This is a genomic window from Roseovarius arcticus (assembly GCF_006125015.1).
GTDB lineage: Bacteria > Pseudomonadota > Alphaproteobacteria > Rhodobacterales > Rhodobacteraceae > Roseovarius > Roseovarius arcticus.
Map to the genome: position 1 here is coordinate 2,338,590 of NZ_SZZN01000001.1, position 55,429 is coordinate 2,394,018.

54 protein-coding genes (2 of these 54 only partly in view) are annotated in these 55,429 nt (G+C 60.6%); 28 read left to right on the plus strand and 26 right to left on the minus strand.

Features of this window, described 5'->3' with window-relative positions; all coding sequences use genetic code 11:
- Positions 1-153, minus strand: the start of a protein-coding gene (locus tag MK6180000_RS11135; RefSeq protein ID WP_212751897.1) for a glycosyltransferase family 25 protein. Its footprint begins 618 nt before the window's first position; the window shows 153 of its 771 coding nt (coding positions 1-153); it begins with the start codon at positions 151-153; its stop codon lies beyond the left edge, outside the window.
- A gap of 396 nt (positions 154-549) precedes the next feature.
- Here MK6180000_RS11135 and MK6180000_RS11140 point away from each other — a divergent pair, with 396 nt between their 5' ends.
- The 3 genes from MK6180000_RS11140 (at position 550) to MK6180000_RS11150 (ending at position 4,106) form a co-directional block, all read left to right on the plus strand.
- Positions 550-2,322 (plus strand): ABC transporter ATP-binding protein, encoded by a 1,773-nt coding sequence (locus tag MK6180000_RS11140; protein ID WP_246040493.1) that lies wholly within the window; start codon positions 550-552, stop codon positions 2,320-2,322.
- Positions 2,323-2,524: 202 nt separating this feature from the next.
- A complete protein-coding gene (locus tag MK6180000_RS11145; RefSeq protein ID WP_138934801.1) occupies positions 2,525-3,688 on the plus strand; it encodes a rhamnan synthesis F family protein in 1,164 nt (387 codons plus the stop codon).
- Between the two features lie 133 nt (positions 3,689-3,821).
- Positions 3,822-4,106 carry a cupin domain-containing protein gene (locus tag MK6180000_RS11150; RefSeq protein ID WP_138934802.1) on the plus strand — a complete coding sequence of 95 codons (285 nt, stop codon included), beginning with the start codon at positions 3,822-3,824 and terminating at the stop codon, positions 4,104-4,106.
- A gap of 67 nt (positions 4,107-4,173) precedes the next feature.
- Here MK6180000_RS11150 and MK6180000_RS11155 read toward each other — a convergent pair whose 3' ends face one another.
- Together MK6180000_RS11155 and MK6180000_RS11160 are read right to left on the minus strand one after the other, a co-directional pair.
- Positions 4,174-4,962 (minus strand): dimethylarginine dimethylaminohydrolase family protein, encoded by a 789-nt coding sequence (locus tag MK6180000_RS11155; RefSeq protein ID WP_138934803.1) that lies wholly within the window; start codon positions 4,960-4,962, stop codon positions 4,174-4,176.
- Entirely contained in the window at positions 4,959-6,155 is a 1,197-nt protein-coding gene (locus MK6180000_RS11160; RefSeq protein WP_138934804.1) for a pyridoxal phosphate-dependent aminotransferase, read from the minus strand. Before MK6180000_RS11160 ends, MK6180000_RS11155 begins: the two co-directional genes overlap by 4 nt.
- 234 nt (positions 6,156-6,389) lie before the next feature.
- Here MK6180000_RS11160 and MK6180000_RS11165 point away from each other — a divergent pair, with 234 nt between their 5' ends.
- The 4 genes from MK6180000_RS11165 to MK6180000_RS11180 are packed head-to-tail and all read left to right on the plus strand — an operon-like array spanning position 6,390 to position 9,532.
- Positions 6,390-7,208, plus strand: a complete 819-nt coding sequence (locus tag MK6180000_RS11165; RefSeq protein ID WP_138934805.1) for an ABC transporter ATP-binding protein — start codon at positions 6,390-6,392, stop codon at positions 7,206-7,208.
- A gap of 48 nt (positions 7,209-7,256) precedes the next feature.
- Positions 7,257-8,033: a transporter substrate-binding domain-containing protein gene (locus tag MK6180000_RS11170; RefSeq protein WP_138934806.1), complete on the plus strand. Its 777-nt coding sequence runs from the start codon at positions 7,257-7,259 to the stop codon at positions 8,031-8,033.
- A 9-nt stretch (positions 8,034-8,042) separates the two neighbouring features.
- Positions 8,043-8,762, plus strand: coding sequence for an ABC transporter permease (locus tag MK6180000_RS11175; RefSeq protein WP_138934807.1), 720 nt, complete (start codon positions 8,043-8,045; stop codon positions 8,760-8,762).
- Positions 8,762-9,532, plus strand: a complete 771-nt coding sequence (locus tag MK6180000_RS11180) for an ABC transporter permease (protein WP_425466840.1) — start codon at positions 8,762-8,764, stop codon at positions 9,530-9,532. The genes MK6180000_RS11175 and MK6180000_RS11180 overlap by 1 nt, the downstream gene beginning before the upstream one ends.
- Here the strand turns inward: MK6180000_RS11180 and MK6180000_RS11185 are convergent, their stop codons facing one another.
- Genes MK6180000_RS11185 through MK6180000_RS11195 form a run of 3 tightly spaced genes read right to left on the minus strand, consistent with a single transcriptional unit; the run spans position 9,533 to position 12,826 of the window.
- Positions 9,533-11,074 (minus strand): rhodanese-like domain-containing protein, encoded by a 1,542-nt coding sequence (locus MK6180000_RS11185; protein ID WP_138934809.1) that lies wholly within the window; start codon positions 11,072-11,074, stop codon positions 9,533-9,535.
- On the minus strand, positions 11,071-11,658 hold the full coding sequence (locus MK6180000_RS11190; protein ID WP_138934810.1) for a cysteine dioxygenase family protein: 588 nt from the start codon (positions 11,656-11,658) through the stop codon (positions 11,071-11,073). Before MK6180000_RS11190 ends, MK6180000_RS11185 begins: the two co-directional genes overlap by 4 nt.
- Before the next feature lie 43 nt (positions 11,659-11,701).
- Positions 11,702-12,826 carry a CaiB/BaiF CoA transferase family protein gene (locus tag MK6180000_RS11195; protein ID WP_138934811.1) on the minus strand — a complete coding sequence of 375 codons (1,125 nt, stop codon included), beginning with the start codon at positions 12,824-12,826 and terminating at the stop codon, positions 11,702-11,704.
- Between the two features lie 174 nt (positions 12,827-13,000).
- Between MK6180000_RS11195 and MK6180000_RS11200 the strand changes: the two genes are divergently transcribed.
- Positions 13,001-13,807 carry an HpcH/HpaI aldolase/citrate lyase family protein gene (locus tag MK6180000_RS11200; protein ID WP_138934812.1) on the plus strand — a complete coding sequence of 269 codons (807 nt, stop codon included), beginning with the start codon at positions 13,001-13,003 and terminating at the stop codon, positions 13,805-13,807.
- Positions 13,804-15,306: a fumarate hydratase gene (locus MK6180000_RS11205; RefSeq protein ID WP_138934813.1), complete on the plus strand. Its 1,503-nt coding sequence runs from the start codon at positions 13,804-13,806 to the stop codon at positions 15,304-15,306. Before MK6180000_RS11200 ends, MK6180000_RS11205 begins: the two co-directional genes overlap by 4 nt.
- A 22-nt stretch (positions 15,307-15,328) precedes the next feature.
- On the opposite strand, the gene MK6180000_RS11210 is transcribed toward MK6180000_RS11205, so the two are convergent.
- The 8 genes from MK6180000_RS11210 to MK6180000_RS11245 form a co-directional block, all read right to left on the minus strand.
- The gene (locus MK6180000_RS11210) at positions 15,329-16,078 is read right to left on the minus strand and encodes an SDR family oxidoreductase (protein WP_138934814.1); all 750 of its coding nucleotides are present in this window, start codon (positions 16,076-16,078) and stop codon (positions 15,329-15,331) included.
- Positions 16,079-16,087: 9 nt separating this feature from the next.
- The gene (locus MK6180000_RS11215) at positions 16,088-17,539 is read right to left on the minus strand and encodes an aldehyde dehydrogenase family protein (RefSeq protein WP_138936469.1); all 1,452 of its coding nucleotides are present in this window, start codon (positions 17,537-17,539) and stop codon (positions 16,088-16,090) included.
- The gene (locus tag MK6180000_RS11220) at positions 17,539-18,219 is read right to left on the minus strand and encodes an ABC transporter ATP-binding protein (protein ID WP_138934815.1); all 681 of its coding nucleotides are present in this window, start codon (positions 18,217-18,219) and stop codon (positions 17,539-17,541) included. Before MK6180000_RS11220 ends, MK6180000_RS11215 begins: the two co-directional genes overlap by 1 nt.
- Complete coding sequence (locus tag MK6180000_RS11225; RefSeq protein ID WP_138934816.1) at positions 18,219-18,965, minus strand: ABC transporter ATP-binding protein; 747 nt, start codon at positions 18,963-18,965, stop codon at positions 18,219-18,221. The genes MK6180000_RS11220 and MK6180000_RS11225 overlap by 1 nt, the downstream gene beginning before the upstream one ends.
- A complete protein-coding gene (locus MK6180000_RS11230; RefSeq protein ID WP_138934817.1) occupies positions 18,962-19,918 on the minus strand; it encodes a branched-chain amino acid ABC transporter permease in 957 nt (318 codons plus the stop codon). Before MK6180000_RS11230 ends, MK6180000_RS11225 begins: the two co-directional genes overlap by 4 nt.
- A 15-nt stretch (positions 19,919-19,933) precedes the next feature.
- The gene (locus MK6180000_RS11235; protein WP_138934818.1) at positions 19,934-20,839 is read right to left on the minus strand and encodes a branched-chain amino acid ABC transporter permease; all 906 of its coding nucleotides are present in this window, start codon (positions 20,837-20,839) and stop codon (positions 19,934-19,936) included.
- Between the two features lie 163 nt (positions 20,840-21,002).
- Complete coding sequence (locus tag MK6180000_RS11240) at positions 21,003-22,289, minus strand: ABC transporter substrate-binding protein (RefSeq protein WP_138934819.1); 1,287 nt, start codon at positions 22,287-22,289, stop codon at positions 21,003-21,005.
- A gap of 65 nt (positions 22,290-22,354) precedes the next feature.
- On the minus strand, positions 22,355-23,320 hold the full coding sequence (locus tag MK6180000_RS11245) for a cyclase family protein (RefSeq protein WP_246040494.1): 966 nt from the start codon (positions 23,318-23,320) through the stop codon (positions 22,355-22,357).
- 197 nt (positions 23,321-23,517) lie between these two features.
- Here MK6180000_RS11245 and MK6180000_RS11250 point away from each other — a divergent pair, with 197 nt between their 5' ends.
- The 9 genes from MK6180000_RS11250 (at position 23,518) to MK6180000_RS11290 (ending at position 32,772) form a co-directional block, all read left to right on the plus strand.
- Complete coding sequence (locus tag MK6180000_RS11250; RefSeq protein WP_138934820.1) at positions 23,518-24,642, plus strand: zinc-dependent alcohol dehydrogenase family protein; 1,125 nt, start codon at positions 23,518-23,520, stop codon at positions 24,640-24,642.
- Between the two features lie 75 nt (positions 24,643-24,717).
- The gene (locus tag MK6180000_RS11255) at positions 24,718-25,653 is read left to right on the plus strand and encodes a LysR family transcriptional regulator (RefSeq protein WP_138934821.1); all 936 of its coding nucleotides are present in this window, start codon (positions 24,718-24,720) and stop codon (positions 25,651-25,653) included.
- Positions 25,654-25,745: 92 nt separating this feature from the next.
- On the plus strand, positions 25,746-26,918 hold the full coding sequence (locus tag MK6180000_RS11260; protein WP_138934822.1) for an acyl-CoA dehydrogenase family protein: 1,173 nt from the start codon (positions 25,746-25,748) through the stop codon (positions 26,916-26,918).
- Complete coding sequence (locus MK6180000_RS11265) at positions 26,915-28,213, plus strand: MmgE/PrpD family protein (protein ID WP_138934823.1); 1,299 nt, start codon at positions 26,915-26,917, stop codon at positions 28,211-28,213. The genes MK6180000_RS11260 and MK6180000_RS11265 overlap by 4 nt, the downstream gene beginning before the upstream one ends.
- Positions 28,210-29,037 (plus strand): HTD2 family dehydratase, encoded by an 828-nt coding sequence (locus MK6180000_RS11270; RefSeq protein ID WP_138934824.1) that lies wholly within the window; start codon positions 28,210-28,212, stop codon positions 29,035-29,037. Before MK6180000_RS11265 ends, MK6180000_RS11270 begins: the two co-directional genes overlap by 4 nt.
- A 134-nt stretch (positions 29,038-29,171) precedes the next feature.
- Entirely contained in the window at positions 29,172-30,077 is a 906-nt protein-coding gene (locus tag MK6180000_RS11275) for a metal ABC transporter substrate-binding protein (RefSeq protein ID WP_138934825.1), read from the plus strand.
- A gap of 57 nt (positions 30,078-30,134) precedes the next feature.
- Entirely contained in the window at positions 30,135-31,049 is a 915-nt protein-coding gene (locus MK6180000_RS11280) for a manganese/iron ABC transporter ATP-binding protein (RefSeq protein ID WP_138934826.1), read from the plus strand.
- Complete coding sequence (locus tag MK6180000_RS11285; protein ID WP_138934827.1) at positions 31,046-31,930, plus strand: metal ABC transporter permease; 885 nt, start codon at positions 31,046-31,048, stop codon at positions 31,928-31,930. Before MK6180000_RS11280 ends, MK6180000_RS11285 begins: the two co-directional genes overlap by 4 nt.
- Complete coding sequence (locus MK6180000_RS11290) at positions 31,927-32,772, plus strand: metal ABC transporter permease (RefSeq protein WP_138934828.1); 846 nt, start codon at positions 31,927-31,929, stop codon at positions 32,770-32,772. Before MK6180000_RS11285 ends, MK6180000_RS11290 begins: the two co-directional genes overlap by 4 nt.
- Positions 32,773-32,793: 21 nt before the next feature.
- Here MK6180000_RS11290 and MK6180000_RS11295 read toward each other — a convergent pair whose 3' ends face one another.
- Positions 32,794-33,825, minus strand: a complete 1,032-nt coding sequence (locus MK6180000_RS11295) for a hypothetical protein (RefSeq protein ID WP_171054605.1) — start codon at positions 33,823-33,825, stop codon at positions 32,794-32,796.
- A gap of 14 nt (positions 33,826-33,839) precedes the next feature.
- Positions 33,840-34,310, minus strand: a complete 471-nt coding sequence (gene greA / locus MK6180000_RS11300; RefSeq protein WP_138934829.1) for a transcription elongation factor GreA — start codon at positions 34,308-34,310, stop codon at positions 33,840-33,842.
- Between the two features lie 258 nt (positions 34,311-34,568).
- On the opposite strand from greA, the gene MK6180000_RS11305 reads away from it, so the two are divergent.
- The 3 genes from MK6180000_RS11305 to MK6180000_RS11315 all read left to right on the plus strand — a co-directional run bounded on the left by MK6180000_RS11305 (position 34,569) and on the right by MK6180000_RS11315 (position 38,925).
- A complete protein-coding gene (locus tag MK6180000_RS11305; RefSeq protein WP_138934830.1) occupies positions 34,569-36,218 on the plus strand; it encodes an electron transfer flavoprotein-ubiquinone oxidoreductase in 1,650 nt (549 codons plus the stop codon).
- Between the two features lie 129 nt (positions 36,219-36,347).
- A complete protein-coding gene (locus MK6180000_RS11310; RefSeq protein WP_246040495.1) occupies positions 36,348-38,063 on the plus strand; it encodes a tetratricopeptide repeat protein in 1,716 nt (571 codons plus the stop codon).
- Entirely contained in the window at positions 38,053-38,925 is an 873-nt protein-coding gene (locus MK6180000_RS11315; protein ID WP_138934832.1) for a 4-(cytidine 5'-diphospho)-2-C-methyl-D-erythritol kinase, read from the plus strand. Before MK6180000_RS11310 ends, MK6180000_RS11315 begins: the two co-directional genes overlap by 11 nt.
- A gap of 9 nt (positions 38,926-38,934) precedes the next feature.
- Here the strand turns inward: MK6180000_RS11315 and MK6180000_RS11320 are convergent, their stop codons facing one another.
- Entirely contained in the window at positions 38,935-39,918 is a 984-nt protein-coding gene (locus MK6180000_RS11320; RefSeq protein WP_138934833.1) for a polyprenyl synthetase family protein, read from the minus strand.
- Positions 39,919-39,991: 73 nt separating this feature from the next.
- Here MK6180000_RS11320 and MK6180000_RS11325 point away from each other — a divergent pair, with 73 nt between their 5' ends.
- Together MK6180000_RS11325 and MK6180000_RS11330 are read left to right on the plus strand one after the other, a co-directional pair.
- Positions 39,992-40,213, plus strand: a complete 222-nt coding sequence (locus MK6180000_RS11325) for a putative signal transducing protein (protein ID WP_138934834.1) — start codon at positions 39,992-39,994, stop codon at positions 40,211-40,213.
- A 132-nt stretch (positions 40,214-40,345) separates the two neighbouring features.
- The gene (locus tag MK6180000_RS11330; protein WP_138934835.1) at positions 40,346-40,513 is read left to right on the plus strand and encodes a YdcH family protein; all 168 of its coding nucleotides are present in this window, start codon (positions 40,346-40,348) and stop codon (positions 40,511-40,513) included.
- A gap of 73 nt (positions 40,514-40,586) precedes the next feature.
- On the opposite strand, the gene phbB is transcribed toward MK6180000_RS11330, so the two are convergent.
- From phbB to MK6180000_RS11345, 3 genes are all read right to left on the minus strand, one after another.
- Positions 40,587-41,309, minus strand: coding sequence for an acetoacetyl-CoA reductase (phbB, locus tag MK6180000_RS11335; protein WP_138934836.1), 723 nt, complete (start codon positions 41,307-41,309; stop codon positions 40,587-40,589).
- A gap of 205 nt (positions 41,310-41,514) precedes the next feature.
- A complete protein-coding gene (locus MK6180000_RS11340) occupies positions 41,515-42,690 on the minus strand; it encodes an acetyl-CoA C-acetyltransferase (protein WP_138934837.1) in 1,176 nt (391 codons plus the stop codon).
- Between the two features lie 116 nt (positions 42,691-42,806).
- Complete coding sequence (locus MK6180000_RS11345) at positions 42,807-43,649, minus strand: EAL domain-containing protein (protein ID WP_138934838.1); 843 nt, start codon at positions 43,647-43,649, stop codon at positions 42,807-42,809.
- Positions 43,650-43,737: 88 nt separating this feature from the next.
- On the opposite strand from MK6180000_RS11345, the gene MK6180000_RS11350 reads away from it, so the two are divergent.
- Both MK6180000_RS11350 and MK6180000_RS11355 read left to right on the plus strand, forming a co-directional pair.
- Positions 43,738-44,325 carry a DNA-3-methyladenine glycosylase I gene (locus MK6180000_RS11350; protein WP_138934839.1) on the plus strand — a complete coding sequence of 196 codons (588 nt, stop codon included), beginning with the start codon at positions 43,738-43,740 and terminating at the stop codon, positions 44,323-44,325.
- A 238-nt stretch (positions 44,326-44,563) separates the two neighbouring features.
- A complete protein-coding gene (locus MK6180000_RS11355; RefSeq protein ID WP_138934840.1) occupies positions 44,564-46,045 on the plus strand; it encodes a D-alanyl-D-alanine carboxypeptidase family protein in 1,482 nt (493 codons plus the stop codon).
- 13 nt (positions 46,046-46,058) lie between these two features.
- Here MK6180000_RS11355 and MK6180000_RS11360 read toward each other — a convergent pair whose 3' ends face one another.
- On the minus strand, positions 46,059-46,943 hold the full coding sequence (locus tag MK6180000_RS11360) for a LysR family transcriptional regulator (protein WP_138934841.1): 885 nt from the start codon (positions 46,941-46,943) through the stop codon (positions 46,059-46,061).
- A 101-nt stretch (positions 46,944-47,044) separates the two neighbouring features.
- Here MK6180000_RS11360 and MK6180000_RS20330 point away from each other — a divergent pair, with 101 nt between their 5' ends.
- Entirely contained in the window at positions 47,045-47,185 is a 141-nt protein-coding gene (locus MK6180000_RS20330; protein WP_171054606.1) for a hypothetical protein, read from the plus strand.
- 66 nt (positions 47,186-47,251) lie between these two features.
- On the opposite strand, the gene MK6180000_RS11365 is transcribed toward MK6180000_RS20330, so the two are convergent.
- The 5 genes from MK6180000_RS11365 to MK6180000_RS11385 all read right to left on the minus strand — a co-directional run bounded on the left by MK6180000_RS11365 (position 47,252) and on the right by MK6180000_RS11385 (position 53,715).
- Positions 47,252-48,838 (minus strand): ABC transporter ATP-binding protein, encoded by a 1,587-nt coding sequence (locus MK6180000_RS11365; RefSeq protein ID WP_138934842.1) that lies wholly within the window; start codon positions 48,836-48,838, stop codon positions 47,252-47,254.
- Positions 48,835-49,941 carry an ABC transporter permease gene (locus MK6180000_RS11370; RefSeq protein ID WP_138936472.1) on the minus strand — a complete coding sequence of 369 codons (1,107 nt, stop codon included), beginning with the start codon at positions 49,939-49,941 and terminating at the stop codon, positions 48,835-48,837. The genes MK6180000_RS11365 and MK6180000_RS11370 overlap by 4 nt, the downstream gene beginning before the upstream one ends.
- A gap of 5 nt (positions 49,942-49,946) precedes the next feature.
- Positions 49,947-51,038 (minus strand): microcin C ABC transporter permease YejB, encoded by a 1,092-nt coding sequence (locus MK6180000_RS11375; RefSeq protein WP_138934843.1) that lies wholly within the window; start codon positions 51,036-51,038, stop codon positions 49,947-49,949.
- Positions 51,039-51,045: 7 nt separating this feature from the next.
- Positions 51,046-53,001 carry an extracellular solute-binding protein gene (locus MK6180000_RS11380; RefSeq protein WP_138934844.1) on the minus strand — a complete coding sequence of 652 codons (1,956 nt, stop codon included), beginning with the start codon at positions 52,999-53,001 and terminating at the stop codon, positions 51,046-51,048.
- 192 nt (positions 53,002-53,193) lie between these two features.
- Positions 53,194-53,715, minus strand: coding sequence for a c-type cytochrome (locus MK6180000_RS11385; RefSeq protein WP_138934845.1), 522 nt, complete (start codon positions 53,713-53,715; stop codon positions 53,194-53,196).
- A 143-nt stretch (positions 53,716-53,858) separates the two neighbouring features.
- On the opposite strand from MK6180000_RS11385, the gene MK6180000_RS11390 reads away from it, so the two are divergent.
- Positions 53,859-54,692 (plus strand): prephenate dehydratase, encoded by an 834-nt coding sequence (locus tag MK6180000_RS11390; protein ID WP_138934846.1) that lies wholly within the window; start codon positions 53,859-53,861, stop codon positions 54,690-54,692.
- 256 nt (positions 54,693-54,948) lie between these two features.
- A protein-coding gene (locus MK6180000_RS11395) for a hypothetical protein (protein ID WP_138934847.1) crosses the window boundary here: on the plus strand, positions 54,949-55,429 show its 5' portion. It continues 65 nt past the right edge of the window; the window shows 481 of its 546 coding nt (coding positions 1-481); it begins with the start codon at positions 54,949-54,951; the stop codon falls past the right edge of the window.

The window sequence follows — 55,429 nt, forward strand, 5'->3', positions numbered from 1 at the left end:
CTGCCCGTCGACAGCTGGCATGACGTACGTGCTGAGTGGCAGCATTTCTTTGGTTGCGTCCACCTGCGGCAGGCGGGCATGGGCGCGTTCAAGATGTATGATCAGGCAGTCTATCCTCAATGCGTCGATCCTCTCCATCGCGGCCCATCGCAACCAGCACTCCATAGAAGTGCACGAGCTAATCTAGTGAGGGTGCCACAGCAACGGTTGGTTTGGAAGTTTTCGGATCCTCCGTTCCCAATAACTGCATTATTACCATCGCGAGAGATCGGACGCAGACAGCCAAGTGTTCCAGACGTCGCAGCACAGGACTACGGGCGCAATTGCCGCGCTTTAGCCCGGCTGAGGGCTAAAACCGTTGCATAGCGCCTTGTCGCGCGGGCGCATTTATGCGAGCAACCTACGATGCCGCTGATGCTGTTCCTGAGGAGGATGTAGACACGAGCGCGCGCAACCCACGGCCCTTGGTGCAACCAAGACACTTCGACTAGCAGTCGCTTAGACAGTCTGGTCCCGGCAAACGCAATTATCCAAACGCGGAAGAAATTGATGCGGAAAGTCTCTAAAAAACAACCGATGTTCTCGCCGCAGGATAGAGACAATATCAAATGGTTTTGGCACCTTTACCTCAAGGACAAGTCCCCTTGGCTGATCGTCGTGCTGATAATGGTCAGCCTTCAGGCCTTGGTATACCAGCAATTCCTGTCGCTGACAGAGAACGGTCTTAGGGTCATTTTCGACGACGGCTCGATCCAGAAACTCATTCAGGTCTGCGCCATCGTGTTCCTTCTCTTCGTGACTAGGGGGATTTTGTCGTACATTGTGCCGCGTCTCTCGGTGTGGCTGGCGGGCAATGCCGTCCGCTCGATGCGACAAGATCTGATCCAGCACTACCTACGGCTGGATCTGGCCTATTTCGAGAATACGAAATCCGGCGATATCATCCTGAGGTTGGTCAACCAAGTCGATGGCCTCAGCACCTTTGTTGGCCAAGGCACCGTTGGCGCAGCACGTGATTTCGTCACCGTCCTCGTTGTTTCGGGTTATTTGATTTACAAATCCCCGATCCTGTTCACCGCAGCCATTATCGTTATTCCCGTTCTGATACTGGTGATGCGATCCGTATCGACCAAGATCAAGACTATCCAGCAGAGCGCAGAGAACGCATTCGGAAACTACATTTCCGGCATCGAAGAGATGTCGAACGGGATGCGCACGGTCAAGATATCAGGACAAGAGGATCGCGAAAAGGACCGCCTCTTTGACGCCACTGACGGCATCCGGGATCTGACGATCCGCCTGAACGCGGCGCAGGCCCTCTTTCCCCCGTCTATCGATCTGGTGTCGGCGTTTGTTTATGTCCTGGTCATCGGCGGCGGCGGCTACATGGTCATTCAGGGCGGCTATAATATGGATGCCGCCGGGATCATCGCCTTCCTGCTGGGTCTCGTCATCATGTTCGACCCGATGCGCCTGCTCGCGAGCTTCTTTTCCCAACTGCAAGGTAGTCTCGTTCTTCTTCAAGCCATCAGAAGTGTCTACTATGAGAAAGTAAGAATTACGGACCACGAAAATTCAGTGTCGGATTTCAACAGCGATGGCGACATCGTTTTCGATAATGTGGATTTTGCCTACAGCCCCCTGCACCCGCTGTTCGAGGGGCTTGATCTGCGTATTGAGGGCGGCAAAAAGACGGCGATCGTTGGCGCGACCGGGTCGGGTAAAACGTCGATCCTCAGCCTGATCAGCCGTCTCTACGATGTTGATTCCGGCCAGATCACTATCGATGGACGGGATATTCGCGATATCAAAATCAAGTCATTGCGCAGCACATTTTCGGTCGTGGCGCAGGATATCGTGATCTTCAACGCTTCGATCTGGGAAAATATTCGTTACGTCGCGCCAAATGCCACGGACGAACAGATTTGGGCCGCCGCCGAAGCAGCTGAGATAGCCGAGCTGATACGCGTCCGGAAGGATGCCCCACTTGGCCCGAAAGGCAGTCAGTTGTCTGGTGGTCAGAAACAGCGCATCGCGATTGCGCGGGCATTCCTGCGCTCGGCGCCGATACTGCTATTGGACGAAGCGACTTCTGCGCTGGACCAGAAAACCGAAGAGCGGATCCAAGGTGCTCTGGAGCGGCTCTCATTGAATAAAACGACGATCATTGTCGCGCATCGCCTGTCCTCGGTAGCGGCAGCAGACAAGATTTACCTGCTGGATATGGGCTCGGTAGTCGAACAGGGCACCCACGCTGAGCTGATGGCGGCCAAAGGACTGTACGCCGCTATGTACGCCGCGCAGAAGGAAGGCTATTCCTAACTAGGGTCAGAAGTTTCATGTGGAGGTCTCAAAACGTCAGGGAGGCGATGGGCCAGCGCACGAAGGTTAGGCAGCCTTTTCTACTGATCCTCTCTGAGGCACGGGCGGTCGCAGGCGTTCTTAGCTGAAAGTTATATTTGTTACGCACCCGCCTGCTCAACTTCCCTTATCGATTTCGACCAATCAAGAGCGTGGCCGGCGAATGAAGAAAATTCCTTTTTGGAAAGTGAAACGAGAATTGCGGCGGCTGGGCCGCGGTACACTCGGCGCTCCTGCAGCGGCTTGGGAGTATTTGACGCTAACCAAACGCTATGACGCAAACGCAGCGCGGCAACGCGAGGTATATGCCGGCGCAAAGCCTTTGGGGCCCGAGGTTGCGATCTATTTGATCTATCCGTCTCAAGGCCTTTTAGGGTCCCATCTGGACATGTTGAGGCACCTTAATGCCCATGACATCAGTCCAATCCTAGTCTCAAACCTGCCGCTGTCTCCAGACACGCTGGCCACTCTCAAGCCGCTTTGCACACGCATCATCGTACGGCCCAATATCGGATATGATTTTGGCGGCTATCGCGACGGCGTCTTGAGCCTGTCGGCAGACCTGCAAAAGCTTGATCGGCTATACCTTTTGAACGACTCGTGCTGGGTAATTGACGCGCCGCTCAGTTGGTTCAACGCGGTGCGCAATGCGGGCGTCGATTTCTGCAGCGCGGCCTCCCACGAAGCTCTCATCCGCCCCAAAGCTGATAATTTTCGCGAGGTTGACTGGCGCTATAGTAGTGATCGACCGCGCTTTCACTATGCGTCCTATGCCTTGGCAATGGGGAGCCAAATCCTACGCGATCCGAAATTCTTGAAATTTTGGCAAAAGATCCGGTTATCTCAGGATAAAAGCACCACCATACGCAGGGGCGAGTTCGGATTGACGCAGTGGGTGCTTCGGCAGAAGTGCTATAGCCACGCTGAAGCCTGTCCAACTGCTATCCTTGATCGCGAGATTGCCGCGCTTGACGATGCGACACTGGATAAGGTTGCGCGCACTCTGCTGTCGCCCTACGTGCCCGAATTGCTGGCAAAGCGTGACGAAATACTGGAAATTCCCGTATCGACCCCGCAAGGCAGAACTGACCGAATAAAGATCATCCTAGCGGCTGTGGCTGCACAGGGATTAAGCTACGCGCTGCCACTCTACACATTGAAATATCGCGACTTCCAATTTGCTAAAAAATCGCCTGTCTGGCTATCGCAAAGCGGGTCGGACACCATGATCGAAGTGCTAGACAGCCTGCCGGGTCCGATGGGACAGCAGGCCGCGCGGGAGGCAAGGTTGCTCAGGCCTAAAATGTGGCCGCAGCCTGCTATTTAATTCTGAAGGTACGGACCGATCCAAACGACAATCCCCGCATAACGCTTGAGCAAACACAGATAGTATTCTTGCCGGATGTGTGGAAAACTTAGTACTCAGCTTGCTTCACCATAGCGCACCGGAGGCGTCTACGATGACCATGACCTGCACCGCAACCCAACTGATCGACAATGACCGCACGCGCGTCACCCGCTTTGATTTTGAGCCTGGGCAGCAGACAGGCTGGCACACGCACGGGATGGATTACGTCATCACCGCGCTTACCGATTGCAATATGAAGCTGGAACTGCCGGGCGGCGAGATGAAGGAAAACAAGGTTGAGGCAGGTTCCGTCTATGCCCGCAGTGAAGGGATAGAGCATAACGTGATTAACGGCGGCGATGCGCCGATGTCATTCATCGAGGTCGAGTTAAAGTAATCCGCGTCGAAAGGCGGCTGCCGCATCTTTCATGCGCCAGCCTGCCTACACGAGCGGAGCTGAAATCTCAGATGTTAAACCGCAGCGACAGGCATGACATTCCACCATCCAGCAGCGCACAATCCGTGTTATCGATGGGCCGGATATCGTACCCTTCGCGCGTCAGCATTTCTGCCGTCTTGGGAAAGCCGTCCGGCAGCAGCACTACGTCGTTAAAGCGGATGGCATTCGCTGCCGCCTCCTCGCCCTCAGGCAGATGCAACACGCGGTAGCCGTCAAAGCAGCCCCCGGTGTCCAGCAACCGGGTCGATAGGATCGTCTCGGGATCCAGCAGCGAGCAGTCAGTCTTGAAATGCAGCACGCCTTCGGGCGTCTGCAACTCGCGCAATGAATACCCCCACTCGTCCAATATGATGCGCAGCTCGGCCACTCCGGCGGCGTCAGTGCGCGCAGACTTGCCCACCAGCACCTCGCGGCCGGTAAACAGGATGTCGCCGCCCTCGATATGGCCGGGGCCGCCGATATCGCGCAGATCGTTGAACAGCGCGGCCAGCGTCGGCCGCATTTGCGCCACTTCGCCCATACGGCTGGCGGCGCCGGGGCGCATCATTATCGCGCCATCCGGCAGGCATAGCGCGGTATCCTCGACAAACATCGCGTCGGGAAAATCTTCCTCTGCGTCCAGTACGGTGACCTTGGCGCCGGTGCTGCGGAGCGCCGCGATATAGGCGTCATGCGCGGACCGCATACGCGCCAGATCGGGCGCGCCGCGATCCGTAGCGCGCAGCCCTTTCGTAGCACTGGCACCGGGACGGCGGCTGATGGCGTGGCTGAAATGCGTGGCAGGATTGGTCATTGTGCGGCACTCGCGCTGGCCGTGATCGCGGCGGCGTGGGCAATAATGCGGTCGCAGGCGACTTCCAGTGCGTCATCGGACGTGGTCAGCGCGACGCGCACCCAAGTATCAAGCGTGGTGCCAAAGGACGTGCCGGGCATCACAGCAACGCCCGAGCTTTCTAGCAGATCAAACGCATATGCTTCGGCCGCCATTCCGGTGCTGGACACATCAATCAGTGCGAACATGCCCGCCTGCGGGCGCGATACGGTCAGCGCACTCTCGTTCTCTAGCCGGGTCGCTAGATATCCGGCGCGCGCGGCAAACCGTTGGCGCATACCCGGCGCGACAGTTGACGGGGCCGATACCGCGGCGGCCGTTGCATCGGCCAAAAAGGGCTGACTACCGAACAGCATCGTTTCGGACAACGGCAGCAGACTTGCGGTAAATTCGGTGCTGCCAATGGCCCAGCCGCTGCGAAATCCGGGCGCTGCGTGGCTTTTGGAAATAGACGACACGACGACAGTGCGATCGGCCAATTCCGGCTCGGCCAAAGGCGAGGCGAAGGGGACGCCGTCAAAGATCAGCTCCTCATATACCTCGTCCGATATGATCCACAGGTCATGTTTGCAGGCGACCTCGCCAATCTCGCGGATGTCCTGTTGAGTAAGGACCGCCCCCGTCGGATTGTGCGGCGTGTTCAGCAGGATCGCGCGGCTGCGCGACGTGATGCGCGCCTCCAGATCGGCGGCCGTCATGCGAAATGCGTTCTCGGGCGCGAGCGGCACTGGCACCATGGCAGCGCCTGACGCGCGGATGCACCCCTCGTAAGTGGCATACATCGGATCGCCAACCAGCACTTCGTCGCCCTCCTGAACCAGACCCAGCAGGGTGGTAAACAGCGAGGTTTGCGTGCCGGGCAGGCACATTACCTGATCGGGATGGATGTCGCGGCCGGTGGATGCGGTATAGCGCCGCGCCAATGCGGCACGCAGCCCCGGCTCGCCCATACCATTGGAATAGCCCATGCGCCCGGCGCGCATCGCGTTTGCCGCATCCTCAATCAGTGCATCCACGGGCGGCACGTCAGGCTCACCAATTGTCAGCTCTACGATATCGCGCCCCTCGGCGCGCAGCGCGCGGGCACGCATGTGGACGGCCCATTTGGCACTGCCAAGACCTGTCAAACGCTGGGTTATATCGGCGAATTTCATAACATTACCTTCTACCTTTCCGCTGGCCGCGATCTGTCCGTTATGCGGATCCTACCACATGCCGTCAGGCAATTCCCCGCCGCCATACTCTGCCCCGGCGAAAAATCATAGGCCGTGATTGCGCACCTGTGCCAAAGCCAGTCCTGACGCGTTGGTGACAACGTATCTGGCAATTATGCGTTTGCACAATTGGCGAGAATCGGGGTTACTGCAAGCTACAAGGGAGAATACCGCATGAGTTCCGCACAATCCGCATCAAAAGCGGAGGCGAACGTCTCAGATGCAGCCGCAAGCGAGAACGCTGATGAGGCGATCCGCATCGTTGATCTGCACAAGTCCTTCGGCAATCTGGAGGTTCTGAAGGGCGTGTCGCTGACGGCGGCGCGCGGCGACGTGGTGGCGATCATCGGCGGCTCAGGCTCGGGCAAGTCAACCATGCTACGCTGTATCAATTTTCTGGAAACGCCCACCTCCGGCCGCATCATTGTCGGCGGCGAGGAAGTGGCGATGAAGCCTGACGGCAGCCCAGCCAAGCCCCGCCAGATCGAGCGTATCCGCACGCGGCTGGCTATGGTGTTCCAGTCGTTCAACCTCTGGACGCACCGCACATTGCTGGAAAACGTGATTGAGGTGCCGATCCACGTCCTGAAGATTCCCAAGCGCGAGGCGATCACCCGCGCGATGGAATTGTTGGAGCGTGTCGGCCTTGCCGAAAAGCATGCCAGCTATCCTGCGTTCCTATCAGGCGGCCAGCAGCAGCGCGCGGCAATCGCCCGCGCATTGGCAGTGGACCCATCCGTTATGCTGTTCGACGAGCCGACCAGTGCGCTGGACCCCGAACTGGTGGGCGAAGTGCTGACAGTGATCCGTGATCTGGCCGCCGAGGGGCGCACCATGATACTCGTCACACATGAGATGAAATTCGCGCGCGAAGTGGCAAGCCACGTCATCTATCTGTCCGAGGGCCGCATCGAAGAGGAAGGCCCGCCCGAAGAGGTGTTCGGCAATCCCAAATCCGAGCGCCTGCAACAGTTTCTGCGGACCGTCACCTAGGCGGACCGCAGGCGATAAAGAATATAAAATCAATCAGGGAGAATTTACATGAAACTCAAGTCAACACTTTCCGCAGGCGCAGCCGCACTGGCGCTGATGACAGGCGCCGCAATGGCCGAGACGGTCAAAGTCGGCATCGCCGCCGAGCCCTACCCCCCCTTCGCCGCGCCCGACAGCGCCGGCAACTGGACCGGTTGGGAAGTCGAGATCGCCGATGCCATCTGCAAGGCCGAGGAACTGGACTGCGTTATCACGCCGGTCGGCTGGGATGGGATCATTCCGTCGCTCATGGGCGAGCAGATCGACGTCATCATGGCCTCCATGTCGATCACCGAAGAGCGCGCCAAGCAGATCGACTTTACCGATCACTACTACAAAACGCCCGCAGTGATCGTCACGGCCAAGGGTTCGGGCATCACGCCCGATGAAGCCGGCCTGACAGGCAAGATTATAGGCGTTCAGGCGTCGACCACGCACCAAGCCTATGCACAAAAGCATTTTGAGGGCGTCGCAAGTGAGATCCGCATCTACCAGACGCAGGATGAGGCAAATCAGGATCTCTATTCGGGTCGCATCGACGCCATTGAGGCCGACAGCATCGCCATGGCGGACTTCGTAAATAGCGATATCGGCGCCTGCTGCGAAATCGTCGGCGCAGTTGCCGATGACGTCGCAGTTCTGGGCCAAGGCGTCGGCGGCGGCGTGCGCAAGGGTGACGACGCCCTGCGCGAGACGCTGAACAAGGGTATCGCCAAAATCCTCGAAGACGGCACCTACGACGAGATCACCGAGAAGTACTTCTCGACCACGATTTACAGCAAGTAAGCTGAGGTCTTGGAGCAAACACTAGAACTGCTCTCGCTATCGCCCCCCGGTTGGGGGGCGAACCTTCTGCGCGGTCTGGCCGCTTCGATCCAGATCGCGCTGGGGGCCTTTGGGTTTGGCCTGATCATCGGGTTCTTTGGCGCGATGGGTAAACTTTATGGCAGCCCGTGGGTGCGCGACCTGCTGGAAGTCTACACCACAGTCGTCCGCGCAGTACCGGAACTGGTGCTGATCCTGATCCTCTACTACGTTGGCACAGACATCCTTAATAATATCGCTGGCGCCATGGGTCGCGGCCCGGTGGAAATTAACGGCATTGCCGCCGGCATCTGGGTGCTGGGCATCGTGCAAGGTGCCTATTCCACCGAAATTCTGCGCGGTGCGATCCGCGCCATACCGCCCGGCCAGACCGAAGCAGCGCGCGCCTATGGCATGTCCCGCGCCCTTATGGCGCGGCGCGTGACGATCCCCGCGATGACGGCCTTTGCCATTCCCGGCCTTGCTAACCTGTGGCTGATCGCAACCAAGGATACCGCGCTGCTGGCCGTCGTCGGGTTCTCCGAGCTGACGCTAGAGACGCGCCAGGCGGCCCAAACGACGCGGGCCTACTTCACCTTCTTCCTCGCCGCTGGGTTCCTCTACCTGATGGTCACGCTCTTTTCCGGCGTCATATTCGCCCGGATTGAAAAATGGGCGCGGCGCGGGCAGCCCTCGCATAGGGGTGGATGATGCGCGCGATGCTGATCCCTCGCCGGTTGATTATGCTGGGGCTCTTTGCCGCCTTCGTCGTGTGGTGTGCCGTCTCAATGGATTGGAGCTGGCTGCCCCGGTACGCCCCTCTTGCCCTTGATGGGCTATGGGTTACGATCTGGCTGCTGGTCGTCACGATCATCCTCGGCTTCATGCTGGCGGTGCCGCTGGGATTGGCGCAGGCCATCGGCCCTTGGTATCTGGCCGCCCCTGCCCGCGCATTCTGTACTGTCATTCGCGGCACCCCGCTCCTGCTGCAAATATGGCTGCTTTATTACGGCCTCGGATCGCTGTTTCCGCAATTCCCGTGGATCCGCGAGTCAGAGTTATGGCCCTACCTCAGGCAGGCTTGGCCCTATGCCGTTCTATCGCTGACGCTGTCCTACGCAGGCTACGAGGGCGAGGTGATGCGCGGTGCCTTCGCCTCGGTTCAGAAGGGCCAGATCGAGGCGGCCCGCGCCTTTGGTATGCCGCGCCATAAGATCTTCTTCCGCATCTGGTTGCCCCAAGCGATCCGCAGCGCCCTGCCCACGCTGGGCGGCGAGACGATCCTGCAACTCAAGGCCACCCCGCTGGTCGCGACCATCACGATAGTCGAGCTTTACGCCGTCGCCGGGCGCGTGCGGCAGGACACATTCATCATCTACGAGCCGCTACTCCTGCTGGCCGCAGCCTATCTGGTGATCGCCGGGATCATCACGCTGGGCTTTCGCTGGATCGAGGGGCGCGGTCCCCGGATGAGCCGCTAGTCACGCGGGTTTCAGCGGGCTGAGCGCCGCGCGCTCGTCTGGGTCCAGTTGCGCCAGCAGGCCCGTCTCCCACTCCAGATACCGGCGCGCGGCCTCCAGATTGCCATCATGCCGATCATGCACGAAAAAGAGGTGGTCGGTGCAGTCAGCCTCGGTCGGGCAATAAGGTGTCTGGACAACCTCAAGCCCTGCTGCGCGCCAATCCTGCGGTCCTGAAAGAACGGTTTCAACCTGCGTATGCCCCTGCGCGGTTAGCTCTTGGTGCGCCCCTTGCAGCAGCGCGGCATCGCGCCCAACGATCACGATAGGACCAGACATTTCCGGCCTCCTTAGATGCAAATGTGCGCGGTTAACCCACATCGCACCCGCAATATGGCCCGTGCGATAATCCAGCCCCTTGGACGCATCAAGAAGCGTCGCGCCAGCGTAGAGCGCCGTCAAATCACCGCGAGCAGCGGCAGGCGCCGGTGCGTCTACCTCTGTCATCGCGCCGCCCTGCAGCACCCAAACCGCATGACCCATCCCCATCAGCCAGATCGCCGTCGTGGCCGCGCGCAGGCCAGTATCGCAGCTAAGCACGATGCGCGCGCCGCGCACGGCCAGCTTTTCATCGGTGGCCTGCACCAGCTGCCCGCCGGGGGCGCAGGCAAAGCGGGGGACGTGGCCCGCGCGATGCTCGGCTTCTGTGCGCACATCAAAGCGAAAGATCGTGTGCGCCTCGGCGTCCCAGCCGCTCACCGCCGCCAGATCAACAACGGGGATATTGTAGCTGTTGATCAACTCCTGCGCGCGCGCTTTTGCCGCCGCTATCCCCTCGGGCGGCACCTGCGGCAAATCCCCGGCTTTCTGCCCATGATCCAGATCATAGCCCGCCAGTCGCCAGCCTTGCGTGCCGTTGCGCAGCGCATGGACCGGACCGGACCAGCCCGCCAGTCGCAGGGTTTCGGCGCCGATGATCGACCGTGTCCGCCCTGCGCAATTCACCACGACAGGTGTGCCCGCCGCGGCCATCTGAGGCGCGCGATACCCCAGCTCTGCGTTGGGGCAGGACCGCGCGCCGGGGATCGACATTTTGGTGAATTCCGGCGCACTGCGGCCATCGAGGATCAGCATATCCCGCCCCGCAGCCTGCATTTCGCGCAGTTCCTCAGCACTGACCGATGGCGTGCCAAACTGTTGCTCGACCAGCTCGCCAAAGGTCTTGGACGGCAGGTTCACCCCCTTGAACAGAGTGTGCCCAGCCGCCGCCCAGCCGGGCGCGCCGCCGTCCATGATATGCAGATCGGCATAGCCCATGGTGGCCAGCACCTCGGCCCCGCGCCCCGCGATACCATCGACGTTGTCGAACACGATACACCGCACGGACTGGCGCGGCATCAGGCGCGGCGCGTCCGCCTCCAGCCGACTGAACGGGATATTGACCGCGAAAAAAGGATGCCCCTCGCCGTACTGCCCGAACTCACGCAGATCGATCAGCGCGACCTCACCGCCGTCCATCAGCGCCGCGCGAACGCCAGCGACAGATATCCGCGCTGCGCTCATTTCTTGGTCTTGGCGCCGATATCCATAACCTTGCAGGTCCCGGCCTCGATGTCGTAGCTGATGCGCTGGTCCAAGCTCTCTAGCGGCTGGCCGTAGAAATGGAGGTGGCGGATCACCTCGGTCCCGTCGATGACGACGCTGTGGATATCCTCGGCCATCATTGCCAGCGCATTGCCGGGGCGCAGATCGACCTTTTCGCGCAAACGCAGTTCGGCCTTGCCGGGAACTGAGCCGTCATCGACCCGCTCATAAACGGTGTTCTGTTCCGCGCCCTCTACGGCGGCAATGCAAGCATAGACGGTGTGATTATGCGGCGGGATCACCTTGCCCGGCTGCATCACGTTTAGATAAAGGGTTAGCCCCGTCTCAGCATCATCCGCGATAAAAAAACGGTTCTGTTTCTCCTCGACCGAGGGTGCGGGAAAGTCATCTTCGGCCCACAAATCCTTGCGCGCGGCGATGTCCATCAGGCGATCCTTGATCTTATCCAATCGGGTGCGGTCCATCGGCCCTTCAGCGGCAATCGCGCATGCGTCCGCGATAAATTGCTGCACTATCTCTTTGCGGTCCTGAGCATTGGCCATGTGATATCCCTCCAGCGTTAAGTCTATGGAACTGCGCGTAATTCTAGCCCGCAAACTCGGCGCGCACGGCATCGGTGTGCTGGCCGAGCGCTGGTACATCGCCCAACTCCGGCACGCCGCCGTCGACAACAGCCCCCGGCGCCAGCATCCGCACCGGGCCAGTTGGGCTGCCCACCTCGACAAAGCGGTTCTGCGGGTGCTTTGCCAGATCATCCATCGTGCTGACCCGGCCATAGGCGATGCGCGCGGCCTCCAACCGTTGCACCATATCATCGCGAGGCACTTGGGCAAATATCGGCCTCAGCACGTCATCCAGCGCCGCGCGATTAGCAACGCGGTGCGAGTTCGTGTCAAAGCGCGGATCATTCGGCAAGTCCGGCAGGCCCAGAATATCGGCGCAGAAATTGTGCCACTCCCGCTCGTTCTGGATCGAAAACAGGACATCTTTGCCGTCCGATCCCGTATAGGCGCCGTAGGGCGCAATCGTCGGATGGTTCAGCCCGCTGCGCACAGGCTCCTTCCCGCCATAGATGTATTGCAGGTAGGGCACATTCATCCAGTCGGTCAGCGCGTGGAACAGCGAAATCGACAGATGCCGTCCCCGCCCTGTGATGCCCCGCCCAATAAGCGCCTGAAGCACCGCCTGATAGGCCGTCATGCCGGCCGCGATATCGCAAACCGAAACGCCCACGCGGGTCAGGCCGTCCTTTGTGCCAGTAATCTGCGACAGCCCGCTTTCGGCCTGCACCAGCAAATCATAGGCCTTCAGATCCTTTAGCGGGCCCTCCTCCCCATAGCCCGAAATGGCAACGGTAATCAGGCGCGGGTATTGCTTGCGTAGCTTGGACTGGTCAAAACCCAAACGCGCGACCGCGCCGGGCGCGAGGTTCTGGATGAATACGTCAGCGCCCGCCAGCATCCGGGTCATCAGCGCGTGATCGCCAGAGTCGCGCAGATCCAGACACACCGATTCCTTACCGCGATTGAGCCAGACGAAATACGCGCTTTCGCCATGCACCAGATGGTCGTACCCGCGCGCAAAATCGCCCTCGGGCCGCTCGATCTTGATGACGCGCGCGCCCGCCTCAGCCAGCTTGCCCGATACATACGGCGCGGCGACGGCCTGCTCGATCGAGACTACCACCAGCCCTGCTAGATCACCTGTCATCTTGCGCGCGTCCTTCGCTTATTTGCGCCAATGATGCCTCATTGCGCAGGCCCTCGGAAATAGCCAACTGCGAGGGGCGGCATAGGTTTCCCCTATGGCCCCGCGCGTACCTCTGGCTGGCGCGGGCGCGCGGGGCGCTGTACCCTTTGCACCAGCTAACAGCCGGAGACTAAGATGCCCGCCCTTACTGCTCAGATGATCCTGCCGCTATTCGTGCCTGCCGACAGGCCGGACCGCGTGGCCAAGGCGGCTAGCGCAGGGGCCGATGCGATCATCGTAGATCTGGAGGACGCGGTCGCGCCGGACGCCCGCAAGGCTGCGCGCGCCGGTCTGGCAGAGGCGCTCGCAAGCATCGAATGCCCCATCGTCCTGCGAATCAACGCGGCGGGCACCCAATGGCACAAGGCTGATCTGGCCGCAGCCGCCACGCTGCCGCTAACAGCCTTCATGCTGGCCAAGGCCGAGGATGGCGAGGCCTGCGCGCATGTCGCCCGCGCCGTCGGCGTGCCAGTCATAGCCTTGGTCGAGACAGCGCGCGGCATCGCAAATTTAAACAGTATCGCAGGGGCGTCCGCGCGCCTCGCTTTCGGCTCAATCGACTATGCGGCTGATCTGGGAATGGGCCACACGCGCGCCTCGCTGGCCGCCGCGCGCTCTGCGCTGGTGCTGGCCGCGCGGCTGGCGGGCCAGCCTGCCCCGCTGGACGGCGTGACAACCGCGATCCGCGACGCCGCGATGATCGAGGATGATTGCCGCCATGCCGTCGAAATGGGCATGGGTGGCAAGCTGATCATACACCCCGCACAATTAAAGGCGGCGAGGCGGGGTTTTGCCCCCTCCCAAGACGAGCTGGACTGGGCTGCGCGCGTGCTAAAGGCGGCCGAGGGCGGCGCGGCGGTGCAAATGGACGGCGCAATGATCGACGCGCCTGTGATCGCCCGCGCCAAGGCGCTGCTGGCCCGCGCGGAGTCAGATGCATGAGCGCGCGCATCACAGAGGCCGATCTAATCGGGAGCATTGCCGACGCGCTGCAATACATATCCTACTACCATCCGCCCGATTTTATCGCCGCCATGGCAAGCGCCTATGAGCGCGAGCAAAGTCCATCGGCCAAGGCTGCGATCGCCCAGATCCTGATAAATTCACGCATGTGCGCCACCGGGCATCGGCCAATTTGTCAGGACACCGGCATCGCCAATGTGTTTGTCGAGGTCGGCGTAGAGGCCCGCACCGATTGGACACGCCCCTTGCAGGACATGATCGACGATGCGGTGCGGCAGGCATGGATGCTTGAGACAAATCCGCTGCGCGCATCCGTCGTAGTGGACCCGCTGGATAATCGCCGAAACAGCGGCGACAATACGCCCGCGATGGTGCAGGTTCAGATGGTCGCAGGCAAAGACGTGCATGTGACCGTATCGGCCAAGGGCGGCGGGTCCGAAAATAAAACGCAGTTCGCTGTGCTTAACCCCTCGGCCAGCGTGACCGATTGGGTGGTGGACCGCGTGGGGCAAATGGGCGCGGGCTGGTGTCCGCCTGGTATGCTGGGCATCGGCGTCGGCGGCAGCGTGGACAAGGCGATGGCAATGGCCAAAGCGTCGCTGAACGAGCCGATTGACATCACCGATTTGCGTGCGCGCGGCCCGGCTAACCGCGTCGAGGAAATGCGGCTTGAAATCCTCGACCGCGTTAACGCGCTTGGTATCGGAGCGCAGGGTTTGGGCGGGATCACCACCGCCCTCGACGTCAAAATAGCAACATTTCCGACGCACGCGGCCTCAATGCCCGTCGCGCTGATCCCGAATTGCGCCGCGACGCGGCATATCGACTTTACGCTGGCCGGGGACGGACCTACGACATTTGCCGCGCCTGATCTGTCGCTTTGGCCGCAGATTGAGGGCCAAGGTCCAATCGGCAGGCGCCTATCGCTGGACGATCTGACAGCAAGCACACTAGCCAGCCTGAGCCCCGGCGAGACGCTGCTTTTGTCAGGCAAGCTCTACACAGGGCGCGACGCTGCGCACAAGCGCATGGTCGAAACGCTGCGCGCGGGCGACGCGCTGCCCGTCGATCTAAAGGGGCGCGCGCTCTATTACGTCGGCCCCGTTGATGCGATTCCCGGCGAGGTGATCGGCCCGGCAGGGCCCACCACAGCGACGCGCATGGACAAATTTACCGAGGAATTACTGGCCGCTACCGGCCTCAAAGTGATGATCGGCAAGGCCGAGCGCGGTGCTGAAGCTATTGAGGCGATCCGCCGACATGGCGCAGTCTACATGGTCGCGGTCGGCGGCGCGGCTTATCTGGTGTCGCAGGCGATCAAGGCAGCACGCGTCGTCGCCTATGATGATCTGGGAATGGAGGCTATCCGCGAATTCACTGTCGAGGATATGCCGGTGACAGTCGCGGTGGATACACATGGCAACTCCATCCACGAAACAGGCCCGCGCCAATGGGCACAAAAGTGGGCACGGGCCTGATTTTCCTTGCGTGGGCAGCGCCTTAGATCGTGCGTCCGCCATCGACCTCCATCACCACGCCGGTGATGAAATCAGCATCGTCCGACGCCAGATAGAGCGTCGCATTAGCGATATCGCGCGCCTCTGACAAACGGCCTAGCGGGACGGTCGCGATGAACTTCTTGCGGTTCTCAGGTGTGTCGGGCATCCCCATGAACTGCTCCAAGAGGCCAGTCGCGCCCATCACCGGGGCCACGCAGTTGACGCGGATCTTGTCCGGTGCCAATTCCACCGCCAGCGATTTGGTCATCAGGTTGACCGCGCCTTTGGACGAATTGTACCAAGTTAGGCCGGGGCGCGGACGGATACCCGCGACCGAGCCAATGTTGATCATCACGCCGCTGCCTTGCTCGCGCCAGACGGGCACGCAAGCCTTGGTCATGTGGAAGATCGACAGCACGTTGATGTCATAAATCTTGCGAAATGTTGCCTCGTCCGTTTCCATCAGCGGGCTGTTGGCATTGGTCCAGCCAGCATTGTTGACGACAATATCGAGGCCGCCAAAGGCATCGCAGGTCTGCTTGACCGCGTCAGCCACCTGCGCACCATCCGCCACATCGCAGCGGATTGCGATTGCCGCATCGCCGAGACTGGCGGCGACGTCATTTGCGCCCTCCTCGTTCAAATCGACGATGGCGACCTTGGCGCCCTCTGACACGAAAAGCTCGGCGATCCCCTTGCCAAAGCCAGAGGCCGCGCCTGTTACCAGTGCCGTTTTACCCTTGAGCCGCATTTCTGCCCCCTACCCGTGATTGTTGATAATTGTCTTGATTTGCGAGAATTCCAGCAGCGCGGCAAAGCCCTTTTCGCGGCCATGGCCGGACTTGCGCACACCGCCGAATGGCAGTTCGATACCGCCGCCCGCGCCGAACCCGTTGATATAGACCTGCCCCCCGCGCAGCGCCTTGGCCACGCGGTGCTGGCGTGCGCCATCCCGCGTCCAGACCGATGCCATAAGGCCATACTCGGTATCGTTGGCGATGCGGATGGCGTCCGCTTCGTCCTTGAACGTCAGGGCGCACAGGACGGGGCCGAACACCTCCTCCTGCGCAATTTTCGAGCGTGGATCGCAGGGACCAAACAGCGCGGGCGCAACGTAATAGCCTCCGCCGGGCGCGCCTGTCCGCACCTTGCCGCGCGCGATCAGAGGCGCATCGGCGCCGTCGATATAGGCCTCGACCCGCTTTTTCTGCTTGGCCGAGATCAACGGACCTAGAATTGCATCCTCGCCGGACTCGGATGCCTCCAGCCCTTCAAATCGCTCCTTTAGGGCCGCGACCACTTTGTCATAGATACCCTCTTGGATCATGACGCGGCTTCCGGCCGAGCATGTCTGCCCGCCATTGGTGATGATGCCGCCTACGATCAGCGGCAGCGCGGCGTCCAAATCGGCATCGTCGAATATGATTTGCGGGGATTTGCCGCCCAACTCCAACGTGCAGGCGATATAGTTTTTCGCCGCAGCGATCTGGATCATCTGGCCCACTTCGGGCGAGCCGGTAAAGGCAATGAAATCGACGCCGCGATCCTCGGACAGCGCCTTGCCCGCCACGTCACCGCGACCCGTGACCACGTTTATTGCGCCCGGCGGGAAGCCCGCCTCGCCCGCAAGCTCGGCCAGACGCAAACATGCCAGGCACGCATCCTCGGCGGGCTTTAACACGGTCGAATTTCCCATCGCCAGTGCCGGCGCCAGTGCCCGGCCAAACATCTGCGCCGGGTAATTCCATGGGATGATACAGGCGATCACGCCGTAGGGCTCGCGCACGACCTGCACATTGTAGCCCGTCATGAACGGGATCACCTCGCCATGAACCTTGTCGGCGGCGCCGCCGTAGAATTCGAAGTAGCGCGCGCAGGCGATCATATCGGCGCGCGCCTGCTTGATCGGCTTGCCGTTGTCGCGGCTCTCTAACTGGGCCAGCGCCTCGGCCTCGTCCAATATGCGCAGGCTGAACTTTTGCATCAGGCGGCCGCGCTCGGCGGCTGTCATGCGGCCCCAGTCACCAGTGTCAAATGCAGTACGTGCGGCCTTGACCGCTGCGCCCACATCCTCAGCTGTTGAGGCCGCGATGGTGGTAAATACCTCGCCGTCGATGGGCGATAGGACGTCCATCTCGTCGCCCGATGCGGCGGGCAGCCAGTCGCCACCGATCAGGTTCAGGGCCTTGGGCAGGGTCATATCTTTCGGCATCATGCCGTCTCCTTTTTCTCATCCAGCGAGCCTTCTGCGACTGCGCCGCGCTCAATCACAAAGGTTTGGCTGGCAAACCCCCGCAGCAGGGACGGGTTCGATTCCGTGATAATAAGTGTCACATTCTGATCGGTGTCGCGCAGTTGGCGCAGCGCGTCGGCATAGCGTTTGGCTAGTGCGGGGGCGAGACCCTGAAACGGCTCGTCCAGCATGATCAGCTTGGTGCCCAGCATCAAAGCGCGGCCCAGCGCCACCATTTTGCCCTGCCCGCCTGACACGTTGCCGGCAGGCCGGCCCGCCATCTCGCGCAATTCCGGCAGGATGTGGTACACGCGGTCCAGCCGCTCTTGTGTGGTGGCGGCATCCAGCTTGGCCACTTGCGCAGGTAGCAAGATGTTCTCTTCGACGGTGAACGCCGAAAACAGGCGGCGGTCTTCGGGCGCGTAGCCGATCCCAAGCGCCGGACGCTTGGAAGGGGCCATCCCGGTGATGTCCTGACCGTCAAATTTGATCTCGCCCGTGACGTTGGTAAAACCCATGATTGAGCGTAGCAGCGTGGTTTTGCCCGCGCCGTTGCGGCCAATCAGCGCGACAGTTCCGGATGCGGGAATAGTGAAATTTAGACCCCGCAAAATGGGGATATTCCCGATCGACGCGTTGGCATTGTGAAAGCTCAGCATCAGGCCACCTCTCCAATAACGTCGCGGATCACGTCGGGATGCTCCAGCACCTCTTGCGGCGATCCGCGCATTTCGACCTTCCCCATATTCCAGACTGCGACCTCATCTGCGTACTTCTCGACGATGCCCATATCGTGCTCGACAAAGACGGCAGTGACCTCAGCCTCGGCCAGCGCCTTGACCAAAATCTCCATCACTTCGAATTTTTCTGAGCTTGCAACGCCTGATGTCGGCTCATCCATCAGCAGCAGCTTGGGCTTCAGCGCCAATGCCACGGCGATGTCGATCAGCTTGCGCTGGCCCTCGGACAGCTCGTCCACCTGCCGGTGGGCGACGTCGGTGCAGTTAATCATGTCCAACAGATGCATCATCTCGGCCCGCTGCGAGACGTCTTTTAGTGCCCGAATGGGATTTTTCAGCCTGTCGCGGGCAGCGACGGCGATCAGCAGGTTTTCCAGCGCAGTATGTTCGGTAAAAAGCTGCGGGATCTGGAACGCACGCGCAACGCCCCGCCGCGTAATCTGGCGCGGAGATAGCGGCGTGACGTCCCGTCCCTCAAAATACACCTTACCCTTGGCAGGTTTCAGCCAGCCGGTGCAGATGTTCAGAAACGTCGTTTTGCCCGCGCCGTTAGGCCCGATGATCGCAAGGTTTTTGCCCGCGTCAATCTGGATCGAGACGTTATCAGCGGCGACAACCCCGCCAAAGCGAATCTCAAGCCCCTTGGTTTCCAGCAGATGGGTCATTCGCCTGCCTCCTTCTTGCCTGCGATGCGTTCCATCAAGCTATTATAGATCCCGGCGATGCCGCCCGGTGCAAAGAGGATGATAATCAGCAAGAAGACGCCCAGCACCATCTGCCATACGTCCCCGGCAAAGGCAGACGCATAGGTGCGCACGATCTCGTAGATCGCGGCACCGACCAGTGCGCCGGGCACCGATCCGGCGCCGCCGAGGACGGCGATAAACACCATCTCGCCAGACCGGATCCAGTAGGCGTATTCGGGCGTCACAACCCCCTGCACCAGCCCCATCAGGATACCACCAGTGCCGCACAGCATGGCCGAAAGGACGTACCCGTTCAGCATCACGCGCTGAGGCGACATGCCCAAATATTGCAGGCGCGTCTCGTTCGTTTTGATCGTTCGAAATAGCTGGCCCGCAGGCGATTCAAGCCAACGCATAGAAAACCAGCCGAGGCCCAGTGCCAATGCAAGTGCCAGGTAGAACATGAAGAGCTCGTAGTTGCCCCGCTCCAGATCCATCCACAGGACGGTGGGTCGCGGCAGGCGCATACCGTCGGCGCCCCCGGTGTAATGATAGAATTTCTCTAGGATCGACCAAAAGATCATCGAAAACGCGAGGTTAAGCATCGCGAAAAAGATGAACCGATATCGCGCCACAAAGAGGCCAATGATGATGCCCGACAGCACAGCAGCGGTGATGCCCAGCAGCAGCACGATCACCAGATCGGCGCCCGGCAACAGCATCAGAGTGAACGCCCCGCCATATGCCGCGATGGCAAAGAAAAGCGCATGGCCAAAGGATACCTGACCACTACGCAAAAGCACCGTAATGCCCATGACGGCGATGCCCTTGGCCAACGCCAGCGTCAGAAGCACTTGTAAGGCAGGCGCCGCGAAAGGGACCAGCGCCAATAGGGCGAGAAGGATGACGGGGATAATGATACGGATCGACATATACCTCGCCCCCCCTCAGATCTTGCGCGCCGCAGGGCTGCCAAACAGCCCCTCGGGACGCACCAACAGTACGGCAACCATAATCAGATACGGCACCAGAACTTGGGTTTCAGGCCAGACATAGACCGCGAACGACCGTCCGAGGCCGATTAGCAATGCGGTTAGTGCAGCGCCTTCTATCTGGCCCAGACCGGCGGTGGCAACGACGGCAAACGACAGCACGATCATATCCGCGCCGATACCCGGCAGGATCGACGTGGTCGGAGAGGCCAGCGCACCGCCGAGGCCCGCAAGGCCCGCGCCTACGATGAACGTCAAAAGGAACACCTTATCGGCATCGATGCCAATGGCCTGCGCCGCCTCGCGGTCTTCGGTTGTGGCCGTGATCAGCTTGCCTGCCAGCGTGCGCCTGAGGAAAAAACGGAGTCCAAAGAGCAGCAAGACCGCGACGACCGGCAAGAGGATTAGCTGGTAGACCGTGTAATTGACCGAAAACGCCCGAACGGTGCCCATTAGCTGCAGGGCCGTCGACTGAAAGATAGGCTGCGTGCCCCAAACGAGCCGCTGGACGTCCTCGAGGATCATAAAGATCGCGAAGGTAACCAACAGCTGCAGGACTTCGGGCTTGTGATAAATGCGCCTTAATAGCAGCCATTCTATCGGGCCGCCAAGGACCGCACCGACCAACACGGCTGAGATCAGCATGCACGGGAAGGAGAATATGGGCGGCAAACCTGCCGAGACGATGAATGTGGTGAGCGATGCCGTCAGATACGCGCCAACGGCGTAGAATGAGCCATGCGCGACGTTTAGGATGCGCATCACCCCAAATATCAGCGTGAGGCCAACGGCGACAATAAAGACGAGCGCCGCGTAGGCGATACCGTCGAACAAGGCGAGCAGGAACAAAGTTAGGTTCATGAGGGTCCACACTGTTTCATGGCGGCAATTACGAGGGGGCGCCGCGGCGCAGGCGGGCGCGGATGCCCAAGCCTTGATGCGGTACGCCGACTGGGGCCTGGCGGTGATGGTGCAGACGGGGCCCCCGGCATGCGGAGGCCCCGAAAAGTTTCAGATCAGTCAATCAATTCTCGTACATTTCCACGGTCAGGGTATCGACCCAGCCCGGCTGTAGCGAGCCGACCCAAGCGACCGATTCCTCGCCCACTGGTGTAGTCAGCTCGGCGCCATCAAAGATCATGATGTTCTCAAGCGTGGCGAATGGCAACTCGCCAGCTTGAACCGACGTGCCCAGTAGCTGCGCCTCGATGCCCTGATGATCCTCGCGCAGGGTGACGGGGCGACCCAGACCTTGGAACTCCAACCCGGCAAAGGCCGCGATGACCTCGTCTTCAGTGGGCCAGCCTTCGCCCTTTGTCTCGGCAGCCTTGTCGTATGCAGCCTCCAGCGCGGCGAGGCCCTGGCTCATGTGAAAGACGGGATAGATTGCCTTGTTGCCGGTTTTTTCCTCGAACTTGGCCATGAACGTTTTGAAGTCCTCGTCATCGCGGCGCTCAGGGTGGTTCCAGTAGTGGTCGCCGCGTGCGCCCACGATGTGGCCGGACGGCAGGCTACTGCCCAGACGCTCAAGCGAGCTTTCGGCCAGCGGCAAAACGAAGGTCGACACTTCGGTCAGCCCGCGCTGAGCGGCCTGCTGCACGAAGGTATCCAGATCGCCGCCCCATGAGGTCGACAGGATAATGTCGGGCTGCAAGGCTTGCAGGCGCGAAATTTCGGTCGAAAAGTCGGGCGAGCCAAACTTGGGGAAAAATTCGCCGACAACTTCGACGTCAGGGCGCAGGGCCTTTAGCGCGGCGCTAAAGATGTCCCAGCTGTCACGGCCCCAAGCATAGTCTTGGTTGACGACAGCGATGGTTTTGAAGTCAGGCTTGGTCTTAAGCAGGTAGGCGACAGTCGCCAGCATCTCGGTGCCGGCATGGGCCTGACTGCGGAAGACGTATTTATAGCTGTCTTCCTCAAAGATCTTTTGCGTGCCGCAATCCCACATAATGTTGATAACTTTGAGATCTTCGGCCAGTGGCGCGATCGTCTTGCAGTTACCTGACGAAATCGCCGCGAGCATGGCATCGGCGCCATTTTCGACCAGACGACGGTACTCGGTGGTCAGAACCTCGGTGCCGGCACCCTCGTCGATAAAGGTCAGTTCCAGCGGGACGCCTTGGATGCCGCCAGCCTCGTTGATCTGTTCGGCCATGATTTCAGCCGCGTCCTTGGCTGGCACGCCAAAGACGGATGCCGGACCGGTCAAGAAGGCGGTCACACCCACCTTGATCGCGTCAGGCTTGTCCTGCGCAAACGCTGCCAGCGGCAGTGTCATGCAGGCTGCGGTGGCCATAAGTAGTTTTTTCATTATCGTCTCTCCCCGTTTTTTTGTTGATTTGGGCCGCCCCCGCCGGGGACGGACCCGCGATGCGATTAGCGTATCGCGATCGGATTGATGATCATCTGGACAGCACCTTTGATGCGTGCCTGACCCAGAACGAACAAGAATTCGTGGACGCCGTCCTGCGCCAACTCGCGCGTGTCCATGTTTTCAAGGATATAGATACCGTTCTCAGGCTGCAGGATCTGATGCGCGCGGAACGCCTCGCCTTCGGTTTCGGCGGGAACGACTTCCATGCCCCAAGTATCTGCGCCTACGGCCATAACGCCCAGTGAGGCCAGATATTCAGCCCCGCTCACGCCCAGCCCCGGCTCGGTCGCGCCAAACCGCTCGGGATCGGCATTCTCGCCGTCCAAGAGGTTCATCCAGTTGGAGTTGAACAGCACGACGTCGCCCTCGCCCAGTGTCACGCCCTGCGCCTCGGCGGCAGCTTTGATATCTTCTTCAGTGTAGGGCGTGCCGGATTCGACCATATCGACGCCGAAATGCTTGGCCATGTCCAACATGACGCCGCGCCCGACGAGGCCCGGCAATTTCTCCAGCCCCAGCTTGCTAAGGCCGGCGGCGCCGGCGAATTCGTCATCGGTGTGGCCGTTGTAATACATGTGGTCGACACCGGCATGGCCCAGACCGTCGATCTGCGGCCCGATACCCAGCCACCCCATAAAGATGTCGTCGTTATAGGTAAACGCGTTGTCCCCCAGACCCTTTGTCGACACCTGATTGGGCTGAAGAACGGTGACTGACAGGCTGCGCGGCGGAAAGGCAGGCGTATCACTGCCGACAATTATACCAAGACTATAAACCTTGCCCGTCGTCACAAGGCTGGCCGCGGATTTGACCCGCTCGGGCGTCATGGTGTTGGCGGCGCCAATCTCGTCATCCGCACCCCATTTGGACGTGGCCCAGTCAGGCTTGGCCACCTCGTCGGCAAAGGCAGCGGTGGACAGGCAGGCAAAAAGGGTCGCGGTTGCGATTTTGTGTGCGGTACGCATCATCATCCTCCTCCCAAAGTTATGAATAATCCGAGCATAAGCGCGATCCGCGCTCAGCGACCAATAGTTTGTAGCTTCCCCCGCCATAGTCAACACTTATATCCCTTGGAGCGTCCTGCCCTTTCGTAATACGCTGCTACGAGGCAATGATATTCTAGCCCAGCACAGTAGGACGCCGGGCACGACAGAGGAGAGAGCACATGAAAATCACCGCAGCTGTACTGATGCGCGACGGAATCACCTCAAACTTTGCCAAGGAGGCACCGCTGGAGGTGCGAGAGGTCGACTTGGCCCCGCCGGGACGCGGCGAAGTGTTGATCCGCGTCGGTGCGGCAGGCGTCTGCCACTCCGATTTGTCGGTCATTAATGGCACGCGCCCCCGCCCCCTGCCGATGGTATTGGGCCACGAGGCGTCAGGATATGTCGAGGAGGTTGGCGAGGGTGTCGACGATCTGAAACCGGGCGATCACGTTGTCTGCATCTTTGCCCCCGGTTGCGGCAAGTGCACTCCTTGCGCCGAAGGCAGGCCTGCCCTGTGCGAACGCGCGGCCAAACATCACGGCGTGGGCGAGTTGATGACAGGCGCGCGCCGCCTGACGATGGACGGCAAGCCGTTGCAGCACCACGTTGGCGTGTCGGCCTTTGCCACCCATGCGGTGCTGGACCGCCGATCACTGGTCAAGGTCGAGCCTGATTTGCCAGCGCACGTCTCTGCCTTGTTTTCCTGCGCAATGCTAACTGGCGCCGGCGCGATATTTAACACCGCGCGCATCGTGCCGGGCCAGACCGTCGCGGTCATCGGCCTTGGCGGTGTGGGTCTGTCGGCTGTACTTGGGGCCGCCGCGGCGGGCGCGGGGCGCGTCATCGCCATCGACCCGTTCGAGTCAAAAATGGAGGCCGCGCGCAGCATGGGCGCGACCGACTGCATCAAGGCGGACGAGAACACCGTTCAGGCCGTGCGCGGCCTGACGGGCGGCGGCGTCGATTGCGCGGTCGAACTTGCAGGCTCGGTCAAGGCACTAGAGACGGCGTACGAGATTACCCGCCGGGGCGGCTTGACCGTGACGGCAGGTCTGCCGCATCCCGATCAGCGCATGGCCCTCAACGCGCTCAAGCTGGTCGCAGAGGAACGCACACTGAAAGGCAGCTACATCGGATCGTGTGTGCCGCAACGCGATCTGCCGCGCATGTTCGCGCTATATGAACAAGGCAAATTGCCCGTGGAAAAGATGCTGAGCCACCGGGTCAAGCTAGAGGATATCAACATCGCTATGGACCGCCTGAATGACGGCACCGCGATCCGTCAGGTCGTCGATTTCGACTAGGCGATGCCTGCGAGGATCCTTGACAATCCATAGGCGCGCCTTCTAGCTGATACCGCTTTTGCAAAGGTTCCGCCTATGGATATCCGCCAAATGCGCTACTTCATTGCCATCGCCGAGGCGCCGTCGCTATCGGCGGCGGCGGCTATTCTGGGCGTGGCGCAACCCTCCTTGTCACAGAATGTCGTGCGGATGGAGGAGGAACTGGGCGTGCGTCTGGTCGAGCGTAGTCCGCGCGGCACCGTTCTGACCGATGATGGCACACTGTTTTTGCGTCACGCGCGAACCGTCTGCGCCGCGTTCGAGAATTGTCTGGACGAGATGCGCGACGCCAGTGGCGCGCTTCGCGGCAAGGTCAGTTTTGGCATGCCGCCGTCGGTCTCTATGGTCATGTCGGTGCCGCTAGCCGAAACAGTGCGCGTCGAGTTCCCGGACCTGCGCTTGCGCGCCATCGAGGCGATGAGCGGGTATATCAAAACGTGGATCGATGACGGCACCGTCGATATCGGCTTTATTTATGACCTGCAAAAGGCCGACCATTTCCGCACCACGCACGTCCTGAACGAGCGGTTATTCTTCTTCTCCGCTCCCGACGCGTGGCCGCTGGATACGCCGCCGGGCGCGCCGGTTCGCCTGCGCGATCTGCAAAAGGTTGAGCTGATCCTGCCCAGCGGCCCGCACGGCCTGCGCAAAACCATCGAAGACTACGCCCAGCCGCGCGGTGTGCAGCTAAACGTGACGATCGAAATGGACGCGATGACCCAGATCAAGGAGCTGGTGGCGCGCGGATCAGGCTACACGATCTTTGCCCCAGCAGCGGTCCATGATTTCGTCGCGCGCGGTGATCTGGTCAAGGCGCCGATCACCGATCCCGACATGGTGCGCCCCGTCTACCTGGCCACCAATCCCGCCCGCAAAAGCAGCCGGTCGTGCCACGCCATTGCACAGGTCACGCTGGACGTTGCGCGCGATCTGGTTAAGCGCGGCATCTGGGAGGGCGAGCTTGAGGCATAGCGCAGCCCAATAGCCGCCAGACGCCATGACTATTGGCCCGAAGCGCCGCGTTGCTGCACATATAAGCTGATCCCGAAACGCGAGGCGACACCATGGCATCCTTTCACCCCACCGCAGAGTATGAGGACGTCCGCGCGGGCGTGGCATCGGTCTGTGCCGAGTATCCTGGCGAATACTGGCGCGATTTGGACGCACGCCGCGCGTATCCGGCAGAGTTCGTGCAGGCATTGATTCGCGAGGGATACCTCGGCGCGATGATCCCCGAGGAATATGGCGGTCTGGGCCTTAGCCTGACCGCCGGCGCCGTCATCCTAGAGGAAATCCACCGTAATGGCTGCAACGCGGCAGCCTGCCACGCGCAGATGTACACGATGGGAACCGTCCTGCGCCACGGCAGCGACGCGCAGAAACAGGCGTATTTGCCCGGTATCGCAGACGGCTCGTTGCGCTTGCAGGCCTTCGGCGTGACCGAGCCGACCAGCGGCACCGACACATTGGCGCTGAAAACAACGGCCAAGCGGGACGGCGACGACTATGTGATAAATGGGCAAAAGATTTGGATTTCACGCGCGGAGCATTCCGATCTGATGATCCTCTTGGCCCGCACTACCCCGCGCGATCAGGCAAAATCAAAGACCGATGGCCTGTCGGTGTTCTTGATCGACCTGCGAGAATTGGTGGGCAACGGTGTCGAAATCAGGCCCATCCGGACGATGATAAATCATGCCACGACCGAGATATTCTTTGAAAACGCCCGCATCCCTGCCTCCGCCCTCATTGGCGAGGAGGGAATGGGGTTTCGCTATATTCTGTCCGGCATGAATTCCGAGCGTATCTTGATCGCCGCCGAGTGCATTGGCGACGCCAAGTGGTTCCTTAAAAAGGGCTCGGATTATGCGCGCGAGCGTGTCGTATTCGGCAAGCCAATCGGCGCCAATCAGGGTGTGCAATTCCCGCTGGCGCGCGCTCACGCGCACATGATGGCCGCCGAGGCGATCGTATACCGCGCCGCTGCGATGTACGATTCCGGCGACAATCCCGGGGTGGAGGCGAACACCGCCAAGATGCTGGCCGCCGATGCCAGTTGGGAGGCAGCAGAGGCGTGTCTTCAGACGCATGGCGGCTTCGGCTTTGCCGAGGAATACGACGTGGAGCGCAAGTTTCGCGAGGCGCGCCTGTATCAAGTGGCGCCAATTTCGACAAACCTTATCCTGTGCTTTATCGCCGAAAAGGTGCTGGGCCTGCCAAAGTCCTACGGCGTATGAGCGGCATCGCACCCCTTCTTGATCTGGCAGCGCTGCCCGCGAGGGACATCCCCGCGCAGACGATGGGTATTGCACGCCTATCATTGCTGGATTGGATGATATGCGGCCGCGCGGGCGTGGCCGAACCTGTGGCTGGTATCCTGCGCGCCATGGCAGCCTCTGAGGGCGGCGCGCCGCAATCCAGCGTCTTTGGCGGGCCGCGCGCACCTGCCCGGATGGCTGCGCTGATCAACGGCACCACCAGCCACGCACTGGATTATGACGACACGCATTTCGCCCATGTCGGGCATCTGTCAGTCGGTATCTATCCCGCCGCCTTGGCCGTGGGCGAGACGGCGGGCGCCAGCGCCGCAGACGTCTGCGCCGCCTTTGCCATTGGCGGCGAGGCTGCGATACGCATCGGCCTGCTGCTGGGCCGCGCGCATTACGAGCGCGGGTTTCACCAGACGGCCACCGCCGGCGCCTTTGGCGCAACGATCGCTGCGGGGCGCCTGCTTGGATTGAACCCGCACCAGATGCGCGCCGCCATTGGCCTCTGTGCCACCCGTGCAACCGGCCTGCGCTGCCAGTTCGGGACGATGGGCAAGCCCTATAACGCAGGCGTTGCCGCCGCCGCCGGGGTGGAGTGTGCGCAGCTGGCGCTCGCCGGTATGACCGCACCCGATGACGGCCTGCTGGGACCCAACGGCTATATCGCCACGCATACCGATGCGCCGGGCAATGCCTTGGCCATGCCCTCCGGCGCATGGCTGTTGGACGATATGAAATACAAGTTACACGCCTGCTGCCACGGCACTCACGCGATGATTGAGGCGCTGAAGGACGCGGGCGCACGCCTAGCAGACGTGACCCAGATCCGCCTGCGCACCAATCCCCGCTGGCTGACAGTCTGCGATATCAAGACGCCGCGCACTGGGCTGGAGATCAAGTTCAGCTACACGTGGTTGGCCGGCATGTCGCTGCGCGGCGATGCCACCGGCAGCGACCGGACCTATACGGACGCGCTGTCCTCTGATCCGCAGCTGGCCGAATTCGCTGCCCGCATCACCGTCACGGGCGACGCGAACATCACCGATATGCAGGCGGCGGGCGAGATTATCTTATCGGATGGCCGTACCCTGCCCTTCTTCCATGACCTCGCGGCGCCCATCTCGCTGGGCACGCTGGAGCGTAGTTTACGTACCAAAGCAGAGGCCTTGCTCGGGCCGCCGGGCAGCGCGCTCTGCGATCGTTTGGCGTCGCTTGATGGCATGGACGCGAACGCCCTTGGTGCCTTGCTGGAGCCAGCCGCATGAGCGGTCCTTCCGACTGGATCGGGCGCTGCATCACCCGCGAGGATGTGATCGCCCCCCGCCTGCTGGCAGAATACCGCGCGACACTTGACGGTACGCTGGCACCGCTGGAGGTGCCACCGGGCGTCGAGTTTTGCCTCGCGCCCGATATCTGCGCGCCGGATCTTCTGGGGCGCGACGGGCATCCGCGCACCGGCCTGTTTCTGCCGGATCTACCGCTGCCCCGGCGCATGTGGGCAGGCGGCCAGATCAATCGCACCGCGCCGCTTTGCCCCTGCGATATCGTCACGCGCACCTCAACCATTGAGGACGTCACGTCGAAAACCGGGCGCAGTGGCCCGCTGGGCTTTGTCACTGTGCGTCACATCTACAGCGTCCATGGCCAGACGCGCATAAACGAGCGGCAAGATATCGTCTATCGCGCCGATCCCGCGCCGGGCGCACCTGCGCCAACCGTCCCACTGGCGGAGCCTTGGCCGGATGCCGAAGGGTGGGATATAACCACCAGCACTACCCTGCTCTTTCGCTATTCGGCCCTTACCTTCAACGGCCACCGCATTCACTATGACGCGCCTTATGCGCGCGAGGTTGAAGGCTACGGCGGCCTAGTTGTGCACGGCCCGCTTCAGGCGATCTGGATGCAAAACCTCGCTTCTACCCTCTTTGGCACGGCGCCAGCGCGATTCGATTATCGCGGTCTGGCCCCGCTGATTTGCGGTGATGATGTGCGGGTTGAGGCCTGGGTGACACCGGATGGCGCCGATCTGCGCGTGCGGCGAACCCGTGACAACGCGGTCACGATGCAAGCCAGCGCGCAGCCTGCATAGGCCGGACCGCAAGGCGGATCTCAATTTCAGACATACTTCCGCATTATTTTTGCGAATGATTATCATTTAAGGTTGAAACTTGCGAGTGCTTCGCATTTACAGTACCTCACCATCAACCGTAAATGAGGCTGCACATGACCCGACTTCTGCGCACATCCGCCGCCGCACTGGCACTGACCACCGCGCTCTGTGCCCCTGCCATCGCAGCGGATGGCCCGATGAAAGTGGTGACCACCTTTACCATTCTGCAGGACATGGCCCAGAATGTCGCCGGCGACGCCGCCGAAGTCGTCTCAATCACCAAGCCGGGCGCCGAAATTCACGGCTATCAGCCAACACCGCAGGACATCGTGCGCGCGTCGGGGGCCGATCTGATCCTCTACAACGGTCTCAACCTCGAACTGTGGTTTGAGCAGTTCCTCAGCAATCTGGGCGAGATCCCTTCGGCCACGTTGACGGACGGCATCGACGCCATCTCGATCTCGTCCGGATCGTATGAGGGCAAGGCGAACCCCCACGCATGGATGGGCTTGGATAACGCGCTAATCTACATCGACAATATCGCGGCCGCCTTCGCTGAGCATGACCCCGATAACGCAGACACCTATTTTGCCAACGCAGAGGCCTATAAGCAGCAGATTACCGAGGCGGTTCAGCCCCTGCGTGACCGCATTGCCAAAATTCCCGAGAAGGACCGCTGGCTGGTGACTTGCGAGGGCGCGTTCAGTTATCTGGCCCGCGATTTCGGCATGAAGGAATTGTACCTGTGGCCGATGAACGCCGATCAGGTCGGCACGCCGCAACAGGTGCGCAGCGTCATTGACGGCGTGCGCGACAATGCCATTCCCGTCGTCTTTTGCGAAAGCACGGTCAACACCGATCCCGCCAAGCAGGTGGCGCGAGAAACGGGCGCTAGATACGCGGGCGAGCTTTATGTCGACAGCCTGAGCGGCCCAGACGGCCCTGTTCCAACCTACCTGGACCTGCTGCGCGTCGACGCCGAAACGATCGCAGGCGCGCTGGCGCCGGGTACAAACTGAAACAAGTCCGCCGCAGGCATCGCGCCTGAAGACCAATTTGAGATAAGGATGCGCCAGATGCTGGACCAGACAATGCCCAAGACCCACGACACCAGCGAAACAGGCGCTGCGGGCGGCATCATGGCCGAGGACGTGACCGTCACCTATCGCAATGGCCACACCGCGTTACGCAACGCCACGTTTGAAATACCGCGCGGCACCATCACCGCGCTTGTTGGCGTCAACGGAGCCGGTAAATCAACGCTGTTCAAGGCGATCATGGGATTTGTCCCTGCGGCCAGCGGCGAAATTCGCCTGCTGGGCAGGTCGGTCAAGGAGGCGCTGGCCGCCAATCTGGTGGCCTATGTGCCCCAATCGGAAGAGGTCGACTGGGCCTTTCCTGTGCTGGTTGAGGACGTGGTCATGATGGGCCGCTACGGGCACATGGGTTTTTTGCGGCGCGCCCGCGCTGCTGATCATGCCGCTGTCGAATTGGCGCTGTCTCGCGTTGGGATGAGCGACTTTCGCAACCGCCAGATCGGCGAGTTATCCGGCGGCCAGCGCAAGCGCGTATTCCTCGCCCGCAGCCTCGCCCAAGATGGCCAAGTCATCCTGCTGGACGAGCCATTCACCGGCGTTGACGTCAAGACCGAAGAACAGATCGTCGCCCTTCTGCGCGAATTGCGAGATGAGGGCCGCGTGATGCTGGTATCCACCCACAACCTCGGCTCGGTTCCCGAATTTTGCGACCGCACGGTGCTGGTCAAGGGCACAGTGCTGGCCTACGGGCCGACAGAAGAGACGTTCACCCGCGAAAACCTAGAGGACGCGTTCGGCGGCGTGCTGCGCCACTTCACCCTTGGCGGGGACGAGTTGCACGACGACGACGACCCACGCGAGCTGCGCATCATCACCGATGACGAGCGGCCATTTGTGCATTACGGCGAACGGCGCAAAAAGCCGAAACCGGCCAAGGCGGATGACGCGGAATGATCGACACGCTGCTACAGCCCTTCGCCTACAGCTACATGTTCAACGCGATGTGGGTATCGGCCCTTACGGGCGGCGTCTGCGCGTTTCTGTCGTGCTATCTCATGCTCAAGGGCTGGTCTCTGATCGGTGACGCGCTGAGCCATTCGGTCGTGCCTGGCGTCGCGGGCGCCTACATGCTGGGCCTCCCATTCGCGTTGGGGGCGTTCCTGTCGGGCGGCCTGGCAGCGGCGGCGATGCTGCTATTGTCGGGCCGGTCAGGGCTGAAAATCGATGTGATTATCGGCATCATTTTCACCTCATTCTTTGGTCTTGGCCTCTTCATGGTGTCGCTGTCGCCTATGTCCGTCAGCATCCAGACCATCATCATGGGCAACATTCTGGCCATCACGCCCGAGGATACGCTGCAATTGGCGATCATCGGCTTTGTCAGCCTCGCGGTACTGGTGGCGAAGTGGAAGGATCTGATGGTCGTCTTTTTTGATGAAAACCACGCACGCACCATTGGCTTGCGGCCCGACCTGCTCAAGGGCGTCTTCTTTGCGCTGCTATCAGCGGCGATTGTTGCCGCGATGATGACCGTCGGCGCATTTCTGGTCATCGCGCTGGTGGTGACACCCGGCGCCACCGCCTACCTGCTTTGCGACAGGTTTCCGCGGCTGATCGTGGTTTCGGTCCTGATCGGCACGATCACCAGCTTTGTCGGGGCTTATGCCAGCTTTTTCCTCGACGGGGCGACGGGGGGCATCATCGTGGCGCTGCAGACGGCCATCTTCCTTGCCGCATTCTTTTTCGCGCCCAAGCACGGTATGCTCGCCGCCCGGCGCAAGGCTGCAGCGGCCCTGACTGACGCGCGCCAGCAGTCTCAGGAGGCCCGGCTATGATCGACACGCTTCTGTTGCCATTCCAGTTTCCCTTCATGCAGAACGCCTTCTGGATCGCGCTACTGGTTGCGCCGCCAACAGCGCTGCTCTCATGCTTTTTGGTGCTCAAGGGCTGGGCGCTGATGGGTGATGCGGTTAGTCATGCGACCCTGCCGGGCATCGTGCTGGCGTGGATATTGGGCTTGCCGCTGATCGTAGGGGCATTTGCCGCCGGCATGACCTGCGCGCTGGCGACGGGGTATCTGTCACATAACAGCCGGGTAAAACAGGATACCGTGATGGGCGTCGTCTTCTCTGGCATGTTCGGGGTGGGTATCATCATGTACACATCGATCACCACGAACGAGCATCTGGATCATGTCCTTTTCGGTAATATGCTGGGTGTCGGGGCTACCGATCTGTGGACCTCGGGCCTGATTGCGCTGGCCGTCACGTCCCTTCTGGTTCTGAAATGGCGTGATCTGTTGCTGCACGCGTTTGATCCGGCGCAGGCGCAGGCATCTGGGCTGCGCACGAACCTGCTGCATTACGGCCTTCTGGCAGCGCTGTCGCTGACCATCGTGGCGACACTCAGCTCGGTCGGGCTTATTCTAGCTGTGGCATTGCTGGTGACGCCGGGCGCGATTGCGTTCCTTGTGGTGCGCAGCTTTGGCCGGATGCTTTGGGTGTCGGTGCTCGTCTGCGCCGCCTCGATGGTGGGCGGCACCTATGCCAGCTTTTACCTCGATTCGGCCCCCGCTGCGACGATCGTGCTGATCCTGACGGCGATCTTTATCCTCGCGTTCTTGCGCCGCCTATACGTGACGCGCCGCACGTCGAAAATGGCAGCGCAGGAGGTCTGAAGCCTCACCGCAGCCGACCTTTTAATCGAACGTGCCCGCGACCCGCCCCAGTAGCATAAACGCCCGCGCGGTACGTGTGTCTGACAAGTCCGAGATGTCACTATCGCTGGCATCGTCAGCGAAGGTGCTGAACATTTGATCGAACCGCCGCAGGAAATGGTGCGCCGCGTCGCGAAAGATGGGATCGCTCTTCATCCGCGCGGCTGCCAGTGCCAGCGATGACCGATCCCGAATGCCCCCCAGCGCCGCAATGGCGCGGCCGCGCGCGCCGCCCGCAAAGCTGCGCCAGATCTCTGGCCGGGCCATGTCGGGGCGCAGATCGTCCATGTAGATGCCGTCTTGGCTAAGCAGGGTCAGCACGTCCTGCGCGGCCTGAATCAACTGCGCGGTAGGACGATCCTTGAGCGCGCGACGCAGCGCGGCAAAGCCTGCCTTGTCCTCGGCAGTTTCCGGGAAATTCAGCGCACGAATGAAATCAGCGCGCTCCAGCGGCGGGTGCATTTCCTCGGCTGTTGTTCCCAGCGGAAGTGGGGCCTGCCCGTCATCGCCCTGCACGGGCGCGGCGGCTATCGCTATCTTGCGCGGGGGCAGCACGGACGGCAGCGGGCGACTGGACGAAAAGGTCGCCAGCGTCGTTTGCGTCTTGCGCTGTGACGCCGCAATTTCGTCCAGCTTCTGCGTCACCGAAGTCTGTCCGCCCCCCGGCGCTGTGGCGACCAAGCTTTGCTTGACATAGGCCTGCCGGATCGCGTCGATCGCGGAATGCAGACGCGCGCTCTCTTCGCGCATGATGCGGGCAGTTCGGGCCGCAGTGGCCGCGACCCAGATCATCGCGACCGGCAGAAAAATGACCAGCGCGACGACTAAAAACCCCAGCGCACCGTCTGCCCCGCCAAATCCAAAGACGGCAAAGACCAGAGCCGCCAGCACCAGCCACACCGCCGACAACACCAGCGCTGCAATCTCGGGCGGCGACAAGTTGGCGCTGGAATTCGCATTACCGGCGGCCTTGCCAGCGACAGTCTTATAAGGCGCTTTTTTAGAGGGGGGCATCGAGATGTGCCTTTTCAGGTATATGCGATCTTGATCACTTCGTAGGCGCGGTCGCCGCCAGGCGTGCGTACTTCGACGCTGTCGCCTTCTTCTTTGCCGATCAGGGCGCGGGCGATGGGCGACTTGATATTCAGCAAGCCTTTTTCGACGCTCGCTTCATGCTCGCCCACAATCTGCCAAGTCTTTTCCTCTTCCGTATCTTCATCAACCAGCGTGACAGTCGCGCCGAACTTGATAGAGCCGGACAGCTTCTTGGGGTCGATCACCTCGGCCCGGCCTAGCGTGCCTTCCAGCTCCTTGACGCGGCCCTCAATGAAGCTGTGCTTTTCGCGGGCGGAGTGATACTCGGCATTCTCGGACAGATCGCCATGCTCGCGTGCCTCCGCGATCGCACGGATGATGGCCGGGCGCTCTACCGATTTCAGATGCTTCAGCTCGGCATTTAGCGCGTCATTGCCCGCGCGCGTCATCGGTATCTTTTCCATCGTATCTCCCAAATCCGCGAGCCGGCCCTTGCCGACCTCGCCGCATCCGTGCCTTTTTGATCGCACGAGGTTGACCCGACCGCGCGCGGCTTTGCAATAGGCCATTGGCCTTGCGCGCGCAATCATGCCTGTGACGCGGCAAAATGCCGTTTTGCACCTGCGTCTGCGCCGTGTTTGAATTGACGCACCCCGGCGCGGCGCGCTAATGACGTGCGCAACTAAGTTGTCCCACCGGGGCACGAAGCGAAGGATATTTGGATGCCCGAGACTGCACGCGAGACGATGGAATACGATGTGGTGATCGTCGGCGCAGGCCCTGCCGGTCTATCCGCTGCAATCCGGCTCAAGCAACTGGACGCCGATCTTCAGGTCGTTGTGCTGGAAAAAGGTAGCGAAGTGGGCGCGCATATCCTGTCGGGCGCAGTTCTGGACCCTATGGGCCTGAACCGTCTTATCCCCGACTGGAAGGCCAAGGGCGCGCCAATCACCGTGCCGGTGACTGACGACAAGTTCTATCTGCTGGGCGAAGGCGGGCAGGTCAGAATTCCGAACTTTCCTATGCCAAAGCTGATGAGCAATCACGGCAACTATATCGTCTCGATGGGCAACGTCTGTCGCTGGATGGCCGAGCAGGCCGAGGAACTGGGCGTCGAAGTCTTTCCCGGCATGGCCTGTTCAGAGCTGGTCTATAGCGCGGATGGCGGCATCAAGGGCGTTGTCGCGGGCGAGTTTGGCCGCAATCCGGACGGCACAGAAGGGCCGAACTACGAGCCGGGGATGGAACTGCACGGCAAATACGTTTTTCTCGGGGAGGGCGTGCGCGGGTCGCTGGCCAAAGAGGTCATGCAAAAGTTTGACCTATCCGCTGGCCATGAGCCGCAGAAATTCGGCCTAGGCATGAAGGAAATCTGGGAGATTGACCCAGAAAAGCATAAACCCGGCAGCGTGACGCACACGATGGGCTGGCCTCTGGGTAAAAATGCGGGCGGCGGATCATTCATCTATCACCTTGATAACAATCAGGTCTATGTCGGCTTTGTGGTTCATCTGAACTACAAAAATCCCTACCTCTATCCCTACATGGAATTCCAACGGTTCAAGCATCATCCGATGGTCGCCGAACTGCTAAAGGGCGGCAAGCGCGTGGCGTACGGCGCCCGCGCAATCAGCGAGGGCGGCTATCAATCGATGCCCAAGATGGTCGCGCCCGGTGTCGCGCTGCTAGGATGCTCAGTCGGGATGGTCAACGTGCCCCGCATTAAAGGCAACCATAACGCAATGCTGTCGGGTATAGCCGCCGCCGAGGCCGCGCATGCCGCCATTTCCGCAGGTCGCAGCGGCGACGAACTGCCGGACTATGAGGCTGCTGTGCGAACTGGCGACATCGGCAAGGATCTGAAAAAAGTCCGCAACGTCAAGCCGCTGTGGTCCAAGCATGGCCTGACCGCGTCGCTGGTTTTGGGCGGTATGGATATGTGGACCAACAGCTTCGGCTTCTCCCTGCTAGGCACGCTAAAGCATGGCAAGACCGACGCCGAGGCGACCGAGCTGGCAGAAAAGCACAAGAAACTCGAATACCCCAAGCCCGATGGCAAGCTGAGCTTTGACCGGCTGACGAATGTCAGTTTCTCGATGACCAATCACGAGGAGAACCAGCCCGCGCATCTAAAGCTGAAGGATCCCAGCATACCGGTGGACGTGAACCTGCCTAAATACGCCGGCCCTTCGGCGCGGTATTGCCCGGCAGGCGTTTACGAGTTTATCGAGGAGGACGGCAAGCCGCCGCGCTTCCAGATCAATTTCCAGAACTGCGTGCATTGCAAGACCTGCGACATCAAAGACCCGTCGCAAAATATCAACTGGACGACGCCGCAGGGCGGCGACGGGCCGAACTATCCCAACATGTAGCCGCATCCTGCACACGGGAACGTCATTGGCGGGCCGGCGCTTAGGCGCCGGCCCGCATTGCCCTTGGTCCCTTGCCGCATTACGTTGCGGAGGATGAGGCACAAGATATCAAAGCAGGGGCCGCCGCGCGTGACATTTAGATTTCTGACCATTTTGGCCCTAACGGCCCCCACATACTTTGCCACCCCTGCCCCCGCGCAGGAGGCGGCAGGCGCTTATCTGGCCACGCGGCAGGCGCGATACGACAGCGACTACGCTGCCGCTGCCAAATACGCGATTGAGGCGCTGCGCGTTGATGCTGGCAACCCCCTGCTGATGGAGAGCGCGGTTGGCGCGCTTCTGGCGACTGGCGAGGTGGACCGCGCCCTACCGATCGCCCGCCGCATGGACGAAGCAGATATTCGCAGCCAAGTGGCTCAGATGGTTCTGGTAGGCGATGACGTGATGCAGGCCGACTATGACGCCGTCCTCGCGCGGATCGAGGCCGAGCATGGCGTCGGGCCGCTCGCCGATGGCCTGATCGGCGCATGGGCCACGCTGGGCAAGGGCGACATGGCCGCCGCGCTAAAGCGCTTTGACGCTATCGCAGCCGAGCCGGGATTGCGCGGTCTCGCCATCTATCACAAGGCGCTCGCGCTGGCCTCGGTCGGCGATTTTGAGAGCGCGGACAAGATTTATTCAGGCGACACCGACGGCCCGATGCAGACGACACGCCGCAGCGTCATTGCCTGGATCGAAGTGCTCAGCCAGCTAGAGCGCAGCGAAGACGCACTGAAGGTGCTGGACGACACGTTCGGCACCGACCCCGATCCGCAAATCGTGGACTTGCGCGCACGGCTGGTAGCTGGCGACGCGCTGGAGCTGGGCCGGATCGAGACGCCGCGCCAAGGCATAGGCGAGGTGTTTTTGTCGCTGGGCATGGCCCTGTTGCAAGATACCAGTGCCGATTATGTGCTGCTTTATAGCCGGATGGCTGAATTTCTGGATAAAACAGACGTTGATGCCCAGATAATGACTGGCGAATTGCTGGAGCAGCTTGGGCGTTATGAGCTGGCCGATCAGGCTTATTCGCGCGTACCGCAGGACGCCCCTGCCTATTATACCGCCGAGTTGGGCCGCGCCGAAGCGCTGCGCAGCTCTGGCAATCTGGAGGGCGCAATTGAGGTGGTTGCGAAGCTACGCGAGACGCACCCCGGCGTCGCGCTGGTCCACGCGTCTGCCGGCGATCTCTATCGCCAGAACGAGGAGTTCGCCAAGGCCGTCATCGCCTATGACGCAGCCCTCGCCATCTACCAAGAGCGGGGCGGAGACGAGCCGTGGTTCGTCTATTACTCGCGCGCGATTAGTCACGAACGCTTGGGCCAATGGCCCGAAGCCGAGGCCGACTTTCGCCGCGCGCTTGAGCTAAACCCAGATGAGCCCATGGTGTTAAATTACTTGGGGTATTCTCTGGTCGAACAACATGAGAAACTTGACGAGGCGCTGGAGATGATCGAACGCGCCGTCGAGGCCGAGCCAAACAGCGGCGCGATCGTTGACAGCCTTGGCTGGGCGCAATTTCGCCTCGGGCGCTACCAAGAGGCGGTCGTGACGCTGGAGCGCGCAGCAGAGCTTTATGCCGTTGATCCGGTCGTAAACGATCACTTGGGCGACGCAATGTGGGCCGTGGGCCGCACCACAGAGGCGCGCTTTCAATGGCGCCGCGCGCTATCGCTGATTGATCCCGAAAAACCGACGCCTGACGTTGACCCGGATCGTATCCGCCAAAAGCTGGAATTAGGGCTGGCGAAGGTGCTGGAGAGCGAAGGCGCAGAGCCACTGAAAGTGAGTAAAGATGAAGGATGAACACACTCTACCCGGCCATGACGATGACACAGCAGAGGTATTTGCGCCCGCCAAGGTCAATCTGACCCTGCACGTCACCGGCCAGCGCGAGGATGGCTATCACCAGATCGACTCGCTTGTGATGTTCGCAGACATCGGTGACAGCCTGACCGTGCGCCGCGCGGATCGCACGGTGCTGGAACTGACCGGGCCCATGGCCGACAAAACCCCGCCGGGCGACGACAATCTGGTCATCCGCGCCGCGAAACTGATGGGTGTGACCGCGCATATCACGCTAGATAAACGGCTGCCGATTGCAGCAGGCATCGGTGGCGGCTCCTCCGACGCGGCGGCGACCTTGCGCGCGTTGTCCAAGCTGACGGGCAAGCCAATTCCCGATGACGTGCTGCCCCTTGGCGCCGACGCGCGGGTCTGCTGCGCAGCGGATCTAGGCGCCGCGCGTATGACGGGCATCGGCGATCATGTCATCGCGGCTCCGGGTTTGCCGCAGTTGCATGCTGTTCTGGTCAATCCGAACCTGCCGGTTAGTACCTCAGAAGTGTTCCGGCATTTGGCCAAGCGTGACAACCCACCGATGCCCGAGACGCTGCCCACAGGCTGCGACGCATCCGAGTTGATCGCGTGGCTGCAAGAGCAGCGCAACGATCTGCACACGCCTGCCATGGCGTCAGAGCCTGCGATCAAGCAAATTTTTAAGACGCTTGAGGTCACGCCGGGTTGCCTGCTTACGCGCATGTCCGGTTCGGGCGGGACGTGCTTTGGCCTCTATGCTGACGCTGAAACAGCTGCATCTGCGGCGGGCCGGCTGCAAGAAAGCCATCCCGGCTGGTGGGTCGCAGCGGCGTGCCTCAACACCGCTTAGGCGCGGTTCTCAGGCGACCCGCGATATGACGTAGTCGGCCAGCTCCGCGAAAGTGGCGCGCACCGGATGATCTGGCAGCGCGTCCAGTGACCTGATCGCCTTTGTGGCCCATTCCCGCGCATCACTGCGGGCTGCATCCAGCGCGCCGTGAGACTGCATCAGCGCAATCGCGCGGTCCAGATCGCCATCCTTCTGATCGCCCTGCTCAATAGTCCGGCGCCAGAAATCGTGATCAGCGGCGCCCCCAACGGCAATTGCCTTGATAATCGGCAGCGTCAACTTGCGCTCGCGAAAATCGTCGCCGACATTTTTTCCCGTCGCCGCTGCATCGCCTTGAAAGTCCAGCAAATCGTCGGCGATCTGAAACGCGATACCCAGCGCATCCCCATAAGCGTGCAGCGCGAGCACCTGATGCTCCGGCGCGCCCGCTATCACCCCGCCCACTTCTGTTGCCGCCGCGAATAGCGCCGCCGTCTTACCCCGCACCACCTGAAGATAGGTATCCTCGGTCGTGGCCAGATCACGCGCAGCGGTCAATTGTAGCACCTCGCCCTCGGCGATGGTTGCCGACGCATTGGCAAGGATATCCAGCACGCGCAGACTGCCCGTCTCAACCATCAACTGAAAAGAACGGGAAAATAGGTAATCACCAACCAGAATGCTGGATTTATTGTCCCATAGCAGATTTGCCGTCGCACGGCCCCGGCGTTGGCTGCTTTCATCAACGACATCATCATGCAGCAGCGTTGCGGTGTGGATGAATTCGACCGTGGCAGCCAGCTTTTCGTCATCGACGCCGCGGTAGCCGCATAAATCCGCCGCTGCCAGCGTTAGCATCGGGCGTAACCGCTTGCCCCCTGCACCGACCAGATGCGCGGTGACTTCGGGTATACGCGGCGCATGACGCGATTCCATGCGCGTCCGGATCAGATCGCCCACGGCGACTAATTTGGCCTCGAAACGGGCGGTCAGCCGATCAAGCGGCTTGCTCATACTTTGGTCCACACCAACCCCATTTACCTGCGCGCCGCTCGACAACGGCGTCCTGCGCGCCTAGATCAGACATATGAAACAGCTGATGCGCACCAATAACATGGCAACAATCGCCTTCGCTCAGGCCCTGCTTCAGGGCGAGGGTATAGACTGCTTCGAAATGGACGTAAACATGAGCGTTCTTGAGGGCGGCATCGGCATTTTCCCGCGCCGCCTGTTGGTGCATCAGGACGACTGGGACGAAGCCGCGCGTGCCCTTCGTGACAACGGTATTGAGGTCAATGAGGGCGCATAAGGCGCTTTGTTGCGCGGTCGTTATAAATCTTTGCATATTTCCGCCGCTATGCTGCGCCTGCGGCGTGACAGACTGATAATTATGTGCTGCAATCCCTATGTTAGTTTTACACGCCAACAAAAGGAGCGCTTCATGAGTCTGGGTTCGCATATCGAGGAACTGAAGAAGAAACATCAGGATCTGTCGACCAAGGTAGATCGGGCACAACGTGCGCCCGGCGTTAGCACACTTGATGTTGCGGAAATGAAAAAGCAAAAATTGCGCCTGAAAGAGGAAATTGCCCGCCTCACCGGTGTCTAACAGAGGTTTTTCCAGAATTGCAAAGGGCCGGTGCAACACGCACCGACCCTTTTTCTTTGGCGCCTAGAGTATATCAGACGAAGAATTGCCCGCCATTCGCCGAGATCGTTGATCCGTTGACAAAACCCGACCCATCAGCGGCCAGGAACGAGACGCAGCGCGCGATCTCCTCTGGCTCGCCTAGGCGGCCTGCGGGAATCTGGCCGATGATCGACTCGCGCACTTTTTCCGGCACTGCCATCACCATTTCGGTCGCGATATACCCGGGGCACACGGCGTTCGCTGTAATCCCAGCGCGCGCGCCCTCTTGCGCCAACGACTTGACGATACCCAGATCGCCAGCCTTAGTCGCAGCATAGTTTACCTGCGCGAACTGGCCCTTCTGTCCGTTGATCGAACTGATCACGATCACGCGGCCAAACTTGCGCTCGCGCATGCCTGGCCAGACAGGATGGACGGTGTTGAAAACGCCGGTCAGATTGGTGTCGACGACCTGATGCCATTGCTCGGGCGTCATTTTGTGAAAAGGCGCGTCGCGGGTGATGCCAGCATTGGCGACCACTATGTCGATCGGACCCAGATCGGCCTCGACGCGGGCGATGCCTGCGGCACTTTCATCATAGTCAGCAACGTTCCACTTGTAGGTGGCAATGCCTGTCTCATCTGTAAATTTCTTGGCTGCTTCGTCGTTGCCCGCATAGGTGGCTGCGACATTGCAGCCATCCTCCTTAAGCTGTTTTGAAATTGCTGCGCCGATACCGCGCGTGCCACCGGTCACGAGTGCCGTTCTTGCCATGGTGAAAAGTCCTTCCCTAAGTTCCGATCTGCAATCTGGGTGTAATACCAGTAAGTCCGTTAGCTAAGAGAGTGTCAATGCGCAATAATATTGCGCAGCGGATTCCCCACAAGACAGTATAACAGGCAGCGGTTTCAAGCTGAAGGCCCACGAAAAAGGGCGCCTCGTAAGGCGCCCTTTACTACTTTTCTCATTAGATCGCGCGTTAGTCCCGCTCGACGCAAAGGGCGACGCCCATGCCGCCACCAATGCACAAGGTCGCGAGGCCCTTTTTGGCGCCACGGCGTTTCATTTCGAAGAGCAGCGTGTTCAGGACGCGGCAGCCGGAGGCCCCAATGGGGTGGCCGATCGCAATGGCGCCGCCGTTAACGTTGACGATGGCGGGGTCCCAACCCATTTCCTTGTTAACCGCGCAGGCTTGTGCTGCAAACGCTTCGTTTGCTTCAATAAGGTCTAGATCATCGACGGTCCAACCCGCCTTTTCCAGTGCCTTACGGCTAGCGTAGATTGGTCCGACGCCCATGATTGATGGATCAAGGCCAGCGGTTGCGTAGCCCGCGATGCGCGCAAGCGGCTCGATCCCGCGCTTTTCTGCGTCAGCCGCGCTCATCAAGAGGGTCGCAGCGGCGCCGTCGTTGATACCGCTGGCATTCGCTGCCGTCACACTACCGTCCTTGGCAAAGGCCGGGCGCATCTTTTGCATGGCCTCGATCACCGCGCCGTGGCGGATGTACTCGTCCTTGTCGACGATTGTCTCGCTCTTGCGGGACTTGACAGTAAAGGGGATGATTTCGTCATCAAACCTGCCCGCCTTTTGTGCCGCCTCGGCCTTGTTCTGGCTGGCAAGGGCGAACTCGTCCTGCATCTCTCGCGTGATGCTCCACTGCTCTGCGACGTTTTCAGCGGTTTGGCCCATGTGATAGCCGTTGAACGCGTCCCACAGACCGTCGCGAATCATCGTGTCGATCATCGTGAGGTCGCCCATCTTTTGACCTGCGCGCAGATTGGCGGCATGGGGGCTGAGTGTCATGTTTTCCTGACCGCCCGCACAGATGATGGACGCGTCGCCCAGCATGATGTGCTGCGCACCCAGTGCAACGGCCCGCAAGCCAGAGCCGCAGACCTGATTGAGGCTCCATGCGGCGCTTTCCTTGGGAAGACCTGCATTAATATGCGCCTGGCGCGCCGGGTTCTGGCCCTGCGCGGCGGTCAGGACCTGTCCTAGGATCGTCTCGGACACTTCGCCCTTGTCGATGCCAGCGCGTTCGACGACGGCCTCCAGCACTGCGGCGCCCAAATCATGCGCAGGGGTGTTGGCAAACACCCCGTTAAAAGAGCCGACAGCTGTGCGCGCGGCAGATGCGATAACGACTTTGGTCATAGGATTTCCTCCACCAGGATCATGGTGGGCAGACCGAGATAGGGCCGCCCCTAGCAGATTTCATATCCCATGTGCCGCACTGCGACAACCGGCGCGATAGTGCGCCACAGGCGCTGTTAGGCCGACGCGCGGCGCGAATCTGCGTTTAGCCAGTCAGGCTTGACCGTGGGGGCACCATAAAAATAGCCTTGCAGGCAATCGATGCCGATGGCGGTGAGGTAGGCCGCATCATCCGCACGCTCGACACTTTCGGCGACTGTGACCATATCAAACTGGCGGCCGATGGTGGCCAGCGCAGTCGTCAACACCTGATTGTCAGCATCCTGCGCAATGCCGCGAATGAACTGGCCGTCGATTTTGAGAATATCGAAGTAGAAATCCTTGAGATATCTGAGCGAGGTGAAGCCCGCCCCAAAATCATCAAGGGCAAAGCTAACACCGCGGCTGGATACCTCAGACATAAAGCCAGTCACCAGTTCAGGCACCAGCATTGCCGAGCTTTCAGTAATCTCTAGTATCAGGCGCTCGCCCACCGTCGGATCGGCGTTCAGCCCTTGTTTGAGCGTGCGGAGCCACCGACTATAGCCGATGGAGCGGGCCGACATATTGATCGACAGGCGCAATTCACTATGCCTCGCTAGGGTGCGCAGCCCCTTCTCTAGCGCGAGGCAATCGACGACGCGTCCTGTCTCGGTCGTCTCAATAGCGTCAATAAATTCCTTGGCCGGTATTATGCGGCCCGTCTCATCCAACACCCGGATTAAGCCCTCGTAAAAGGCGACGTGTTTTGAGTGTCCGGCAGGCACGACGGGTTGATAGGCCAGCATGATCTGTTTGTGCCGTACGGCATCCTCGACCATCGTGATGGTTGACTGTTCCCGTGTGGAAATGGCGTACGATAATGGGTCGTGATGGCCAGCAGGCACGTCAGCCCACTTACCTCTGCGATGATCCGGCATAGCTCGCTCCGATTTAAGTCTGCCCAAATTGCGCCCTATGGCCTAAGGAAGGTTTAAGACCGAAAATTAGATACCAAGGATTGCGCATATGTGTGAGCGGTGCGCCTGGGCCGGGCCCGAGCAGATTTATATAGACTATCACGACTCGGAATGGGGCGTGCCTGAATGGGACAGTCGCGCCCTGTGGGAGAAGCTGATCCTAGACGGATTTCAGGCTGGCCTCAGCTGGATTACCATATTGAAAAGGCGAGATAATTTTCGCGCCGCTTTCGCCGGGTTTGACCCGGACATCATCGCTGAGTGGGGCGAGGATGACGTGAATCGCCTGCTGGCGGATCCCGGCATTATTCGCCACCGGGGCAAGATCGAGGCGACGATCGCAGGCGCCCGTGCGTGGCGCCGGATCGAGGACGATATGGGGTTCGATACGTTTTTATGGAATTATGTGGACGGCGCCCCTCTGCAAAACCAGTTTGCCACTCAGACGGACGTGCCACCCCATACCGCCCTCTCGGCGAAGGTCTCAAAGGACCTCAAGCAACGCGGCTTCAAGTTTTGCGGTCCGACCATCGTCTATGCATTTATGGAGGCGTGCGGGCTGGTCAACGATCACGTCATCACATGCCCGCGCCACAAAGTCGTAGCTGCCTTGGCGACGCAACCCAGCCGCGCCTGAGTCCCCCCCTGAGAAAGATAAAACCGACGACCCAACAGTGACACATTCTTGCCACATTGGCCGGTCTTGTGGGCACGCCGCGACTAGCCCCTAGATATGGACGCGGTATCCCGCCGGGCATCATAAATTCCATTGAATTGAAGGCTTTATTCAAAACAGATCATGTGTTACGTTAAAACTAATAATTAAAGTCAGTCGAGCAAATCGGCGGCGTGAGGCAGTAAAAAAGAGTAGTTCCATGAAAACTCGGAACAGACAGCCGATTCGGTTGGGCCTGTGGGCGTTCGCAGCGCTCTGGATGCTAATCGTAGTCCCGCTTAGTGCGGCGGCTGCGCCTTATGCGGCGATGGTGGTTGACGCCAGATCGGGCAAGGTGCTTCATTCCGAGAATGCGGATGCGCGCCTGCACCCCGCCTCCCTGACTAAGATGATGACACTCTACATCGCGTTCGAGGCGATCGAGCATGGCGAGATCGGTTTAGACGACGAGGTCGTCATTTCGCGCAATGCCGCGAACGAGCCGCCCAGCAAATTGGGGCTGAAGTCGGGCCAACGTATCAAGCTGCGCTATCTGATCCGCGCCGCCGCCGTGAAATCGGCCAACGATGCCGCTACTGCCATCGGTGAGGCGCTGGAGGGTAGCGAGGCAGCGTTTGCCCGCAGGATGAACCGCACTGCGCAGGCATTGGGCATGTCGCGTACCACTTTCAAGAATGCGCATGGACTGACCGAAGAGGGCCACTTGTCGACCGCAAGCGATATGACGCAGTTGGGTCGCCACCTGTTCTATGACTTTCCTGAATACTATAACCTCTTTTCGCGCATTACCGCCGATGCGGGCGTGCGCAAGGTCTATCACACGAATCGCAAGCTGCTGCGTGCCTACAAGGGCGCCGACGGCATCAAAACGGGCTACACTCGCGCGGCCGGCTTTAATCTGGTCGCCAGCGCCGAGCATGGCGGCGAGCGCGTAATCGCCACGGTATTTGGCGGCCGGTCGACCGCAACGCGCAATGCGCGGGTAGCCGAATTGCTGGATCTGGGCTTCAAAAAAGCGCCAACGCGCGTTGCGGTCAATAGACCGTCCAAGCCGCGCTACGCCGGACCCGGCGGCACCCGAGTGGTGACCTCTGGCGACGTCGAAGAGCAAGGGGTGGCCGGCAAAACCGTTCGCCTAGCCACTGCCGCCGCCGTCAAAAGCAGCCTGCGTCCTCAGTCGCGCCCCCTGCCCGCCCAGCCGGTCCTGATTGCAGCAAGCGGCGATATAGAAAAGGCGCTACTTGCCGCGCAGCAGGCCGATGTGGCTGCAGCGCCCATGCCAGACGCCGTCCAGGTTGCCGCACCGACCGCAGTCATAGCAGCAGAAGCCGAACCTGATATCCCTCGCCCAGTGCGCCGCCCTGAGGGCCTTACCCTCGCCAGCCTTCAGGTTGAGACGGACAGCCCTGAGCAGGAAGTCATCACGCGCCTTTCCACCTCGGGTGGACGCAACTGGGGCGTCAACGTGGGCCGCTACCCCAGCGAATATGCCGCGCGCAAGACGTTGTTACAAACAGCGCTGAGCGAAATGAGCACGCTGGACGGATCTCTGCGCAAGGTCATCAAGCGCTCAAACGGGTTCGACGCCAATTTCATGGGGCTCACACGCGAGACGGCTGATCTGGCCTGCCGCCGCCTTCAGTCGCGCCAATTCACTTGCTTTATGATCGAACCGGGCTGATGCACGCAGCGATCTAAGCGCGCAGGGAAGCGCCTGTCTGTCCGCGCAACCAGCGCAGAAATGCCTTGGCCTGCGGGCGCATGACGCCCGGCCGCGTCACGATGAAATATCCCGTCTCGCCCGCATCGCAGAATAGGATGCGCAGCCGCCCTGCCGCTACATCTGCCTCGACCGAAGAGCTGGTCATGACGGCAATGCCATGCCCTGCACGCGCGCCGTCCAGCATCAGATTGCCCGGCACTTGCGTTACCGATGTACCGCGCGGCACGTCCAGCCCCGCGCGGAACATCCAATCCGACGTTGGGCTTTGGTCCAGCTCCATCAGCCACGGATATTCCAGCAGTTCATCGCGCGAGGTAAACTCGCGGTCGCCGACCAGTGAAGGCGCCGCCGTCACCACGATATCGGTCGGCACCAGCAGCTCGGCCTCCAGCCCGTCCCACGTGCCCAGACCAAAGCGGATGGCAACGTCCACGCCCCCTGCCACCGGATCAGCGCGCTGCGGCGAGGGGTGCACCATCAGGTCGATGCCGGGATGATGAAGTTGAAAATCACGCAGGCGCGGCATTAGCCACGCTGCGGCAAACTGCGGTGTCGTCGATATCTGTAAGGGCCGCTGCGCATCAGCGCCCGTCAATGCTGACACCCTTTGCGCGATCAGGCCAAAGCCCTCGTCCAGCGCCTCGGCAAGCTGCTGACCCTCGGGCGTCAGGGCAAGGCCCCTGCCCTCGCGCCGCACAAGGCCGAGGCCCATATGCGCCTCCAGCGCCTTGATCTGTTGGCTAATTGCGGCATGGCTAACGTTCAGCGCCGTCCCAGCCTCGCTGGCCGAACCTGTCTGCGCCAGCGCCGCAAAGGCGCGCAAAGCGGTGAGCGGAGGAAGCGTGCGCCAATCCATATGTTAGACTACCTTACATATCCGAATTCTTTCAGACTCGCAGTTTGGCACGCAAAGGCGCATCTGTATAGGACATCATCAGCCCAAGGGAGGAGAACACAATGCTAAATATATTTGCAAAATCTTTCATGACAGCCGCCCGCCAGCCCGAGGCAAAGGGCCATCAAGGTCGCCGCACCCGCTTTGACTCGCGCCGCGAGGCCGAAATCGAAGCGCACCTAACAGCGCGCCGTCGCGATTGAAACAAAATAGGCCCGCGCCGCCCTGCCAGGGTGCGCGCGGGCCAATGTTCCGGCAAGGCTGATCCGCTATCCCGCAGGTAGGGATGCGGCCCGAAGCAACGCCTGCGCATATTCGGTTTGGGGCCGTTCGAACAGATCCGCAGCACTACCCGCCTCGATCACGTCGCCCTGCTTCATCACCATGATCTTGTGGCTCATCGCGCGCACGACCGCGAGGTCGTGACTGATAAAGAGATAAGCCAACCCATATTTCACCTGCAAACGGCGCAGCAGATCAACAATCTGCACCTGCACAGTCATGTCCAGCGCACTCGTAGGCTCGTCCAGCACCAGCAACTTGGGGCGTAGGATCATGGCGCGCGCGATGGCGATACGCTGCCGCTGCCCGCCCGAAAATTCGTGCGGATAGCGATCCATCGAGCCTTGAGGAAGCTCCACCTCGTCCATCACCTCGGCAACCAGTTCGCGCACTGGCCGCCCGCCCGGATTGCCGTGCACGCCCAGCCCCTCGGCGATAATCTCGGCGCAGGTCATACGCGGTGACAGGCTGCCATAGGGGTCCTGAAATACGATCTGCATGTCGGCGCGGCGGCGGCGCAACTGGCGTGTCGACCAGCTATTCACGTCCTCGCCCATAAACGTGATGCGCCCGTCCGACCCGATCAGCCGCATGATCGCCATCGCCAGCGTCGTCTTACCTGATCCGCTCTCGCCCACGATGCCCAGCGTCTCGCCCGCGCGGACCGACAGGGTGGCGTCATTGACGGCCTTCACATACCCGACCGTCTTTTTCATAAATCCCTTCTGGATGGGAAACCAAACGCGCAAATTCTCGGTCTGGGCGACTATTGGCGCGCCGTCTGGCACCGGCTCTGGCCGCCCGGCAGCCTGCGCGCCCAGCAGTTTGCGCGTGTATTCGTGCTGCGGATTGTCGAATACCTCGGCGGTGGTGCCCGTCTCGACGATCATCCCGTCCTTCATCACGCAGACCTTATCTGCGATGCGCCGCACAATGGTCAGGTCGTGGGTGATAAAGAGCATCCCCATATCGCGACTCTTCAGTTCAGCCAGCAGGTCCAGGATCTGCGCCTGTATGGTCACGTCCAGCGCTGTCGTCGGCTCGTCCGCGATCAGGATGTCGGGCTCGTTTGCCAGTGCCATGGCGATCATCACGCGTTGCCGTTGCCCGCCAGATAGCTGGTGCGGATAGGCGCCCAGACGGCTCTCTGCGTCGCGAACACCCACTTCGTTTAGCAGCTCGATAATGCGCGCGCGCGCCGCAGACCCGGTGAGGCCTTGGTGTAGCGCCAGCGACTCGGCCACCTGTCTTTCCAGCGTGTGCAGCGGGTTCAATGATGTCATCGGCTCCTGAAAGATAAAGCTGATGTCGTTGCCGCGCACTTTGCGCAGCAATCGCCCCGGCGCGCCAATCATCTCTTGGCCATCATAGCGCACGCTGCCGGCCACTTCGGCCGAATCGCCCAGCAGCGACACCGTGCTCAGCGCCGTTACAGACTTGCCTGACCCGCTCTCGCCCACCAGCGCGACAGTCTCGCCCCGGTCGACAGTAAAGCTGACGCCATGCACGCAGCGCACCGTCTCCCCATCTTGGCGAAAGGAAATGGTCAGGTTCTCGACTTCCAGCAGGCTCATTGAAACGTCTTTCTGGGGTCGAACGCATCGCGCACGCCCTCAAAGATAAAGACCAGCAGCGAGAGCATGATCGCAAAAGCAAAGAACGCGGTGAATGCCAGCCACGGCGCCTGTAGGTTCTGCTTGGCCTGCAATGTCAGCTCGCCCAAGCTGGGCGACGAGGACGGCAGGCCAAAGCCTAAGAAGTCCAGTCCGGCCAGCAGGCTAATCGTACCGGTAATTACAAAAGGCAGCATGGTCAGCGTTGCAACCATCGCATTGGGCAGCATGTGCCGGAACATGATCCGCGCGTTGCTGACGCCCAGCGCCTTGGCCGCGCGCACGTATTCCAGGTTGCGCGCGCGCAGGAACTCGGCCCGCACAACGCCCACTAGTGCCATCCAGCCAAAGAGGACGGTGATCGCGACCAGCAACCAGAACCCCCTCGGCAATATCGCGAATAGAATTATGATGACATATAACTGCGGTGTGGCAGCCCAAATCTCGATAAAGCGCTGAAAGGTCAGGTCCAGCCAGCCGCCGAAATATCCCTGCACGGCCCCCGCTGCGACGCCGACCACTGAGGCCAGCGTCGTGACGATCAACGTAAACAGCACGGACAGGCGAAAGCCGTAAATCACCCGCGCCAGCACGTCCCGCTTGGTATTGTCGGTGCCCAGAAGGTTTTGCGCATTGGGCGGCAGCGGCGCCGCGCCGGGCCGGTCAACAGGCGTATCATAGCTGTAAGGAATTGGCGGCCAGATGGCCCAGCCGCGTGCGATCTGCTCGCCTTCGACCACGCCGTCGGCGGCGTCATTGATCACCCCTTCGGGATCGTCAAAGCAAATGTCCAGCCCGCCTGACGCAATTAGGCAGCGCACCTCCGGATCGCGGTAAACCGCCTCGGTTTTGAAATCTCCGCCGAATTCAGTTTCGGGATAAAAATTAAAGATCGGCGCATAAAACTCGCCCCGGTACTGCACCAAGATCGGTTTGTCATTCGCCAAAAACTCGGCGCAAAGGCTTAGGCCGAACACGATCGCAAACAGGATGAGCGACCAGAACGCGCGCCGATTACGCCGAAAATTGCGCCACCGGCGCTGGTTGAGCGGGGAAAGTCGCAACGGCATTACCCTTCCCGCTTCTCAAAATCGATGCGCGGATCGACAAGCACATACATCAAGTCGCTAAAGATATTCACCACGAGCCCGATCAGACCAAACAAAAACAACGTGCCGAACATTACCGGATAGTCGCGACCAACAGCGGCCTCAAAGCCTAGACGGCCAAGCCCGTCCAGTGAGAATATCGTCTCGATCAACACCGATCCGCCAAAGAAGATACCGATGAATACCGTGGGAAACCCTGCAATCACGATCAACATCGCATTGCGGAACACGTGGCCATAAAGGACGCGCTTTTCGCTCAGCCCCTTGGCGCGGGCGGTCATCACATATTGCTTCTTCACCTCATCCAGAAAGCTGTTTTTCGTCAAAAGCGTCAGCGTAGCGAAGGCGGCGATGGTGCTGGCCAGCACCGGCAGCGCGATGTGCCAAAGGTAATCCAGCGCCTTGCCGACCAGACTATACGTCTCAAACTCGTCCGAGGTCAGGCCGCGTAATGGAAATATCTTCCAATAGCTGCCGCCCGCGAACAGCACGAGCAGCATGATCGCAAACAAGAACGCTGGAATTGCATAGGCTACGATGATGATGCCGCTGGTCCATGTGTCAAAGCTGCTACCGTCGCGCACCGCCTTGGTCACGCCTAGCGGGATCGAGATCAGATAGGCTATCAATGTCGACCACAGACCCAGCGAGATCGACACCGGCATCTTTTCCAGCACCAGATCCGTCACGTTGATCTTGCGAAAATAGCTCTCGCCAAAATCAAAATGCAAGTAGTTCCACATCATCAGGGCAAACCGCTCCAATGGGGGTTTGTCGAGGCCGAATTGCTCCTCCAGTTCCTTGATCATCTCAGGGGGCAGGCCACGCGCGCCGACGTATTTGCTGTCAGCGCCCCCCGCGCCCAGCTCGGCGCCCGCGTCGCCCGCGCCTCCGGCAAAGCTGTCAAAGACGTCGCCCTTACCCTGCATATTGGCAATGGCTTGTTCGACCGGGCCACCCGGCACGAACTGTACGAGGGCAAAGTTGATAATCATGATCCCGACCAGCGTAGGGATGATCAGCAATAGCCGCCGCAGGATGTAGGCCCCCATATCGGCGCTACCTCAGCGCGCCGGCCGCATCCAGCGCGGCGGCCTTATCCGCATCCACCCACCAGAAATCCAACACGCCCAGCGCATAAGGTGGAATGGTATCGGGGTGCGCGAACATATCCCAATACGCGACCCAGTATGCGTCGTTATACCAGACCGGGATCATAAACCGCTCGTATCGCAGCGCGCGGTCTAGTGCCATCAGCGCAGCGTCCTGCGTTTCCAGATCGTTGGTTTCCAGCGAAGCATTGATGATCGCATCGACCATCGGACTGGCAAGTCCGGCGGGATTGAACAGACTGAACGACGCCTCCTGGCTGCCAAAGCGCTGCATCAGTCCGGTGCCCGGCTCAAGGAATGACGAGTAGTTGTCGAACACCAGATCATAGTCGCGGTCGCGACTGCGCAGGGTGTATTGCGACGGATCAATCTTTTCCATGCGGGCGTCGATACCCATTGCCTTAAGGTTGTTGATGAAATTCTCGACAACCGCGCCGATGGTGGCAGACCCCGATGATGGCAGCGGAAATTCGATACTCAACAGCTCGCCCGCCGCGTTCCGGCGCATGCCACCGTCGCCCACTGGCCAGCCAGCCTCATCCAGTAATTTCATCGCGCGGCGCAAATTGCGCCGGTCGGTCAAGCGGCTTGCGTCCGAGGTGTGCGCAACAACCGCAGGCTCGGTCAGCATCTCCTTGGGGATCACGTCACCAAGGCTCTTTAGCAGCTCCAGTTCGGCGCCCTCGGGGGCACCTTTTGCCTGCAAGGGCGTGTCCTGAACGAAACTGTTGCGCTGGCTGAATAGGCCATATTGCAGGCTCTCGTTTGTCCACTCAAAGTTGAAACCCAGTGAAATCGCCTCGCGCACACGCTTGTCCTGTAGCTTTTCGCGGCCAAGGTTGAACACGATTCCAGATGGTGTCGGGGGGGTGCCATCCGGCAATTCCTCCAGCTTGACCCAGCCCTTTTGTACGGCGGGAAAGTCATAGCCCGTCGCCCAAGTCTTGGAATTCGTCTCTGCGCGGAAGGTATATTCGCCTGCCGTGAATGCCTGAAACGCAGCCGAGTCGTCGGCAAAATACTCAATCCGGATCGTATCGAAATTATGTCGGCCGACGTTGATCGGCAGATCGCGCGCCCAATAGTCTGGATTACGCTTGTAGACAATGCGCCGATTCACTTCGGCTTCGTCCATCATGTATGGCCCCGATCCGGGCGCGGCATCAAGGCGCGGCTCGTCCAGACGTGCACCGGTTTCCTCATACCATGCCTTGGGAAAAACCGGCACATTACCTACCTGATCGATCAGCGACCGACGCGAGATGCCGTCTGCGAATGTGAACTTGACCGTATGATCATCCAATGCCTCGGCGCCCGTCACGCGGCGTTTGACCGCGTCGGCGTAGGATTTCAGCCCCTGATCCAGAAATAGGTTATGCGAGAAAACAACGTCATGCGCCGTCACGGGCGTACCGTCGGAAAACCGCGCCTCGGGCCGCATGTGAAAGATCACCCAAGTTTTGCCCGCGTCATACTCGAGGCTTTCGGCCAGAAGGCCGTAGGATTCGCCATAGACATCCGCCGGCGCGCCCTCGTTCGTGGCAGGCATTTCGCCCAAAAGGCTCTCGTAGACCATCCACGAATAGGCGCCCGCACGGCCCTTTCGCGAGTAGGGGTTCATCGAATCGAAAGTGCCTGAGGCATCCAGTGAAATCTCCCCGCCCTTGGGCGCGTCAGGGTTCACATAGTCGAAATGGGTGAAATCGGCGGGATACTTCAAATCACCGAAATAGCTGTAGCCGTGGCTGCGTATTACATCACCGTCCTGCGCGGTATCTTGGGCCAATGCCGCATGGGCGGCCAGCGCCGCGATGGCAAGGCCTGTCAGCGCCGCGCGCGCCCAGCGGGGCAAGGGGCCATTCACCAGGGTCCGAGGCTGGGCTGCGGTTCTCAGCGATGTCATGTCATCTATCTCCGGCTGGTGCTGCTCGTCTCATATAGCGCGCGTGCGCATGTTGCACGCTAAAGGAGGGCGCACGCGACATACAAGCGGACAAATGCACCGGCCCATGCGGCATCCCGCCCCGCCACAAAAAAGGCCGCCTTCCCGACTGGAAAAGCGGCCTTTGGCATTGTGTGCCCACTTAGAGGCAAATCACTCGCTGAATGTTGCCAAATACGCGATGACGTTGGCGCGGTCCTCGACCTTGTTCAGACCGGCAAAGCCCATGGCCGTACCGGGCGCATAGCCTGCCGGGTTCTCTAGGAACTCTTGCAGGTGCTCAGGCGTCCAGACGTCGACGACCTTTTCCAGCGCACCGGAATAGTTATAATTCGTAGCGGTATCCACTGGGCGTCCGACCACATTATACAGGTAGGGCCCGGTCGAATTCTCACCCTTTTCCAGCTTGTGGCAGGCTTTGCATTTGTTGAAAACGCGCTCGCCCTTGCCGGCATCGGCCGTAGCATAGACTTCGTCAAACGCGGGTCCGGCCGCTTCTTCGCTGCCGCCGGTGTCGCTGCCAGTGTCGATCAGATAACCCTGCACGACTTCTCCGTCATGGCCGCCTACATTTGCGTGATACAGCTCTTCTGCGACGAACTTGCCCAGCAGGAACACCAGAAAGGCGCCCGCGAAGCCGCCCAGAATTTTGGTCAATGTCATTGTATCGAACATGAGCACGCTTCCATTTGATATCCGTTGGCCGCGTATCTATCCGCTTCCCCTCCCTCTGCGCAAGGTATAGTTTCCGCGACCAAATGCCCGACCCCCGGCCAAATTTGTCCGGCGGCACGGCGCGCAGCAGGGGACGCAGCACCATGAGCCATAGTATAGCCTTTCAGGGCGAGCCGGGGGCATATTCGCATCAGGCCTGCATCCAGACCTATCCCGGCAGCACGCCCCTGCCATGCCGTACGTTTGAGGACGCGATCGAGGCAGTGCGTAGCGGTGCCGCCGATCTGGCCATGCTCCCGGTCGAGAATTCGACATTTGGGCGCGTCGCCGACATCCATCATCTACTACCGGGCAGCGGCCTTCATATAATTGGTGAGGCGTTTGTGCGGGTCGAGATTGCGCTGCTTGCCGTCAAGGGAACGCCGCTGGCCAGTGTGAGCCGCGCAAAGAGCCATCCCATGCTGCTCGGCCAGTGCCGCGGCTTTCTGGGCCAGCACGGCATCGCCCGCGTCACTGGCGCCGACACCGCCGGATCGGCGCGCGAAGTCTCCGAACTGGGCGATCCGGCCACCGCCGCATTGGCCAGCCCGCTCGCGGGCGAGATCTATGGCCTCGACGTTCTGGCCAGCGGGATTGAGGATGAAGGCGACAATACGACACGCTTCCTAGTCATGTCCGAGGGTCCCGATATGACGCGGCGCGGTGATGCGGGCATGATGACCAGTTTCGTCTTTGAGGTGCGCAACATTCCCGCCGCGCTTTACAAGGCGATGGGCGGCTTTGCGACCAACGGCGTCAACATGACCAAGCTGGAAAGCTACATGGTCGGCGGCTCGTTTACCGCGACGCAATTCTACGCTGACATCGAAGGCCACCCCGAGGATGCAAATGTTGCATTGGCGTTGGAAGAGCTTGAGTACTTCACTAGCGAGGTCAACATCCTTGGTGTGTATCCCCGCGACCCCCGCCGTGACTAGCTAAGGTCCTGAAGTTGCCGCGAATTAAGCGCCTGTCGGGTTTCCCGGCAGGCGTCTTTCGTTACAGCATCATCACGCGGCGCTTACACCGGGCCACGCAATCCGTCACGCCCCTGTGAGCGCTTTTGTTAACGCTATCACAGAGTGGCGAGGCGGGTTTTTAATTCAGACCGATAGGTTCATATTCAATGCATGGCACAGCGAAATCGCACTGCCTCAGAAAATAAACGACACACAATGGAAAAGGATTTATCCAATGAACCGCATCGCACTCATCGCCCTTCTCGCCGCCACAGCAGCTCCCGCACTGGCCGCAGATTTCACATTCAACACCCCAGCACCCATCGCCGCACGTGACATCGGTGATCGCTCTGAGCGCAACACCTTTGGTGCCCGCGACATTGAGGACCGTAAGGATTTCCAAGTCAGCGAACTGGGCCGCGAAGAGCGCGGCGGCATCAAGCAGCCAGCCGCACGTGACATCGGTGATCGCTCTGAGCGAAACACCTTTGGTGCCCGCGACATCGAGGACCGTAAGGATTTCCAAGTCAGCGAACTGGGCCGGGACGAACGTGGCGGCATCAAGCAGCCAGCCGCACGTGACATCGGTGATCGCTCTGAGCGCAACACCTTTGGTGCCCGCGATATCGCGGATCGCAAGGATTTCCAAGTCAGCGAACTGGGCCGCGAAGAGCGCGGCGGCATCAAGCAGCCAGCCGCACGTGACATCGGTGATC

What these genes read in the sequence shown, in the direction of transcription:
- MK6180000_RS11140 (WP_246040493.1), top strand. Translation starts at nt 550, where the DNA reads ATGCGGAAAGTCTCTAAAAAACAACCGATGTTCTCGCCGCAGGATAGA.
- MK6180000_RS11145 (WP_138934801.1), top strand. Translation starts at nt 2,525, where the DNA reads ATGAAGAAAATTCCTTTTTGGAAAGTGAAACGAGAATTGCGGCGGCTG.
- MK6180000_RS11150 (WP_138934802.1), top strand. Translation starts at nt 3,822, where the DNA reads ATGACCATGACCTGCACCGCAACCCAACTGATCGACAATGACCGCACG.
- MK6180000_RS11155 (WP_138934803.1), bottom strand. Translation starts at nt 4,962, where the DNA reads ATGACCAATCCTGCCACGCATTTCAGCCACGCCATCAGCCGCCGTCCC.
- MK6180000_RS11160 (WP_138934804.1), bottom strand. Translation starts at nt 6,155, where the DNA reads ATGAAATTCGCCGATATAACCCAGCGTTTGACAGGTCTTGGCAGTGCC.
- MK6180000_RS11165 (WP_138934805.1), top strand. Translation starts at nt 6,390, where the DNA reads ATGAGTTCCGCACAATCCGCATCAAAAGCGGAGGCGAACGTCTCAGAT.
- MK6180000_RS11170 (WP_138934806.1), top strand. Translation starts at nt 7,257, where the DNA reads ATGAAACTCAAGTCAACACTTTCCGCAGGCGCAGCCGCACTGGCGCTG.
- MK6180000_RS11180 (WP_425466840.1), top strand. Translation starts at nt 8,762, where the DNA reads ATGCGCGCGATGCTGATCCCTCGCCGGTTGATTATGCTGGGGCTCTTT.
- MK6180000_RS11185 (WP_138934809.1), bottom strand. Translation starts at nt 11,074, where the DNA reads ATGAGCGCAGCGCGGATATCTGTCGCTGGCGTTCGCGCGGCGCTGATG.
- MK6180000_RS11190 (WP_138934810.1), bottom strand. Translation starts at nt 11,658, where the DNA reads ATGGCCAATGCTCAGGACCGCAAAGAGATAGTGCAGCAATTTATCGCG.
- MK6180000_RS11195 (WP_138934811.1), bottom strand. Translation starts at nt 12,826, where the DNA reads ATGACAGGTGATCTAGCAGGGCTGGTGGTAGTCTCGATCGAGCAGGCC.
- MK6180000_RS11200 (WP_138934812.1), top strand. Translation starts at nt 13,001, where the DNA reads ATGCCCGCCCTTACTGCTCAGATGATCCTGCCGCTATTCGTGCCTGCC.
- MK6180000_RS11205 (WP_138934813.1), top strand. Translation starts at nt 13,804, where the DNA reads ATGAGCGCGCGCATCACAGAGGCCGATCTAATCGGGAGCATTGCCGAC.
- MK6180000_RS11210 (WP_138934814.1), bottom strand. Translation starts at nt 16,078, where the DNA reads ATGCGGCTCAAGGGTAAAACGGCACTGGTAACAGGCGCGGCCTCTGGC.
- MK6180000_RS11215 (WP_138936469.1), bottom strand. Translation starts at nt 17,539, where the DNA reads ATGCCGAAAGATATGACCCTGCCCAAGGCCCTGAACCTGATCGGTGGC.
- MK6180000_RS11220 (WP_138934815.1), bottom strand. Translation starts at nt 18,219, where the DNA reads ATGCTGAGCTTTCACAATGCCAACGCGTCGATCGGGAATATCCCCATT.
- MK6180000_RS11225 (WP_138934816.1), bottom strand. Translation starts at nt 18,965, where the DNA reads ATGACCCATCTGCTGGAAACCAAGGGGCTTGAGATTCGCTTTGGCGGG.
- MK6180000_RS11230 (WP_138934817.1), bottom strand. Translation starts at nt 19,918, where the DNA reads ATGTCGATCCGTATCATTATCCCCGTCATCCTTCTCGCCCTATTGGCG.
- MK6180000_RS11235 (WP_138934818.1), bottom strand. Translation starts at nt 20,839, where the DNA reads ATGAACCTAACTTTGTTCCTGCTCGCCTTGTTCGACGGTATCGCCTAC.
- MK6180000_RS11240 (WP_138934819.1), bottom strand. Translation starts at nt 22,289, where the DNA reads ATGAAAAAACTACTTATGGCCACCGCAGCCTGCATGACACTGCCGCTG.
- MK6180000_RS11245 (WP_246040494.1), bottom strand. Translation starts at nt 23,320, where the DNA reads ATGATGCGTACCGCACACAAAATCGCAACCGCGACCCTTTTTGCCTGC.
- MK6180000_RS11250 (WP_138934820.1), top strand. Translation starts at nt 23,518, where the DNA reads ATGAAAATCACCGCAGCTGTACTGATGCGCGACGGAATCACCTCAAAC.
- MK6180000_RS11255 (WP_138934821.1), top strand. Translation starts at nt 24,718, where the DNA reads ATGGATATCCGCCAAATGCGCTACTTCATTGCCATCGCCGAGGCGCCG.
- MK6180000_RS11260 (WP_138934822.1), top strand. Translation starts at nt 25,746, where the DNA reads ATGGCATCCTTTCACCCCACCGCAGAGTATGAGGACGTCCGCGCGGGC.
- MK6180000_RS11265 (WP_138934823.1), top strand. Translation starts at nt 26,915, where the DNA reads ATGAGCGGCATCGCACCCCTTCTTGATCTGGCAGCGCTGCCCGCGAGG.
- MK6180000_RS11270 (WP_138934824.1), top strand. Translation starts at nt 28,210, where the DNA reads ATGAGCGGTCCTTCCGACTGGATCGGGCGCTGCATCACCCGCGAGGAT.
- MK6180000_RS11275 (WP_138934825.1), top strand. Translation starts at nt 29,172, where the DNA reads ATGACCCGACTTCTGCGCACATCCGCCGCCGCACTGGCACTGACCACC.
- MK6180000_RS11280 (WP_138934826.1), top strand. Translation starts at nt 30,135, where the DNA reads ATGCTGGACCAGACAATGCCCAAGACCCACGACACCAGCGAAACAGGC.
- MK6180000_RS11285 (WP_138934827.1), top strand. Translation starts at nt 31,046, where the DNA reads ATGATCGACACGCTGCTACAGCCCTTCGCCTACAGCTACATGTTCAAC.
- MK6180000_RS11290 (WP_138934828.1), top strand. Translation starts at nt 31,927, where the DNA reads ATGATCGACACGCTTCTGTTGCCATTCCAGTTTCCCTTCATGCAGAAC.
- MK6180000_RS11295 (WP_171054605.1), bottom strand. Translation starts at nt 33,825, where the DNA reads ATGCCCCCCTCTAAAAAAGCGCCTTATAAGACTGTCGCTGGCAAGGCC.
- greA (WP_138934829.1), bottom strand. Translation starts at nt 34,310, where the DNA reads ATGGAAAAGATACCGATGACGCGCGCGGGCAATGACGCGCTAAATGCC.
- MK6180000_RS11305 (WP_138934830.1), top strand. Translation starts at nt 34,569, where the DNA reads ATGCCCGAGACTGCACGCGAGACGATGGAATACGATGTGGTGATCGTC.
- MK6180000_RS11315 (WP_138934832.1), top strand. Translation starts at nt 38,053, where the DNA reads ATGAAGGATGAACACACTCTACCCGGCCATGACGATGACACAGCAGAG.
- MK6180000_RS11320 (WP_138934833.1), bottom strand. Translation starts at nt 39,918, where the DNA reads ATGAGCAAGCCGCTTGATCGGCTGACCGCCCGTTTCGAGGCCAAATTA.
- MK6180000_RS11325 (WP_138934834.1), top strand. Translation starts at nt 39,992, where the DNA reads ATGAAACAGCTGATGCGCACCAATAACATGGCAACAATCGCCTTCGCT.
- MK6180000_RS11330 (WP_138934835.1), top strand. Translation starts at nt 40,346, where the DNA reads ATGAGTCTGGGTTCGCATATCGAGGAACTGAAGAAGAAACATCAGGAT.
- phbB (WP_138934836.1), bottom strand. Translation starts at nt 41,309, where the DNA reads ATGGCAAGAACGGCACTCGTGACCGGTGGCACGCGCGGTATCGGCGCA.
- MK6180000_RS11340 (WP_138934837.1), bottom strand. Translation starts at nt 42,690, where the DNA reads ATGACCAAAGTCGTTATCGCATCTGCCGCGCGCACAGCTGTCGGCTCT.
- MK6180000_RS11345 (WP_138934838.1), bottom strand. Translation starts at nt 43,649, where the DNA reads ATGCCGGATCATCGCAGAGGTAAGTGGGCTGACGTGCCTGCTGGCCAT.
- MK6180000_RS11350 (WP_138934839.1), top strand. Translation starts at nt 43,738, where the DNA reads ATGTGTGAGCGGTGCGCCTGGGCCGGGCCCGAGCAGATTTATATAGAC.
- MK6180000_RS11355 (WP_138934840.1), top strand. Translation starts at nt 44,564, where the DNA reads ATGAAAACTCGGAACAGACAGCCGATTCGGTTGGGCCTGTGGGCGTTC.
- MK6180000_RS11360 (WP_138934841.1), bottom strand. Translation starts at nt 46,943, where the DNA reads ATGGATTGGCGCACGCTTCCTCCGCTCACCGCTTTGCGCGCCTTTGCG.
- MK6180000_RS20330 (WP_171054606.1), top strand. Translation starts at nt 47,045, where the DNA reads ATGCTAAATATATTTGCAAAATCTTTCATGACAGCCGCCCGCCAGCCC.
- MK6180000_RS11365 (WP_138934842.1), bottom strand. Translation starts at nt 48,838, where the DNA reads ATGAGCCTGCTGGAAGTCGAGAACCTGACCATTTCCTTTCGCCAAGAT.
- MK6180000_RS11375 (WP_138934843.1), bottom strand. Translation starts at nt 51,038, where the DNA reads ATGGGGGCCTACATCCTGCGGCGGCTATTGCTGATCATCCCTACGCTG.
- MK6180000_RS11380 (WP_138934844.1), bottom strand. Translation starts at nt 53,001, where the DNA reads ATGACATCGCTGAGAACCGCAGCCCAGCCTCGGACCCTGGTGAATGGC.
- MK6180000_RS11385 (WP_138934845.1), bottom strand. Translation starts at nt 53,715, where the DNA reads ATGTTCGATACAATGACATTGACCAAAATTCTGGGCGGCTTCGCGGGC.
- MK6180000_RS11390 (WP_138934846.1), top strand. Translation starts at nt 53,859, where the DNA reads ATGAGCCATAGTATAGCCTTTCAGGGCGAGCCGGGGGCATATTCGCAT.